The following is a 44,535-nucleotide window of genomic DNA, read 5'->3' on the forward strand; positions in this document are numbered from 1 at the left end:
GGTGAAGGCATTAGCGGTGATATCGCTGTTTTCGTTGGGTGTGGCAATCACAAAACCTTGGTAATCTGGAAGGGTATTAATAAAGATGTTGCCACCATTACCACCACCAGTTTCTGCTGTGCCAGCGGAGGTGGAAATCTCACTATTGCGGCTCATAAATAAGTAGTCTCTGACGTTAAGAATAATGTCGCCACCTTCTGTAGAGGCACTTGAGGCGCTAATTTTTCCTTGGTTATCTAGTCGGATAGAGTCAGCGATGATGTCTAGGTTGCCTGCTTTTCCTAATCCTTGGCTGTTCACACTTATGTCCGATCCACCCTCGACTAGCAACTCTCCAGTAGTAATCTTGATATTTCCTGCATTTTGTGATGTGAGAGTATTAGAACTGATTGAGGCTCCATCGCTCAGATGGATTTTTGCTGTAGAGAAATTAAGGTTTCCTGCTGTTCCCTGGGCAAATGTAGTGGAACGTATAAATCCGTCATCTTTTACTAAGAGCAATCCTGTAGAGATATTAATATCTCCTCCCTCTCCCACACCACCAAAGTCTACTGTGGCGGTAATTTGACTGGGAACTATAAAATCAGGATCGCCTGCACTGGGGCCTTGGCCTTCAAGTATTACAGAATCACGAGCATTAATTATAATGTTGCCTGCATTCCCCTGGTTCTCTGTATCAGCAAGTAGCGCTGACGCATCCTTCAGTAACAAAGTACCTGTTGTAATCTTGATATCACCTCCATTACCGACACCTGTTTTTTCGGTTACCTCACTGATAATAATGGAGTTTAATAAAGAAACTTGGTCTTGAGCTTCTATAACAATATCTCCTGGGTTTCCCTCTCCTTCAGTGTTGCTAACTAATTGAGCGCGATTGGTGATAAAAAGTGAACCCGTCCTAATATCAATACCCCCAGTGTTGCCCTTACCTCCTTCTTGTACACCGGTGAAAATACCACTGGGAAATCTGCCCTCTCTGCGCCCATCAAAAGAAACTGTATCGCGAGCTATAATTGTTACCTTTCCCGCATCTCCTTGCCCAAATATGCTGGATTGTATTTGACCGCCATTAGTAACAAAAAGTAAACCAGAGCTAATATTTATTCCCCCACTGTTACCAACAGCACCAGACCCTACATTGTTAAAGATAAAACTTCCATTATCTCCACCATTCAAGAAGACAGTATCATTAGCATTGATATTCACTATGCCTGCATTTCCTCGTCCAAAGGTACTGGAACTGAGTACAGCACCATTGATCAAAGAAAGCGAGCCTGTCTTGATCTCCAGGTTTCCACCATTACCCGTAGCTTCTGAGTAAACATCAGCGAACAAGCCACTGCGAAATTGACGATCTGAAGAGATGCCATTCACCTCTAGTGAATCTTGAGCGTTTACAAACAAAGTCCCTCCAGGTTTTGCCCTTAGAGTACTTGTCTCAATCTGGGAACCATTGGTGAGGGTGACGCGCTTCCCTAACACTTGCACATCTCCTGCACCTTCTCCACTGGCATCAACTGCTGCCTTTTGAGATAGTTGAATGTTACCGAAATTCTTCACATTACCATAGCCCAAGGCAAAACCTTTTGCTGTCGGAGTCAGGTTGACTAAACCTTCTCCTGCAACACTGCCTAATTCAATTCTTCCCCCAGCAGTTTTTAGAGTTGCTCCCTCTAAGCTGACATCACCACCCACCAGCGCTAAGGTTTGATCGGATGCTACCCGCAACGCATCTGTAGTATCTATCAGAGTATCCGTTGCTCTAACTCCCTCACCATTGCCTTGTACCTGAATACCCCCTGGATTATCCCGAAATCGCAAGCCTACAGGAATATTTACATTCAATAGTGGTGCTTGTGGGTTGGCAGCACTAAATTCAAATCCATTGTCAAATACTATACTGTTGGCTGTACTGGCAAAAAATGAACCGCCCAAATCTAATCGAGCATTCGCTCCAAACACAATTCCGTTGGGATTAATCAAGAATAGATTTGCTGTACCCAAGTTATTGTTAATATCTACAACACCCAATCTTCCCTGGATATTAGAAGCATTACCTCCTGTAACGCGAGTGAGAATATTCTCAATTCCAGCCGGATTAGAAAAATAAACTCCTCTGTTTTCACCAACATTGAACTCTTGAAAACTGTGAAATAGATTTGAGCCGCGAGTAGTACCGCCATCTATGCGATCGCTTACTATACCTCTAATCTCAATATCACGAGTGACAGTGCTTCTTCCTGTAGCGTCAAGGCTGTTATCTTCGACAATTTGGGCTGTGGCAATAGACACATATGCAAGGCTACCTAGTATAGCTAGAGGTAAAGTGATAAAAAGGAGCCGCCCTTGAGCAAGTTCTATTTGCCAACGGCGTTTTGCTGAAGTTGGTTGATGAGATGCAGGCGATCGCTTGTTAATATTTTTCTTGGTATTCTTTACGTAATTCCCGAATAAAATCGCATAATTAAGTAACATAATAAACTCCTCATTCTTACTCCTATGAGATACTGACAAATCTGAAAAAGGTACAGGGCAAGCCTGCGGTTGTTTTAGAAGAAGCCCTATCAAGAGCGATCGCAAAGCAAATAGTTTCTGCCAATCGCATCTCACCGAAGCCTGTTAGTGATATAGATGCGATCATTTCTTAGTGTCTTTCTTGGCAGAATTGATGTAATTTCGGAATCAAATTGGCTTACACAAGTAACATAATAAACTCCTCATTTTTACTTATTCGGGTTACTGACAAATCTTAAAAAGGTGCAGGGCAAGCAGCAGTCGCTTTAGAAGAAGCGCGTTGAGGAAGATGAGTCGCAGTCGGATCGTAGGCTGTAAGAACTACATCGCCTTTGTCGTTAAACACCCATCCTTGAGCAGGGACAACTTGCTTGGTAGTAGAAGAGATTGTTGGCTGGTTGATGGTTGCGCTTTGGAAATTACCGCTACTGATGGCAGGGTTTACCAAATCTACGCGAACATTGTTACTGTTGAAGCTTTGATTGGGGCTAGGTGGTAACCCACCACGTCCGGTGATGATAAATTCGCTACCACCAAGTTTTTGACAGGGGTTTTGAGCAATTTGGTCTTGAGGATCTACGACAGTCTCTGGTAATTCCACTAAACCCTTACTGGGGTCAACTTCTGGGGTATTGAGGGAGACACTGCCACCGACACCAAGTTCGGAACTGGCAGTAATATCACTAAATGGAGTCAAGCGATCGCGTGGTTCAATGCCAAAGATAGACTCCGCTTGGATATCAACTCTACCTCCGCTGCCCGTGAATGCGTTTGCTGTGATGTCGCTATTGTCCTTGGGGAAAGCTACGAGGAAGCCTGTGTTAATCTTGACGTTACCGCCATCGCCACCACCTTGCTCTCTACCAGCAGTTGCAGATATTTGGCTGTTACGACGCAGTAATAATAAATCTTTGATATCTAAATTAATGTTGCCGCCTGTGGTGCTACCGCTTTCAGCTGTGATTTTTCCGCGATCGAGGGTAAGATTATCAGCTACAAGTGTTACATTACCTGCCTCTCCCGTACCAGCACTCGTTGCAGTAATCGTTCCGCCATCTTTGATTGTGACTTGTTTGGGATCGATGAAAATATCTCCACCTTTTCCTGTAGAGCCAGGGGCTGTGTTAGCAAAGATGCCACTTTCCGAACTTACTGGATCTATGGTAAACTCCGCCAATTCTCTTCCATTGGGGAAGTTTTGATTTCCATTCGGAAAAGCTTGCTCTAGCTGCTTAAACCGCTCGGAAAACGTGGGATCACTGCCTGAAATGGTGATGCGATCGCGAACATTAACGGTGATATTACCTGCATTACCACTTTTGAAGGTAGTAGTGAGTATTTGTCCACCACCACTTACATCAAGCGTATTGGCATTTACTGTGATATTACCGCCGTTGAAGCTACTTCTGCTGCGGGCGCTGAGAACGGCTCCATCTGATATACGCAGATTTCCCGTAGTGACAGTGATGTTACCTCCCTCACCATTTGCTCCCGCTTCTGTTGAGGTAAAAAATCCACTAGAGAAGCCGCCTGGGCTGCCATCCTCTTTTTTTGGGAAGGGAGCAACACCACGCAGAACCACAGAATCTGTAACATTGACCTGAATATTGCCTGCCTTACCATTTCCTCTAGTTTGAGATAGCACTTCAGCACCATTTGTTAAGGAAAGCGTTTTGGCAGTAATGTTGATATTACCCCCAAGCCCTTCGCCTTGCGGCCCCACATTGCTTGTGATAAAGCTGTAATCAGCAAGTTTAATAGCGTCATCAACCTGTACGGAGACATTTCCTGCATCGCCGTTGCCAAAAGTTGCTGTATTTAGTTTGGCACCATTAGTTAAAGAAAGTGACCTAGCTGTGACATTAATATTACCACCCTTGCCGATGGCTCCAGGTTCCACTGTGCTGAATGCAGCACTAGAGATCCCATCTAAGGAAACGGTATCGCTGACGTTAATCTCAATGTTACCTGCATCGCCCTTGCCAAAAGTACTGGAAACCAGAGCACCACCTTCGGTTAAAGAGAGCGATCGCCCTCTAATTGCGATATCACCAGCCTTACCATTGCCAACTAGCCCATTTTGATCGTTGCCGACACTGGTGCTGACTCCGCTAGAACGTTGGACATTATTAACAAGTCCCACTCCATCCAATCTAACTACTGGCAATATTCCATCACGACCTTCAATAGTTACATTTCCGGCATTTCCCTGTCCGTAAGTGTCAGAGCGTAATTGTCCACCACTACCGAGAAAAACTTCATCAGAAACATTTACCTGAATGTTGCCAGCATCAGCCCTACCTGTTTCCCCTGCTTGTCCAGAAGTTGCTGTGTTTAGTACAGCATTATTAGTCAAAGAAAGCGACCTAGCTGTGACATTGATATTACCACCTTTACCGATGGCTCCAGGTTCCACTGTGCTGAATGCACCACTAAAGAAGCCATTACTGCCTACTCCATCGAAGGAGACAGTATCGCTGGCGTTAATCTCAATGTTACCTGCATTGCCCTGACCAAAAGTGCTAGAACTCAAAGCAGAACCATTGTTTAAGGAGACCGATCGCGCTTTGATATTGATATCACCAGCATTCCCTTGAGTAAGCACGGCGTTTCCTGCATCACCTTGATCTCGCTCTACCGAACTAAAAACACGACTACCGTTATTCATGGAGATATCTCCATTCTCTGCTCGTAGTGTTACGTTACCAGCGTTTCCCTTGCGTCTAGTAAAAGCTTGTATGAATGACTGATTTATAGAGATGGTATCGAGGGCATCAATCGATATATCTCCGGCATCAATAGCTTCATCCACAGCACTATTAACGTTATCGTTGGTAGTACTTAAGGTAGAGCTATCGATGTTAACAACTTTAGGAGAATAAGTTGCGCCAGAAATATCTGATTTGCCAATGAGGATGCGCCCCAATTTGCCTTCACTAGAAATGGTACTTTGGTTGATAGAAACTTGGTCGCGGGCATTAATCGAAATAGTACCTGCAGTCCCAGTACCAGTATTAAGAGTAGTGATCGATGCTTGATTCAGAAAAATCGAACCTTCAGGAGCAAAAATATCAATCTTACCTGAATCGCCAAATCCAAAGTTGATGGCTTGTATGAATGAGTTTCCGTCGATAGAGATAGAATCAGAAGCATTTATAAGGACATTGCCTACATTTCCTTGTCCAAAAGTAGAGGTAGTTATACCAGAGTTGAATAAAGAGAAAGACGGAGTGTTGATAATAATGTCACCTGTGCTTCCTCTGACTTCTGAGTTTACAGCACTAATGATTCCGCTACTAAATCCTTGCAATCCCAGGAAGGCAACTTTGTCTTTAGCTGTAATGCTTATTTTTCCAGAATTTCCTTGTCCAGAATTAACGGAACCGATGATAAAACGACCAGTACCTTCAAGGATGGCAGTATTAATGTCTATATTTCCTGTGTTTCCTAATGCTCCATCATCAACTATATTACGGATTCTACTAAGAGAATTAGCATCTCCCTCAATTCTTAGCTTATCTGTAGCATTAATTACAATATCACCGGACTGCGCATTGGGCGTCCCCGAACCTGCTTCTATCCCAGCCACAAGGTCGCTTCCTTCCAAAACATCTAAGTTTCGGGCATTAACTGCAATATCACCTCCACCGCCAGCAGCTACATACGCGATCGCTCTATTGGTAAATGATACATCGCCTCGCGCTACACCATCAGGGAAACTTAGGCTGCCATCATTATTAATTCCCACTGTTCCCGCTGTAGACAATCCTCCTAATTCTATTCGTCCTCCTGGTGCGTATAGAATTCCGCCATCTAAACTGACGTTACCACCCACCAGTGCCAAAGTCTTTTGTGGTTGTACTGAAAGAAAACTACTAAAAACACTATCGCCCACTACTGATCGTTCTGTAGTGATGTTGCCCGGATTATCCCGAAATCGCAAGCCTACAGGAATATTTACAGTCAACAGTGGTGCTTGGGGATTGGTGGCACTAAATTCAAATCCATTGTCAAATACTATACTGTTGGCTGTACTACCAAAAAATGAACCACCCAAATCTAAGCGAGCATTCGCCCCAAATATAATTCCGTTGGGATTAATCAAGAATAGATTTGCTGTACCCAAGTTATTGTTAATATCAACAACACCCAGTGTTCCCCGGATATTCGAGGGATTACCTCCTGTGATGCGAGTGAGAATATTTTCAATTCCAGCCGGATTGGAAAAATAAACTCCTCTGCCTGCACCAACATTAAATTCCTCAAAACTGTGGAACAGATTTGAGCCACTAGTAGTACCGCCATCGATGCGATCGCTTATGATATTTCTAATCAACACATCGCGAGTGATGCTGCTTCTTCCTGTAGCGTCAAGGCTGCTATCTTCAACAATTTGCGCTGTAGCAGAACATATTGGTGCAAGACTACCCAAGATAGCAAGGGATAGAGTAGTAAAAAATAAAGACCAAGTTGGTTTCATCATCAATAGATTTAAAAATATTTAAGATTCCAAGTGTTTTTTACTCTTACGAGTTCAATCGATTTCACTTCTTGTGATTACAATTGCGCTAAATTCTTGGAGATCCCCTAAATCCCCCTTAAAAAGGGGGACTTTAAGAAAAACTCCTTGCCCACTGAAAAAGGGGACTTCAAGAAAAACTCCTTACTCTCCTTAACAAGGGGAACTTTAAGACAAATTCCTTGCCCCCCTTAAAAAGGGGGGTTGGGGGGATCAAGCGCCTGGAGCGCAACTTTAGAAAAATTGTGTATACACGGTAGTCTTGCTAAGAGGAGTATTCCATCGCACGAGGTGAGGTTTTTCATATCTAGCAGTAAAACTTGATTCATAAGGACTGCCTTGAAAAATTCCTAAAAAGGACTGTAATTAATAGAAAAATACAATCCTTGTTCTTGTAAGGTTCTATCGCTATCATCTGCACTAACAAGAGGAATACCGTAGTCAAGACGGGCGTTAAAATTGTTGCCCATCTGCCACAGCAATCCCAAGCCTGCACCGATTAATGTGTTGGGATCTGGATCGGGGCTAGGACTATCGGAATCGTTCCAGCCTACACCAAAATCCACAAAGGGTACTACTTGTAATAGCCCTTGCACTTCATTCACCCGCAACACGGGAAATCTAACTTCTGCTGAGGTAAAAAAGCCGTTATCAGTCAAAAGCCTATCTTGTCGATAACCACGAACGCTTTGCAAACCTCCTAGTGCAAATTGTTCTAAAGGTACGAGGGTTCTTGCCGCTAGTTGCAAATCTGAGCGCAATACCAGTAAGGTATCTGGTGCTAGCAATCGCACATACTGCCCTTGTCCGCGCCACGAGAAAAAACGACTATCTGGAGGTTCTTCGTTAACAGTGGCATTAAACCAACCAACTCCTAAACTAAATTGCGATCGCACAGCAAAAACTTGTTGCGGGCTGCGTTGTGTATATTCCTGAATAAAGCGCACTGCAGAGATGCGCGTTTCTCCGTTGTCCTCTGCGCCCGCAGATAAAGGAAAATCTTCTCCTAGTAGTTTGGTTTGGCTTTGTTGGCGAGAAAAGGTTAAACCCAATGCTAGTTCTTGGGTGGGAGTTTGCACAATCGGCTGGCGCACACCAAAATCTAGGTAAAAAGAGTCACCAGTAATATCTATGCGATCAAAGGGTGGTTCAATTACATCCGTATCTGTTTTGCCTCCAGCTATTGTAATCGTACCGTTGCGAGGATTAAATGGTAGCGTATAGCTGAGGTCATAGGTGTTGCTTCCATCGGTATTGGTGTATTGAAAGTTAAAGCGATCGCCCAAACCCGATAAATTTTCTTCGTTAATAACGATACCCCTGCGGAAACTGCCAACACTGGGAACACGTCCGTTATCAACAAAAAATTCTGTCCAAAAAGAATCTGCTTCTTGAACTGTGACTTCCAGTAAACTTAGCTCTGGACGCGATCCCGCAGATAACTCGGCAGAAAGATTTTTAATCAAGGGGTTAAGTTGTAATAGTTGCAGTGCCTCTAAAAGACGATTGCGATTTAATGGTTTAGAGGTACCAAGGGCGATGCGATTGCGTATATAGCTGGAATTTAGCCGCCTCGTACCTGTTACTTTAATCTCTTCGATTCCACCTTCGATAATCTCAACTTTGACAATCGCCCCTTGTTTTGACAAGGTTTGATTTGCTGGAATCACAGCACCAGAATTGATATACCCCGCCTCGGTGTATAAATTAGTGATAATATTTTCAACTTGCAGCAGTTCGGTAAAGGTGAGCGGGCGATTCAGGAAATTGGCTGTTGCTTCACTTAACTTTTTGTCACTGAATGCTGTGTTCCCTTCAAACTCAAATTTTCTAATGGTGATGCTTCCGGGAATTTCAGGGCGTGGTGCAGATTCTGTTGGTGGAGAGGGAATTTGTTCTAGAGGAGGTGTTGGTGATGGTTGTGGTGTCGGAATTGGTTGTACTGGTGGAGGTGGCGTGGGGGTAATCGGATTGGGAAGTTGCGCCAGAACCCAAGCCGATGCTGTACTATTTTGAGTAGGAGTTAAAGTTTGGTATTTTTTATGGCTTAAAAAAATATTTTCGTTCTCAATTCCTACTACTGCATCCTGAGTGTTTCTATTTTGTGCAGCAATTAAGCTGTTTTTATCTTCTTTTGCTTTGGTCTGGATTTGCTCATTTATATTATTAACTTTAGCAAATAAACCTTTATTGAGAGGCTCAGTCGCTAAGTTAACAGCCAAAGTTTTGCCAGCATAGAAGGAAATTAATACCTTCAAAGTCAACAAAGAAATGGTTAAATTTAGTTTCAAAGACTGCCCATCCATTCAAAGGAATTAATTTTTATTAATCTCAATATTTTGAATAAAAGTAACATTAATATAGTTTGTAGTCACTGTCAATTTAACTTGAAATAAAATGTAATACTTAAATTTAGATGGAACGATGAGTGATGAGCAATTTTTGTCAACAAATAAACACATTACTTTAAATTACTATCTAAGGAATGTATATTAAGATGGCAGAAGTGCAAAAACAATTATTGTGTAGCCGCTACCAAATCCTCAGAGAATTAGGAAGAGGTGGGTTTGGGATAACTTATCTTGCAAAAGATGTGTTATCCAACTTCTTGTGTGCCATAAAAAAGCTAGATCCTCTGAGTGCTGATATTGAAACAGCCAAAAAACTATTTCATAGAGAAGTTAATATTTTAAATAATCTACAAGCCAATAAACTGATTCCCAAGTTTTTTAATTATTTTGAGGAAGAAGGGAATTTTTATCTAGTTGAAGAATATATAGAAGGACTACCTTTGACTGAACTGCTTGACGAACAATGGACAGAGTCAGAGGTTATTAATTTTTTACGACAGATTCTCGATGTTCTCGCATCTCTGCATAGAAGAAATATTATTCATCGAGATGTCAAACCATCGAATATAATTGTTAGGAGTGAAGACAAACAATTTGTCTTAATTGACTTTGGTTCTGTAAAGCAAGTTGATATCAGTTACCCATCTTTCCAATCACCACATACGCAAACTATGATTGGAACTCCGGGATACGCACCTCCAGAACAAATGGCAGGAAAACCACGTTTTAACAGTGACATTTATTCATTAGGTTTAACGGCAATTCAGCTACTTACTAAAATGCATCCCAGGGAACTAAGACGGGATGATGAAGATAAAATCGTATGGACTCAAGAGTTTGTTATTAATAACTCTTTAGCTGGAATTTTAACAAAAATGGTTTATAATAATCCCGAACGTCGCTACCAGTCTGTAGAAGAGATTGTGAACGATTTAGGTAAAACTGAAATTAGCCCACCATTCACTCAACCGCCAACTTTTCAAACCTCAGAAACTGCAAAGAAAACATCAACACTTCTAGCAAATACTAGAATTTGGCATATTCCTATCTTTCTAGCAATACTAGCAATTGTAATAGCTTGTGTAGAATTATTTAACCCTTTTTTACGACCGTTATATTTAACATATAAAGCTAATAGTTTACTCGATCAACACCAAGCTGGCGCAGCACTTGAACAATATAATCATCTCAAAGAAATTCAACCAAATTCCGCTGAAGCGTGGAAAGGAAGAGGAGATGCTCTGTTTATTTTGGGGCGAGATTCGGCGGCGTTAGATTCTTATAACAAAGCGATTTCTCTCGAACCACAAGATAAAAAAATATTGAATAAAATCTTAATTAATAAAGGTAAGTTGTTGTATAGACAGCAAAAATATCAAGAAGCCTCAAGTATATATGACAAAGTACTCAGTAATGATCATAATAACGCTGAGGCTTTAAGTGGAAAAGGTTTATCTTTGTTAGCATTGGGTCAAAAAAAAGAAGCTTTAGAATATTTGGAGCAAGTGAGGCAAATCAAACCTGACGATCCGAGATTTTGGCAGGAAATAGGTTATGCTGTAGAACAATTGCAAGGACGACAAGCTGCAAGGACGTATTTTGAAGAAGCATTATGGTCGTATAACGATCTGCTCAAAATTAGGCGAAACAACCCAATTATTTGGACTGATAGAGGAACGATACTGCTGAAATTAAATCGCCCGCAAGAAGCTCTTGATTCTTATGAGGAAGCCCTGAAAATAGATCGTGATTTTTATGAAGCTTTAGTAGGTAAGGGTAATGCGCTGAGTGCCTTAGGACAACCTAGTAAAGCACTTTTTGCTTTTAGGCAAGCTAGTGAAGTACGTCCGCAAGATCATATGGTTTGGTATAACCAAGGACTTTTACTAACACAAACCTTAAAAAACCATGAGGAAGCTTTAAAAGCCTTTGAGCAAGCGATCGCACAGAAAAAAGATTTTTATCCTGCTTGGGTGAATAAATCATTAGTGCTACTAGACTTAGGACGCAACAATGAGGCACTAGTTGCTATTGACGAAGCTAAAAACTTAGAACCCCAAGATCCCGATGTCTGGGATATTCGAGGAGATATCTTCAAAGAATTAGGAAATACTAAAGAAGCAAACAATTCTTATAATACATCTCAAAAATTGAGAGCTGCTTTAGAACAGCCTTAATTAGGGAACAGGGAACAGGGAATAGGGAACAGGTGAAGAGGTATTTTCACGTATTCAGGTAAACGCAGTTCAGCAAGTACTACTTATACCACATCCGGTTAAATTACCTTATTCTTTAGTCCGCCTACGCTGACTTGGTTTGTTTAGCCGCGACTTCTAGTCGCCAGGAAAATGCATAGAACAACAATTGCAAATCTATAGATTTAAGGAACAATCAAAATAATCAACAACTCTTTGATGGAGTGCGCGCACGTGCGATCGCTCTTAAGGCTTGTTTCGACAATCTTCACCTTCAAATCTTGATATGTCTCCAGTTAGCAGATGGCACGTTGATCAAAAATTTGAGCGGGCATGGAAGTGCGATCGCCCATCTTAACTTTAGTCCCAATGGTAAAATTCTCGCTTCTGCAAGTTGGGACAACACAATCAAAATTTGGCAACTTCCAGAGGGTAAGTTACTCAATACCCTTATAGAACATAAAAACGGTGTTACAAGCTTAAGTTTTCATCCAGATGGTCAAATCTTAGCTTCTGGCAGTGCTGATAGTACGATTAAACTATGGAATACCAAAGACGGTACTGCAATTAAAACGCTACTAGGTCATTCTGGTAAAATTAACAGCCTCAGCTTCAGTCCCGATGGTAAAATGCTCGTGACTGGTGGTGAAGATGCTGGTGTGACGCTGTGGGATTTTGATTTAGACGATTTAATCAAGCAAGGATGTGCAAGGCTGGAAAATTATTTAGAAAATAATTACAATCTCAAAGCAGGCGATCGCGCTATATGCAACAGTTAGGTTTTATAAGTACTCACACAGAATTAATTACACACATTTTTTTCCTAACTCCGTTCCCTGTCTCCACGAATCAATTTAATTTTGCCCAACTACGCCTAGATGACGGAGGACAGATTTGGATCTGGAAACAGTACTAGAATATACTACAGATGCCATCACCGCACTCGATCGAGAGTGGAAATACACCCATATTAATCATAGTGCAGAACTGTTGTTGAGGCGTAAAGAGGCAGACTTGCTTGGTCGTTCAATCTGGGAAGTTTTTCCCGAAGTGGTAAATACTACAGCAGAAGCGCAACTGCGATATGCATCAGAAAATGGTGTTTCAGTTAAATTCGAGCAGTTCCTTCCCAGTCTTTACGGTTGGCATGAAGTCCGGGCTGTACCAAGGGAAAATGGGATGATACTATTTAGCCGGGATATATCCGATCGCGTTCGAGCGCTCCGTGACGAAGCTGTACGCGCCGAAATCCGCAACATTCTTAAACACGCACCCATAGCGATCGCTATTTTGCGAGGGCGAGAGCATCGGTTTGAGATGCTAAATGTAATGTTTCACAAGTTGATTGGAAGGCGTAATGTTGAAGGGCTAACAGTGCGAAATGCTCTTCGGGAATTGGAGGGGCAAGGGTTTTTTGAGTTGCTCGATCAGGTGTACTTGAGTGGGAAGCCCTATGAAGGTAAGGAGATGCTCGCCCGCTACGATCGAACTGGAACAGGGGTGATGTACGAAGGCTGGTTTAACATTAATTATCAGCCTCTGTTTGATACAAACGGTCAAGTCTCCGGTATTTTAAGTCTATACGTCGAAGTTACCGAACAAGTTCTTGAGCGACGCCGCATTGCAAGGATTGCGGCAGAACGCGATGCGATTCTGCAACAACTGCTCGAAGGGGTGATTGTCACCGATGCTAAAGGTTGCATCACCTTTGTAAATGAGGCAGCATCTCAGCTTCATGGAGTCGCTACGCTGAACGTCACTCCCGAAGAGTACACCGAAACATATCATCTTTATACAGAAGATGGTAAACTCTACCCTTTTTCTGAGCTTCCCCTCAGCCGCGCTGTACTCAGAGACGAAATCGTTACTGAAGCACGCTGGCGCATTCGTCGCCCAGACGGTACAGAGGTGCTTGTGGTAGGTAATGCCCGACCGATCTATGATGAGCAAGGCATAAAAATCGCTGCAGTACTTACGATTCGAGAACTGGAAAGTGGATATTAAAATTCCGTTTGATTTGTTGGAATTCTACTCAAATGGAAGGCGATCTGAGATCTGTCTTGAAAATAAGGCAGAGGGCAGGAGGCAGTAGACACGTAGACGCGGTAGATGCGGAGCAGCTTCCGTAGGTACGGCTTCCGTTCAGCGTTGGGCGTAGACGCAAAGCGGCTTCTCGCAGAGTAGCCCTTCCCGCAGTCTTTGCTGTTCCCGTTCCCCGAAAGGGGTTCCCGCAGGGTAGGGTAGGTAGTGGCGTATCCGTTGGTAGGCAAAAGGAGTAAGATTTTCATGGCAAGGTTTGTGCCAAAACCCGGCGTGAATGGCTGACTTGAAAGGCAGAGGGCAGTAGGCAGAAGGGAAAGATTCACTTTTGTACAGAATCATCTAGCAACAAGCGATCGCCATCATTATCTCTGTACAATCGTTCCTGTACCCATCCCAATTGACCATACATTCCTGGTGCTAAACGTTGCTGCACTCCCACATTGAAGTTGACAAAATTATAGTTAAAATCTCCCTCATTTGCATATCTAACCAAACCTCCACCCGCAGCAGCGATTAAGCGTTTAAACCAAAAAACAGCACTAGAACCAATTCGGGTAAGAGAACCTTCATTAAATAACAGTTCACCCCTTAATTTCACTTTTGTTTGCAATGCATCTAAGGGAACTAATATATCTGCTTTCTCTTGGCAGGGCGCAGTGTTTGGTTTCTTAGCAGTAGCAGTACTTGATTCAATAATTTATAAACTTCTGCGCGGCTAAGTTCATTTTACTGTGCCTGTGCAGGTGTTGCCCAAGGTAGTAAAAGCAGAGTGCCAACTAATAACTTTTGAGTTAATATCCGCATCTGCCGTTTCATCGCACCTATCCTTCGGTAGCTGAATTTGAATTGATTGTAGAGATGCATCTATCCCTAGATATAATCTTCTACTACGTAGGATAATTACGTGTTTCCAGGCAATAATTGTTAATTTTTTTAATGAATTTGGGAGAAGAATAGCCGCTCAAAAATGAAAGCTTATTTTGTTCAGAACACAAGTCGCATGGTCAATTATAATTGATAGTTGCCCAACTTTGGGAACCGACTCAGCATTTGGATATAGTAAAATTTTCTACCTTTATTGGGACGCTAGCAATTAACTGAAAATGATATCGTATCAGCAGAGGTATGGCAGGCAAAAGCATATCAATCAGGAATATTTAAACGAAAGAGCTAGTTTTTAGCTACGGTTGCGTTGTTTATAAGCCAAGACGACAAGCGATCGCAATCTCTAAATCTGCTGCTCTAGTTGTGGAGTGCGGCTTGTTTCCGCTTCAAAGGTATGATTCCTTAAGTAAAGTAATATCTAGGTTTATACAGATATGACACAAACCATTTCAATCAATAACAGCCAAAAATTGCTAATTGAACCTCTTTCCATGCCATCTCGCCTCCTGCTAGGGCCTGGGCCTTCAAATGCTCATCCTGCAGTTCTACAGGCGATAAATACTCCCCCTGTAGGACATCTCGATCCAGCATTTTTTGCAGTCATGGATGAGATTCAATCGTTACTGCGTTACGTCTGGCAAACAGAAAACTCCCTAACCATTGCCATGAGCGGTACGGGAACCTCTGCAATGGAAGCAACAATCGCCAATGTGACAGAACCAGGTGATGTGGTATTGGTGGGTGTAATCGGTTACTTTGGCAATCGTCTTGTCGATATGGCTGGACGATATGGTGCAGATGTACGCACTATTACAAAATCCTGGGGACAAGTTTTTTCGCTAGATGAGTTGCGAACTGCTTTAGAAACTCATCGTCCGGCGATTCTAGCATTAGTTCATGCCGAAACTTCTACAGGTGCTCGTCAACCTTTAGAAGGAGTGGGTGAGTTGTGCCGTGAATTCGGGTGTTTGCTGCTGGTGGATACAGTGACAAGTTTGGGTGGTGTCCCCATATTTTTAGATGAGTGGGGAGTCGATTTAGCTTATAGCTGTAGTCAGAAAGGCTTAAGTTGTCCACCTGGTGCTTCTCCCTTTACCATGAGTTCTCGTGCATGGGAGAAACTGCAAAAGCGCCGCACCAAAGTGGCTAACTTCTATTTAGATATGACATTGTTAAGCAAATATTGGGGTAGCGATCGCATCTATCACCACACAGCACCAATTAATATGTACTATGCACTGCGCGAAGCATTGCGCTTGCTTGCCGAAGAGGGCATAGAAAACTCTTGGCAGCGTCATCAACAGAATGTAGAGTATCTCTGGCAGCAATTGGAAGACTTAGGACTTACCTTACACGTTGAAAAAGAGTATCGCCTACCGACGCTGACTACAGTTCGCATTCCCGACGGAATTGATGGTAAAGCGATCGCACGTCAGTTGCTCTTAGAATACGGTATTGAAATTGGCGGCGGGCTTGGCGATCTGGCTGGTAAAGTCTGGCGGATTGGGCTGATGGGCTTCAACAGCCGTAAAGAAAACGTGGATCGACTCGTAGCAGCACTGCGGCAAGTGTTACCCAAGTAATTCCGTTTCTCAAAAACGTGGCTAAAAAATCATGTTTTAGAAATCGACCACAGATAGACACAGATAAACACAGATAAATCATCCGTGTGCATCTGTGTTTATCTGTGTTCGTTATCATCATAAAATTCTTTAGGTACAGCTAAGGTCAGTTCGGCTAATTCATATTAGGAGTGAATTAGTATAAAATGTGCGGCTAATATAATAGCGAGCGCGGATTTACAAAAACTGCGCTCGTTTCTCCTTCTGTCTAAGCTAGACTGAAAAATAGCAGGAAACCAGACGGCAAGACTGCGATTATTTAAGATATTAAGCAGTTCATCCGGCCAAAACTCAATTATTTTCGGCTATTAATTCATGCTGCATCGCTTCTCAAAACAGGGCGTGATTTGTATCACCCAACCAAATCATGCTTGGCTTTCAGGACAACTAGCACAAGCTTGGGGCAATGAAACATTTGGTCAGCTTTTTCCTAGAAAAGAAGTTTGTTTGGGTGCAGAACAACACGACATCGGTTGGCTTGGCTGGGAACAAGCTCCAACACTCAATCCACAAACGGGCTACCCCCACAGTTTTAAAGAACTTAGCACTCAAGAACATATAAATATTTGGTCAGGTGCTAGAAAATCTGCGCTTCCTCTAAGTAGATATGCTGCACTACTGGTCTCGCTACATGGTACAAGATTATACGAAAAATACACAAGCTGGCAAAATTCACCAACATCTACTCAAATTGTCGGGGACTTCTTGAAACGCGAGTATGCCTTTCAAAAGGAAATTATTGCGATTTTGAAAAATGACGAATACTATGCACCTTACGTAACACCAGAAGTCATTGAACGCAATAGAAAATTAGTGGCCACTTGGGATGCACTTTCAATTATCTGTTGCCAAGGATTAAGTCATGATGAGGAAGTTACGAAAGTGCCAACAAGTGATGGTGAAACGACACTAAAACTAAGCTTGATAGAAGAGAAAGATTACCATCAGTGTATAGGCATATATCCTTGGCCATTTCAGCAGGATGAAGTGACAGTAATTTATGAAGGACGGCTTTTGTGGCAGCCTTTTAACGATGAGAAAGCGATGCGAGAAGCTTTGATGGGAGATTGTTGGGTAAGTCTGAGTACTACCTTGAAAGCAGAGTAATGTAAAGCCCGCCTCAAGACTGATCATTGAAGCTGACCCAGGAAGGCGGGAATATAAAGACTCGGAGAGGTTTTAATGGTACGACTTCAACCAACTATATTAATGATTTGATTGCTTAGAATTATCTAGAATGCTTATAGAGTAAGCATTAAACGGAGAGAGAGGGATTCGAACCCTCGTTGAGGTTGCCCCCAAACAGCATTTCCAGTGCTGCGCCTTCAACCACTCGGCCATCTCTCCAGGGGTCACGATCTACTATCGTACAATAGGATTCGATAAACTGCAATCAAATTTTATCCAAAAATCTCCAATCCAAAAATCAAAATGTCCCAGACATACACCATTACAGTTCACGATCGCGCCAAAGGCACAAAATACACCTTAGAAGTTCCCGATGATCGCTACATCCTACACAGTTGTGAAAAACAAGGGGTAGAATTGCCTTTTTCCTGTCGCAATGGCGCTTGTACGACTTGTGCCGTCAGAGTACTCAAAGGAGAAATTTATCAACCTGAGGCTGTTGGGCTATCCCAAGAATTGCGCAACTCTGGTTATGCGCTGTTATGCGTCAGTTACGCCCGTTCTGATTTGGAAGTGGAAACGCAAGACGAAGATGAAGTCTATGAACTTCAGTTCGGACGCTATTTCGGTAAGGGTAAAGTTAGGGCAGGTTTACCATTGGACGAAGAATGATAATCAATTATTAGTCATTGGTCAATGGTCATTGGTAGGGGCGGGTTTATTTAGATATTTCTTCATCCTAGAGAGATTGTTGTTAAAACCCGCCCGTACAGTGGTTAGTAGTTAGTAGAATAACCAACAACTCACTACTATTTACTAACTACTAACAAGTAATTCATGAATAAAATTATTATCTTATCCTGCCTATTACTTCTGCTTATAGGTTGTCAACTTCAAAACAGGCCTGAAGTAAAGGCACCGATAGAGGTAAAAGTCGCACAAGTCATAAGTGGGCAAACTTTAGAAGTGCTAGGAATAGGTGAGCAACCAAATTTGATGTCTCAAGTGCGGTTGTTAGGTATCGATACTCCAGATTTACAACAGCGCCCTTGGGGTAATGCAGCCAGAGAACGCCTGCAAGAGTTAATTGGTGAACAACCTGTCAAGCTGGAGTTTGATGTAGAAGTCAAGGATCAATTTGGGCGGACTCTGGCTTATGTGTGGAAAGATAAAGCGTTATTGAATGAACAGTTAACTAAAGAAGGATATGCTCTATTTGTAGCGCGATCGCCTAACCATAAATACGATCACCGTCTTGAACGCGCTCAACAAAGAGCAAGACTTTTGGGAATAGGTATTTGGAATCCAGAAAATCCCATGCGTTTTACTCCTGCTGAATTTCGCCGCCAATATCGTTAATGACAATTGCTAATAGCTAATCGCTAATTGCCAATTGCCTTTTACTATTAGCTATTAGCCATTAACCATTAGCCATTACAGCAGATATGTCAGTTTCTCTATCTCAATTACAAAGCTTCCTAGACATTGCTACAGAAGCGGCGCTAGCTGCTGGTGCAGTTTTGCAAGGTTACTTGGGTAAAGTAGAAGATGCCATTACCGAAAAAGGACGCCCTGGCGATTTAGTCACCGTTGCCGATAAAGCTTCAGAAGAGGTGGTTTTGGAAGCTTTGCGCCGTCACTTTCCCGATCACGCCATACTTGCGGAAGAATCTGGGAAAATAGGAAATCAAGAAAATGAATTTCTTTGGGCGATTGATCCTTTGGATGGTACAACTAATTTTGCTCATCAATACCCATGTTTTACTGTATCCATCGGGTTGTTAATTGATGGCGTACCGCAAGTAGGTGTCATTTACGATCCGTTTCACAATGAATTATTTCGTGCGGCACAAGGTTTGGGAGCGACACGTAACCGTCACCCTATTAGAGTTTCAGAAACTTCTAAACTAAGTCAAAGTCTTCTAGTAACAGGATTTGCCTACGATCGCCGGGAAACATCTGACAATAACTACGCAGAATTTTGTCACTTCACTCATCTTACCCAAGGAGTCAGGCGCACTGGTTCAGCGTCTCTCGACTTAGCTCATGTTGCCTGTGGACGTGTCGATGGCTACTGGGAACGGGGAATTTCTCCTTGGGATATTGCGGCGGGCATAATTATCTTGCGGGAAGCAGGGGGTAAAGTTACCGCCTATGATGGCACTCCCATCAAACTTGAATCAGGTAGGATTCTGGCAACAAATGGCTATATTCACGACATTATGATTCGCGAACTTCAACAAGTTCTACCCTTGTCTGCTTGGAAGTAATTTGAGAGGAGAGGAGGAGCAAGGGTGCACAGAAGAGGGGGAGAACCGCCAATACCGCGCTGGCTCACTAGTAACTGTTAGCTATTAACTACTAACCAGTGTACGGGCGGGTTTAGAAGATAAATTTTTGGTTCTAACCCAAAGTTAATCAATCAAACCCACCCCTACCACAGTTAAAAAAGGTCAACGTATTGTTCAAGTTGGTATGCAAATACCGCATAACCGACTTGTAAATTTTTTCTCTGAGCAAAACGAAGCAGCGAATGCACAGTTGCGACCTTTAGTCAATGAAAATGATTGGCAAACCATACTGTTTCCCAAAAGCACTCCAGCAATCCAGGGAGTGGCACAGCAAATTATTAACTGTCCTTTTCAAGGTGTGACAAAAAAGATTTATTTACATGGAAAAATATTTGAATTAATCGCCTTACAGCTAGCTCCAATTTTAGAGAACGAGGTTAAAAACAAGACAAGACCACGACTCAAACCAGATACTGTGGCGCGAATTCATCATGCTAGGGATATTTTACATTGCCGCTTGCAAAATCCACCGTCATCGTTGGAATTAGCACAAAATATCGGGGTGAGTGAGAGAACTCTTAGGCGAGGGTTTCGAGAACTATTTGATACAACTGTATTTGGCTATTTAATGCAAAGACGCATGGAAAAAGCACAGATACTTTTGCGAGAAGGAAATTGTAGTGTTGCAGAAGTAGCAAATCTTGTTGGTTATTCCCACTTGGGTTTATTTGCAACTGTATTTAAGCGTCAGTATGGTATCTCTCCCAGGGAATGTTTAATGGGGAAAAAGTCTTTGTCCGGATCGTGATCAAAATGCCGAATGTAGATTGATTTACCTAGAAACTGCTCTTTATACTCTTTTCAATACAGTTGTTAAATAAGCTTAAACAAAGTCCTTTATGGTCACAACTCAAAGTTGTTCAAAAAAATAAAGTTTATGTTGTAGGTGGACATTGGCATAATCAAGATATTTTTGCTATTAATGCCATCCTCGATGACCTCGAAAAATACTTTGTTAACACACCACAAACCTATGATTAAATCTGTCTTTTTGTCTACAAACAGAAAAAATGAGTGTGATTAAAAAACAGTCACATCGTTTAATTAAGCCGTTTTTACTCATGGCTTTTTCCCTACTTTTAATTACAGCTTGTGACCAACCTGTCAGCCAAAGACATAATATCTCCTTGAAGCCTTCTGTAATTTTTATCTCCTGGCAAATACCTCAACATTGAAACCATCAATGAATTCGACACTGATATCCTATTTATTATTGATGTTGAACGAAAAACATCAAGCTTTTATTTTCAACATCCCATCTTTAGCAGCCTAAAAGTATTCAAAAACAATAGAGTTTATTTTGTGACTCCAGAAAAATGGTACACACTAGGTATATCAGGAGCAAACAAGGTATTAGATGACTTGTTTAAATACTTGCCTGTCAGTTATCAGTAAACAGTTATCAGTTAGCTTTCAAGCGCTTCTAACCAGGCTTGTAAATCAGTCATATCAGTAAAATCAAGCAAAGCTTCTCCTAAATTTTCCAATTGTTCTAAAGAAAGAGATTCAACACGCTGACGAACCTCTTGAGGTAATTCTCCCACCCGACGATTTAATAGACGCAAAACGAGCGATTTTTCTCTTTGCAATCCTTCTTGTCGCCCTTCTTCCTTAATTTCCCGATAAACTCGTGTTTCTTGGAGCGTAATTCCTAACATTTCCTCTACCTCCCTTTGACTTTTACTCTCAAATTTGTACACCATTATCGTTGTTAATAAATTTATTATGGCGCGATTTTCTGGTTGAGATGCTTCCTGTTGACTCCTTGTCAGCAAGTACCTTGCTTCCTCAGTGGTACGTTTTTCCTCTAGGGTAGTCAACACCATTAATGCCACCCAAACAGGTAAGGAGCGGATATCACCCAACTCATCCAAATATATCCGATGTACCTGGGGGCTTTCCAGTTGGCTGAGGTAGGGGTTTAGCTCGCTCTGTTCCAAGCTGCGGGATGGGTATATTATTACTATTTGTAAATTACTAAACCTGTCACGATTGCGGTAAAAGTACAGATATGATTCGGCAAACACCCTTTCGTATAGCCTTTCATCCTTCTGACACTGTACCTCGCAGAAATATACCACACCCGGCTGTTGATTTTCTGGTGGTAAAAACACTCCATCAATCTCAAATTTCGGTTCTTTGACTGCTACCGAATCAAATCTGTATTCGTCTGCATTTGCTGGGGGATTTGTCAATAATTCAAATAGTAAATTTGGGGATTGTTGAAATAACTTATAAAAAATCGAATCTCGACGCATGAAAAGTCTGCTAAATCCGCACAGTCATCAAAAACTTACCATTGAGTATCTTAATCCTCAAGTGCGATCGCAATACGAGCGTAGGTTAGTTGAAACAGAGTGAAACCCCACAAAAATAATACAAATCAACTCTTAGCTACTAAGCAATCACTCATAACAAATCCCTTTATGAGAATTCTTATCATTTAACGGTATTCTAAATAGAGAAGCAAATTATGAAATCAGTGTAGTGCTTCAGAAAAAATCAACCAGATGATCGCGCTATGGCTCTCAAAAGTTCTTGCAAAAAGTTTCAGGATTCTCCTTGCCGTTACATTAGTCAGTACTACATTTGCTGCGATCGCATCCGCAGAGCAGCCCGGTTCTAGTAATGAACCTGAACTCCTGCAAACTGAGATTACACAGCAGGATCTTAAAATTATTGAGCAATTAGTGGCTATTGCTGAACGTAACTCAGCTGAAGTGCTAGAAACCAAAGCTGCAATGGGATTAAATGCCTTTACAGATGTGGTTGCTCTCGAATTTTCTCCGTCTGTGGCTACGATTTCAACATCACCAGATGACTCATCAGAGCGCGAAAACAGTTTTTCTTTCACCATCACAATTGATCCGATTAAATTTATCAGTACTTTTGGGCAACTTCCTGTCTTACAAGCTCGTTGGAAACAAGCCAGACAGCAAAAAAGATTAGCGATCGTGCAATACTATGTTGCCTATATCCAAGCCCGTCAAGCTGCTCTGGTTGCAGCTTATCGAATGCAAAAATTTACTAGAGGTTCTCGCATTGCCAGCATTAGTTCCAGAACAACTTCTCGCGAGAACAATCATCTTGCTAATCCTGATTATGTAGCGGCTGCAACATCTATGTTAGATACAAATACGCGCAAACGATTGGCATTAGAAGAATTAGCAGCTTGTGTAGGAATATCTGTGCAAGAATTGAGCGCTATGATTGACAAATAATGTAATGTATTATTTTAGACTATTGCGGGTAAACTTAACACAGAAGATAAACTAAAGTGAAATCACGTCTGCTTAGGTATAAAATCGCTCTATGTCTTTAAAAATAGACCGTGGACTGTTTAAATATGATTTCATAGATTACCACGCAATTTTATGCGTTCCAGTGGATGCGGATGTGAAAGAAATCCGCAAACGATATTTAAAAATTGCCCGTTGCCTGCATCCCGATAGCTGTGCTGCAACTAACAATGCTGAAAAGCAACTAGCTAGCAATTTGTTGTCGAAGTTAGTGAATCCAGCCTACGAAAAGCTCTCTCAAGAAAAAAAACGTACAGAGTATATGATAGTGATGTCGCAAATGGGCAAGCGGCTACTGCAAGAATCTACATCAATAGAACTGACTTCAGATGTAGCAAAAAATTTAGCAGGTACGCCTCATTTGGAACACACATATAAAAGTGCGATCGCTAAAATTGCCGAAACTCAATACGACTCGTTAGAGAATCTATTGCAAGTTATTGGTTTAATTAGCGAGTTAAATTTAGTTTATTTAGTACGGAATGTGAGTAAACCAGCTGCTGCCCCACCACCAACAGCACCAGTAAAAAATCACACTACTCCTACACCAACAGTAAATCAAGCTGCCCCAGCACCTCCTCCCGCCCAGCCCAAGGAAGAATCGATTGCGGTTCAATATATTCGCCGCTCCCAAGAATTAATTGCAAAAAATCAATTGGCACAAGCTGAGGTAGAATTACGAGATGCTTTGAAGTTAGAGCCAAATAATAGTCGTTGCCATAGCTTGATCGGAATGCTGTATTTAAAGCAAAATCAAACCACGATGGCAAAAGTTCATCTTGATCGCGCCCTGCAATTAGATCCTTCTGACGAAACAGCGTTGGAGGGAAAACGTAAAATTGAAAAGATTTTGGGACAAAAACCCGGTAGCGCAAAGCCTGTGGCAACGCCATCTACTGGAGTTAAGCGATCGGATAAATCTGAGGGCGGCGGTTTATTTGGTGGTTTGTTTGGTGGGAAGAAAAAGTAATGGTATATCAACCACCAGCGGGAGCCAGGGATTTATTACCCCTAGATGTGGCTCAAAAACGCTGGATTGAAGAAAGACTGCAGCAGATATTTCACCGTTGGGGATATCACAGAATTATTACCTCAACGCTAGAGCGCATGGATACATTGATGGCAGGAGGTGCAATTCAAAGACAGGCAGTAATTCAATTACAAAATTCTGAAGACGAAGAACTAGGGCTACGTCCGGAATTAACAGCGTCAATCGCGCGTACTGCTGTTACCCGCATGGCAGGTGCTACTCTGCCACAACGTCTATACTACAATGCCAATGTTTTCCAGCGTCCGCAAGATTATCGACACAATCAACCGCAGGAATTTTATCAAGCTGGAGTAGAGTTGTTGGGTGGTAGCGGCTTACTCGCTGATGCGGAAGTGTTGCTGTTAATTGCAGACTGTTTGCAAGCACTCTCTCTCAACCGTTGGCACATAATTTTAGGCGAAGCAGGAATTATCCGATCGCTCCTAGAAGTGTTTCCCACTCATTTACGCAATCAAATCCGCCATGCGATCGCCCATCTCGATCGGGTAAGTATAGATAATTTACCCTTGAGTGAAGAATTGCGGGAACGCGCCCGCATTATCTTAGATCTACGTGGCAAGAGTAGTAATGTTCTGCAAAAAGTCAGCAGTCTAGATTTAGATCCATTGCAGCAAGAAAGGGTCAATAACCTGAAATCTTTGCTAGAGTTACTTGAAAATCGGGGAAATTTTCCGCTCATTCTCGATCTGAGCCTGATCCAAACCTTTGACTACTACACTGGCATATCTTTTGAAATAGTCAGCGAAACCGAAACTGGAGCGCGAGTATTAGGAAGGGGTGGTCGCTACGATCAACTTTTGGAACTATATCATCCTCAAGGTCAAAACATACCCGGAATTGGTTTTGTTTTTTTTATTGAAGATTTATACCAAGCGATCTCCGATTCAGTGCAATTACCACAAACTATCCCAGCAACCAACTGGTTAGTTGTCGCAGAAAGCAAGAGTGCATACGCTGCTGCCTTTGCTTACGCTCAAAAACTACGCGATTCTGCTCATCTGGTAAGAGTAGAGATGGATTTGGGAGCAAAGGATGCAGACACGATTCGACAGTATGCACGCGATCGCAGCATTGCTCAAATTGCTTGGGTAAAATCTGATTGTTCAACCACGATCGAATCAATAATATAGATTCTGCGTACCTGTAGGAGACAATGTGGCATTTTGGCAACTTTTCATCCTCACAAGAGTTTAAGTTAGTCGCATAAATGCCCTTCTATAGTGAATTACGAAAACCTCCTCGCCCCGGTTGCCAGCCGGGGTATTTTATTGCAGCAGACTCCTATGAACTACAGTTCACGAGCAAGTACGAAAATTTGCTTTCTCTAGCCTCTAGCCCCTAGCCCCTAGCCCCTAGCCCCCAGCCCCTAGCCCCTAGCCCCCAGCCCCCAGCCCCTAGCCCCTAGCCCCTATTTTCAGGTGATATCTCCTGCCAAATTGCCAGATTCTAGCAAACTACTCCTGTTTTCTCTGTGTTGTTTTGTAGATGGAATTAAACAGATCATTTAGGGAGCATCTTGTGATTACTAAAAATGTGATTGCTAAGGTACAACTTGTGAACATCGACGAAGATGATCGTGGCAGTGGTAGATAAGGAGAAGAGTAATGTCAGATTTATAAACAATGTTTATAATCAATTTTTTAATTTCAGGTGTGCGTAAAATAGGCATCACAAAACACTATATATTTCCAGAGAAGACCAGAACTCATCCTCTTGAGTCTTCTGATCATCGATTTATTGACATCCTCCCCCACACAAAGGGTTACTATTTGTGGGGTATTCTCCCACAACCAATTCGCTGAACAATATTTTTGCTCGTGACTAGTACAGCAGGAAAGGTTTTGAAGTCATGATTCAGGCAGAAGTCATCCCATTAGCTTGTGTGTAACGTAAGACTAATGCTGTTGCATTTAGGGTTACTCAACGGGAAATATCAAAATGACATTACAAGGTGTAATTTTAGATATAGATGGGACGCTTGTTTTAAGCAATGATGCTCATGCCGAAGCCTGGGTTGAAGCTTTTAAAAAATTTGGTCATCAGATCGAGTTTGAACAAGTTCGCCCTATGATTGGCATGGGAGGCGACAAAATAATTCCTAAGTTGGTGCCAGGGCTTTCTAGTGAGGAAGGTGAGGGAAAAAAACTTGCCGACTACCGCAAAGAACTTTTTCTCAACAAATATGCATCAACTATTACTCCTGCCAATGGAGCACGAGAGCTATTGTTAAAGATGCAGGATGAAGGTTTAAGGCTAGTTGTAGCCAGTTCAGCGAAAAGTGAAGAACTTTCTGTCTTACTTAAAATTGCTGAAATAGATGATTTGCTTGAGGAAACCACAACATCAAGCGATGCAGACTCTTCTAAGCCAGATCCCGATATTGTCAAAGCAGCTCTGAATAAGTCTCAGTTGCAGCCCGATCGCGTTATCATGCTTGGCGATACTCCATACGATATCGAGTCGGCAAATGCGGTTGGAGTAGATGTAATAGCTTTTCGTTGCGGTGGTTTTGACGATAACCAACTTGCAAAGGCAATTGCCATCTATGACGATCCAGCTGAGTTGTTGGCGCAGTACGATCATTCACCCATAAGCTAAAAAGGCGATGATTAGGGTTTCTTCCCAATCATCGCTTTAGTACCCTTATCACATTCCTGATAAACTTTTCACCCCAGAAATAGAACTATACAGCACCAGGGCCTCTTCCACGTTCGTCGCTCTCCATTGTGAGTTCGCCTTCTTTGTCTTCGTTTACCTCTGCTAATTCCTCAACCCGATGTGCAGTGTCTGCTTGGGCTTCTTGGCGCGCATCACCTGGTACTTCGTAGTACATTTCTGGTTCAACAGCGTAGTTATTTAACAAACCTTCTTTATCTACTGTATAACCGTCCGTAGTACGGATGCTGTCGCCGGGATGAGTTTGATCGTCAGTAGACGCACCTGCTTCTCTTTGCTCTGTAGGTAGTGTTTTATAAAGTTCCCCTTCTCTTTCTTTACGGGCAGCGGTTTCAGCAGGAATTATATGTCTATCGTATTCATCTACCTTAGCACGCTCGGAGCTATCTACTGCTTTGTTATAATTTTCATTAGTCATAATTTATTGTTCTCCTAAAAAATCTGCTCAAATCAATGTCAATTCGAGAACTAGATTAGGTTTTTTAGTAATATGAAATCCACTGTCTTAAGGAGTGTTTTAATTACTAAGTTGACTTATTTAATCTATCTTTGGATATACTCTTGAGTCAAAAATATTATGGTGTAGTTGTTTTTTTATTTTATGTAGCTCTTGTCATTAAGTATTAGAATTTATTTTTTATAAAAAAATACTTATTTATTTTATTTATATTAATTAATCTATTAAAAAATTGGTCAGGCATAAATGGTTCATTATACCTGACCTGGAACACTCAACTAAATAAAGATGTGTAAATACAGGAGCTTCCTTTTAAAGCATTATTTAGTTGCATACAACAGATAATTTGGGAATACCTCTACAGAGAGATAAATTTGTAGAGGTATAGAAGAGCTTTTTGTAAAACTGCGAGTAATTACAGTTATTAGGGTGAAATAAGAGTTGCTATTTAGACTTCTTACTACCCTAAAAACTGTTTTTTAATTAGATCAATTTCCGCAGCTAGTTCTTGTCTGGTTGAAGTTTTAACTAGATAACGAAAAGTAAACCAAGCTGCGTAACCAATGCCAATCAACTCAAATAGTGGCTGTGCAAGCGGAATATCGTTCACTGCATCCAGCATTGCCAAAATAACTTTGACTGAAACAAGTGCCGCCAAAATCCAAGCTAAAGTGAACAGAGTTTGCTTGTATGTATTAAAAAATCTGTCTAGATATTCGGGAAAATTCTCAAAAAAGTCTGCGATTATTCTACTAATTTGTTGCCATTGATTTTCAGGCGATCGCGCTGGCGGTAACTTGGGTAAATTTTGATTATCTGCACCTTCAATTGCAGCTACATCACTTGGTGATGCAGCTATATCACTTGGTGAGGAAATATCACCGTATTGTATTTTTTCAGCTTCCATAAAAATATCTCCTATTTTTTGTAATAAAAGCTAAATTATCATGAAACAATTTTATTTGTATCACTTAATATTGATATTTCGACATTTGTATGCCTTATTTTCATCAAACTTTTGGCATAATGTTTATCTCTATCGTAAGTAATATTGATTCATAGTAAATCCCGTAAACTAAGTAAAAAGCGTCAAGATTTAAAGTATATAAAATTACAATTAAATTAATATCAAAAAATGACTTTTAAAGTATAAACTAAGCCGAGCTTACACAACATTTGCGTAGACTCGGCTAGAAAATATTTATTTTTCTTCTAAATGTTGTAAGAATTTTCTTGAGGTTATTTACGCTTGGTAGTGAATGCTGTAGTAAACATCATCAGTAAACCACTGATAATAATTACAATTGCAACTCCCCCCGTTATCAAATCCAAAAGATTACTGTTGTCCATAATTATTTGTCCTGTATCAATAGTCAAATGACGATTGATTAATTTAAAAATCTACTCCACGCTTCAGTTCTACACCTTGATTTGCATAGTGCTTATGGCAGTATACCTCAGAGTGAATGCTAGCCAAATCGAAGTATGCAGGTTGATTTTGGCAGCGACCGGTAATGATAATTTCAGTGTGAGGGGGTTTGCGGAGTAGGGCTTGAACAATTGGTTCTACAGGGAGTAGTTCCAAGTCAACAGTGGGGTTAAGTTCATCGAGGATAATTGTTTTGTAAATTCCGGAAGCGATCGCTGTTTTAGCGATTTCCCAACCTCGTTCAGCTTCTACGTAGTCTAATTCTTGTCGGGAGTTGCGCCAAACAATAGCATCCCTACCACAGCGTTGATGATCCACCACATCTGGATAAGACTGCTGCAAAGCTGCCAGAGCTGCATCTTCTGTGTAGCCAGTACCACCTTTAAGCCACTGCATAATTAATACACGGGTGGAGCCTGGATGATTAATTCCCCTACCAATAGCTTGCAAAGCTTTCCCCAAGGCACTAGTAGATTTTCCTTTGCCTGCACCAGTATAAATTTCGATACCTTCTATTCCCTGGGCTTTGGCGATCGCGTGGTGATGGGGTTTCATTTCCGAGTGCAAATCCGCAATATCGAGTAACTTTTGCGGCGTACCACGCCCGGTAGCAATAATTTCTAAGTCGTGGGGTTTAGATTTAAGTGTTCGCACTACCTCATCTACTGGCAGCAAACCCAAATCTAGAACAGGGTTGATTTCATCTAAGACAACAACTGAATACAAACCAGAGGCGATCGCACCTTTTGCTACATCCCAACCCCGTGCCGCCTCATCTTTGTCAAAAGGCGTAATTTCATCTGGGCCAAAAAATTCTGCTCTACCGGTGCGAACTTGGTCGATTAAATGAGGAAATCCTCGCTGCAAAGCTGTAATAGCTCCATCTTCATCATAATCTCGTTCTGGCCCTTTTAAAAACCGCAGTAGCAACACACGGTTGGAATAGCTCGGTGTATTTATCCCCAAGCCAATAGAGCGCAAAACGACTCCTAAAGCAGCTTGGGATTTACCTTTGCCTGCACCATCGTAAACGTGAATTTGTCCTGTAACCCGTTGTTGACGCACTTGCGCTGTACGAATCCCGATGCCGTTCCTTGTCATCTCACTAAAAGCTCTAAGAGTAGCAGTCTTTAATCTTACCCAAGGTTTTGTCGAATCAGCTAGGGGCTAGGGGCTAGGAACTCGGTACTAGGGATTGGGAATTAAGAAATTCTAGTACCCAATCCCCGATACTTAGAATGATTGCCCTCATCAATTGACTATCTTGCGGCTATACTTTCTTCAGTCAGATCTGGAAAGTTACTTAGTTATGTTTGATTATCCTATGATTCCCGAAGTTATTCCCTTAGGTGCTATTTTATTTAATTTTTTATTTATATTGATAGCAATTCCGATAGAGGCATATATTTTAAATAAACGGCTAAAATTTGATAAAAGAACGTCCAGTTACTATGCTATTGCTATTAATTTATTTTCTAACGCTATTGGTTGGATTGTCTTTTTCTTTTTAGAACCATTTCTAGCAGTGCAATTAAAATCAGAATTAATTAGTTATATTTTCTTTCATCGTTTTATATCATCTAATATTCAGATGATAATTATTTTAACTGCTTTTATAATTTTCTTTAGTACGTTTTTCATAAAAGTTGTATTGTTGAGAGTTTTATTATTATCACTTACTGAACTCAAAAAGAGTGAAAGTGAGCCTGTTAATATTAATAAGCGACGTAATTCTCGACAGGACAATAAACTAAAAATACAAAATACGAATTTAGTCACTGCTGTTTTAATAGCTAACGCGCTAAGTTATAGCGCAATTTCTATTATTTTATTTTTAATTCCAAGACAAGTATAGAAAATTAATAGTGTAGAGGTTAAAGTATGCAAGTAATTAAAGATGCATTCGGCATATTTAATGTGTTTGGGGATGTTTACGAAAGAATTAGAAAGATTTTAATTCCTCCAAAAGCTTATTCCTGGCAAACCTTAATTTATTTAAGTATTTTCTCTTTGTTGATGTCATCGCTATCTAGTGGTTTAGTCAGGGATATAATTGCTTTTTGTGGTTGGTTATTTTTAATCGCGGGTACTGCTTGGTATACAACTGATAATCCTTTACTCATCCCTGGTACTAATATGCCTGTTGGTGCATTAATCACGGGATTCTTAGTTAGTGCTTTTGCCTTTAGACAACAAGAAGATGTAATTACAACAAATACAATTGTTTTTTGGCCAACAATTTCCGCGTTAATCACTGCTATTCCAGAATTTTTTGAAGGAACAGGAACTGATGTAAATCCTCAGATTCCAAAGCTAGAAGACCGTCAAAAAATAATTATTTTAATTGCTAGTAGTATGGTACTTAGTTGCTGCTTGCAATTTACATTTGTAGTCAATAAATGGTATCAAGAATATCCTAGTTTAAAGAAAGATAATTTTCAGCGCACCTTTGTTGTCAAATTAGTACCCTCAAGTGAAACTTCGCAAAATGGGGCTATAATTTTAGATAAACTTGAGCCAAGACTTGTACAGCAAATTGCTGAAAGACCTTGGTCGGAAGTGGAGCAATGGTTACTAGAAGCAAGACAAAGAGTTGGCAATTTAGGCAGGCAAGTTATAGAAGCTAACTTACGTGAGTATGAAGAAAGGTCTTTATGGCGAGTTGAACCTCGTATATATAATCTTAAATCTGGATATAAATTAGATTTACTCAGTATTTGGAGTGGCCCTTCTTCAAGCGGAAGTGGATATTATCGGATCAAAACTTGTCGCATTGAACCAATCGCCAAGTCTAACAACACCATTGTTCGTGGCAAAACAGATGGCAAATCAGTCATAGCGGAATTTAATTGCGATCCAGTAAGCAAGCTTTTTGTGGGGCAACCACCAGAGCCACAATGATGAGGGAGAGTGGAAAAGACAAGGGGAGGGGGAGAGGAGCCAGCCGCGTGGGCGGGTTTCCCGACTTGGGCAGACTGGTGTTGGGGGACAAGCAAGGGAGCTTCAGGAGCACCAGGGGCACCATGAGAACAACCAACCACAACCACTAACTACTAACCACTATCAAATGACTATTGACTAATGACAAATGACTCATTACAAATGATTCATCACTATTGACTAATGGCTAAATAGCAATGAATTTCGGCAGAATTTCTGTAATAGCAATGAATGTGTTCAAGGAAGTAATACGCGATCGCATTCTATTTATTATCGGCTTTTACATTCTCATACTTGCTGCTGCTATTGGTCTGCTTCCCGAAATTGCCGCCAGTACGGAGAATAAAATTTTTCTAGATTTTGGTTTGGCAACGGCAAATGTCCTTGGTTTAGTGGTGGCTGTTTTTGTTGGTACAGGACTAATTAATAAAGAAATCGAGAAGCGTACAATTTTGGTGTTGATGGCTAAACCGATCGCCCGCAGCGAATTTATTATTGGTAAATATTTAGGGTTAGTGACAGTACTTGCTGTTCTCACGGCTGCAATGACTGCTATTTACCTGGGATTTTTACAATTTGACAAAATAGATTATTCCACAAATAGTCTTTTGATTGCTGCATTTTTCCAATTTTTACAGTTGTCTTTAATCGCTGCTGTCGCAATTACCTTGGGCGTGTTTACTAGTTCTCTATTAGCGACGGCTTTAACCTTTTTTGTTTATTTAACGGGGAATATTACTCAAGATTTATTACAATTTGCTCGTTTGGGGCAAAATCCAGGTATTCAACGTCTTACTCAAGCTTTGTATCTGATCTTGCCAGATTTATCTCGATTAGATCTAAAAAATGATGCTATTTATGGATTAGAGGCATTACCTAACTCAATGGTTCTGGTTGGACATACTGTTTACGGGTTCGTTTACAGTTTGATGTTGCTGGCGATCGCTATATTTATCTTTTCGCAACGAGAGTTTTGATTATTAAGCGTAAGGTGGGCACTGCCACAACGTAAAAATAAGGATTTGAGAAAAATTAGGTAGTGCCCACCCTACAAACATTGCTCAAATAGAATTTTTGAGTCTAAGTTCTCTAAATAAATGCTATGTGATGTTGGTGAATTGTGCCATCAGGCATAATAGTTTCATACAATTTTGCATTCTTGAGATTAGCGTTTTCAATATTTGCTTCACTTAAGTTTGCTGCTATTAAATTTGCCCATCTTAGATCCGCACCTGTTAAATTAGCTTGATTGAAATTTGCTTCTATTAACATTGCTCCACATAGCTCTGCGTCTGTAAAATTTGCTCTTGTTAAGTTAGCTTCAATCAGTGATGCTTCAATTAACATAGCTGAACTCAAATCTGCTTCTCTTAAATCAACACCACACAAAGAAGCACCCCAAAGTTTGCTGCCGCTTAATTTTGCCTGCCATAAAAAAGCGCCACACAAATCTGCCTGTCTTAAATCGGCTTCACTCAAATTCGCTTGAGATAAATTTGCTTCTCGTAAATTTGCTGCTCTTAAATTCGCTTGAGATAAATTTGCTTCTCGTAAATTTGCACCAGTCAAAATAGCCCCACTGAGATTTGCACCACGTAAATCTGCTCCAATAAAGTTTATTCCACTCAAATCAACTTCTCTAAGGTCAATACCACTTAAATTACATCCACTGAAGTCTCTACCTCCAGAATTTTTATTTGTGATTTGACTTAAAGGACTAAGACTTTTTTGCTTCTCAGTATGATTTTTCATTTTATTTACCTGTATCTGTACTTTGTAAAGTTTCTTAAATTTCAACCCGATACCCTCTGTATTTTGAGAGTACACCTCCCGGATCAAAAAACAGGGGCACTAATTGAGAATATTTGGAAAAAATTCGGACTTAAATTGTGAATCCATTCAAAATACGTCACTAATCGAGTATTTCATGTCAAAAGCTGCTGATAATCATCAGAAAAAATTAATAACTGAAAACATTTAATTTTATTAGTATTCTCAGCTACGGAAATTTTATTTTTGATTTGTATACTAATTAAATATTGATTAATTAGTAATAAATACTTAAGGCGATCGCATTGGCAATGGTTTCCAATCAGAATAATTGCCAAGGTGTCCCCAATATGCCATATAGCCAGTAAACGCAAAAATCAGAGCAGCAGCTACTAGTACGATCGCACCCAATAACCGCCAAGCACGATTTGTTTTGAAATAGAGTGTTGGCGCAGCACAAACTCCACCCAATCCCGTTAAGATAAATCCGATTCCTGATAGGAGTGGTTGTCGCGTTAATCCCAGGTTAAGTATTCGCGCACCAATGACAATAGCAGCAAGTCCAGCAAAAAAGCCGTAAATTGCCACTGTTAGTAAATCCCAACCAAAGGCTAAAGCTAAAGAAGCGGTGAGAAATAAAATCCCAAATAAGACACTTGTTTCACCATAAGCAATATTAAAAACACCAGTAACTGGCCAAGTAAAAGTCATGTGTAAGCCCGTAACGAGTGCGATCGCTCCCGTCATGCCAAACCCAGGAATCCAAAGTTTTTTATTGGCACCATCCATACCAAAATATACGTAGCCAGCAAGGAGAAATAGCCCAGCTACGAGATTAATCAACATTAAGGTGATGTAATTGATAAACACGATTTCGATTATTTACCCATTGAGAGTATTTCACTCACATTTGAATACATATACTGATTGTTTGAAAATCTACATTTAGGAGCATTTTTATAATTTCTTACTCTCTTCTCCCCAAGTTTGTAGCTGCAAATAAACTAACACCAGCGTCACAGCTAACAATACTGTTGCTGCCGCCGCTGCATAACCAAAATCAAATTGACCAAATGCTTCTTGATAAATGTAGTAAACCAGTAAATTAGTAGAATTTAAAGGGCCACCACCAGTAATTACATAAACTTGCTCAAAACTCCGTAATGTGAAAATCATGGTGGTAACAAACGCGAATACAATCGTAGGTTGCAATCCGGGTAAGGTAATATGCCAAAACTGCTGCCAAGCGTTTGCTCCATCGAGTTCTGCGGCTTCATAGCGACTTGAGGGAATTGTTTGCAACCCTGCCAAAAATACTACCAAGTTAAAGCCCAGTTGTTTCCAAATACTCAAGAGAATTAGCACTGGCATTGCCCAAATGGTGCTACCTAACCAAGGAATTGGCTCGATACCAATAGCATCCAAAAGCCCGTTCACAGGGCCATTATTTTGAAACAGCCAGCGAAATCCCAAACCTGCTGCAACTAAAGAGATAATTGATGGCAGAAAGTAGGCAGATCGGAGCAATCCTCGCAGTGCCAAAGTCTGATTTAATAACACTGCCAGTGCCAAAGGAATAACCAAACTAGGAAGAACGGTGGCAATAGTAAAGTAAGCTGTATTAAAAATTACTTGCCAAAAGTCTGAGGTGAAGAGCAAGCGCAAGTAGTTTTTTAAGCCTACCCAGTGGGTACCAGCAGAAGTAAAACTTCCAGCAGTAAAGCTCAGGTAAAACAAATAGGCAATTGGCCACAAGACAAATAAACCCAGAAAAATTAGTGCTGGAGTCAGAAAAAACCAAGCTGCAACTGTATCGTTGTCTAGCAGCCGACTACCGGAAAAGCGTGATGATTTCATAACAATTGTGACAGCTTGAAATACCTAGAATTATTTAAGGTTATTAGTTAATTTTGTCAGGCGATCGCTACCACACACAACTTATGAAATCCGTGAAGTACACAACACGGTAAAATTCATAGGGGTTTGTGCTGTACTGTTTTGCACAGGTAGTTTAAGCATGGAATCAAATTTTTTGACGGCTGTTTTTCTGCCCTTGGCTTTATTTATCATTATGCTGGGTATGGGACTGACCTTGACTTTGAATGACTTCAAGCAGGTGTTAGTCTATCCTAAGGCGGTAATTATTGGTTTACTAGCACAGTTGGTAATGTTGCCGATAGTGGGTTTTGTAATTGCGTCAATATTTTCCCTCAGCCCAGACTTGGCTGTTGGTTTGATGATTCTAGCAGCTTGTCCTGGTGGTTCTACTTCCAACATGATTACGTTTTTAGCTGGGGGAGATGTTGCCCTGTCGATTACACTAACAGCCGTTAGCAGCTTAATTACTGTCTTCACAATTCCCTTGGTTGTAAATCTGTCAATGCAGAGTTTTCTGAGGGAAAGCACAACCTTGCAACTACCGTTTTTGAGTACTGTTTTACAAATCGCAGTGATTACAATTGTGCCAGTATCACTTGGAATGCTCATCAAGCGTTACATCCCTGGCTTTGCTAAACAAGCAGACAAGTCTGTGAAATGGCTGTCTTTATTTTTCCTAGCGGTAGTCATTGCCGGAGTGCTCCTCAAAGAGCGCAATAACTTTGTCTCCTTTGTGATAGATGTAGGTTGGGTAACTCTGGCTTTGAATGTGGTATCAATGGCTCTAGGATTTGCGATCGCAACTTTAACCCGATTGAGTCAACAACAGGCTACGGCAATCACAGTGGAAGTGGGAATTCAAAATGGCACTTTGGCGATCGCTATTGCTTCAGCACCAACGCTACTCAATAGCCCAACAATGGCTATTCCCGCTGCAATTTATAGCCTGCTAATGTTTGTTACTGGGGCGGGGTTCGCTTGGTGGGCAAATCGCCGTTCAACTTTATCAAAGGCATAATTTACATAATTTAAGTAGGTAGACACAATTAAACGTAAAATGCTTACGCCCATAAATTAGATAGGACAAGCTTTTCAGCTTCTGCCCTCTGCCTCCTGCCCCTCCGAAGTTTGGATTGCCATGCAGGTGCGGCGGGGGCAGAAAAATCGGAGATTTTTCTGCTGTCGGCAGAGCCGACGCTGTGGTTGCACAGCAACCACAGCTATCCCCGCTCGCACCATCGGAGGAAGCCTCCGCTCCAACTTCTCTCTGCCCTCTGCCCTCTGCCTTTTTATGAGTAATTCTTCAATCATAGATACTTCTACTCCTTGCCTAATTTCTCCTCATCTTCCCAGCCAGCAATTTTCCCAAGGTACTCCTTTAAAATTGGGTGTTTTGGCTTCAGGAAGTGGTAGTAATTTTGAGGCTATTGCCAATGCCATCCAAAACGGGCAACTTAATGCCCAAATCCAAGTTTTGATTTACAATCAGCCACAGGCTTATGCTGCTGTGCGGGCGGCTAATTGGAATGTACCATCTGTACTTCTCAACCACCGCGACTATAACAGTCGCGAAGATTTAGATCGGCAAATTGTGCAAACTTTGCGGCAGTATAATGTGGAATTTGTGGTTATGGCTGGTTGGATGCGACTGGTAACGCAAGTATTAATTGATGCTTTTCCTCATAGAATTATCAATATTCATCCCAGCTTGTTGCCCAGTTTTAAAGGTGTGCGTGCCGTAGAACAAGCCTTAGCTGCTGGTGTAAAAATCACTGGCTGTACGGTGCATTTGGTTTCTCTAGAAATGGACAGCGGCCCGATTTTAATCCAAGCAGCAGTTCCCATCATGCCTGATGATACACCAGAAAAACTCCACGCCAGAATTCAACTGCAGGAACATCAGATTTTACCGCAGGCGATCGCTCTGACAGCCCAAAAACTACAGGCTCTAAACACAACCTCGTAAAAATACGCAATATTTGGGTAAAAAATCACTTTATCCGTTTGATATATAACTGTGACTCTTTTTTCGCACTATTTGCGACTGGAGAGCAGCCATGATCAAAGTATTGCAGTGTGATTCCTGCAAGTCCACACTGTAATTAAGCTGAATTTTTCATGAGAGAGTATGGTTAAATTAACACCTCAGCCGGAATTCCCAATGAGGAATGTAAACGTCGAATCATTTCTAGTGTTAGTGCTTGCTGGCGATTTAAAATGTCTGTAACCTCTCCCAGACTGCCAATAATAGGTTCCAAATCATCAGCAGATAAACCACGGGATTCAAGATAATATAAAATAGCCTCAATCGGCTCTGGTGCAACGATAGGATAATGCCGTTGTTCGTATGCTTCCACCAGTGTTGTTAAAATTTCTAAGCGATCGCAATCGGGTGTATTAGGTTCTGCATCAAATAATCTTTCAATTTCATCAAGCGCAGCATGATAATCAGCTTCAGTTCGGATGGGACGGAGTTTGAGCATATACGTTACCTCAAATTGTTGTCGCATCTACGTTATTGTAGTCAGAGTGCGTTCCTACAAAGCGGATAAAAATAATCCCAATATCGTAACGAATGTGAACAATTAAGCGGTAATCATTACCTTTGATATTAAAAACGACACGATTATTAGCGATAATACTGGCGTTGCGATAAATACTTTTGATATCTATCGGACTATTCCATTCTGCACGAGACGCTTCATCATACCAAGCTTCTAATGGCTATTCGGCATCGGGATGTGTTTCCCAAAATTGCCGTAAAGTGCTGCGGGCAATGATTCGCATTTTTATTTTTTAATATTGCCCAACTTTCCATAAATAGCTAGAAAGCATATTAGTAATCACATGAGCCACTATTGGCACTAACAAGTTATCACTCAAAAGGGCACTATATCCAAGTATAAATCCAACAAAAGTAGCCCAAACCACATAAGGCCATTGTTGGGCACCACTCAAGTGCAAGACACCAAAGGAAACACTAGAGAAAAATACAGCCAAATGATCTAATCCAAAAGCGGGTAACATCACACCGCGAAATAACAATTCTTCACTTAACCCCGGTAATAATCCCAGCCAGATTAAATCTGGTAAAGCTAGGGGTTTCAGTACTATCTCTAAGTAATAATTAGCACTTTTGCGGTAGGGAGGACAGTGTTGATAAGCCAAGCCGCTTAAGCCAGTAATGCTTAAGCCCAAACCAATTCCCAATAATAAAGCTCTTATATCCCAACGCCAAGACATGAGGTAAAAGTTACCAAAGTACAACCACAGTTTGGCAACGATCCACAAAATAGTAGCAGTTACTCCCATTGCCACCAGTACTTGGGTGCGCGTCATATATGGCATTTCTGGCTCTTGATTTTGGTGTTGAGTCACGGGAGTTTTATGTATATAGAGGGGCAGAGGGGCAGGAGGTAGGAGAGAGAACTACTAACCACTGTAAGGGCGGGTTTAGAAGATAAATTATCTGTTTGAACGGCAAGATGCTCAACAAAACCCGCCCCTACTAACCAATGACAAATAACTAATTACTTAAACAATTTAAAGAGGATATTTTAGGGCTGAGGGAAAAAGGATCTATACCTGCTTTATGAGCAACCAATACACCTACTGCCTCCAAATATGAGTTTACCTGTATTGATTTTATCCCTAATGGCTGAGAAGGAACTTGAATCTGAGTTTTATTTTCATTGACTGTCACGATTAGACATCGCTGCTGGTTTAAACTAAGCAAAGCGCTGCTACCACAAGCTGTGGCTGGGACGATCGCCGCATCTACTCGATCAGCCCAAATATCTTCTAGTTGTGGTACTTGGTAAGTTTGTCTAGCCATAAATTGAGGTGCGCGACTCAAACCCACAAGCACACAGGGCAAAAAAGTATAGCCCAATTCTTCTGCGGCAGAACGAGGAGATAAATTTGGATCGAGAGGTGGAGCCTCAAAGGCGGGAGCATGAGCGCAGGGAATGCGAAACTGCCGCACTACTAAATGGCTAATAACAGCTTCTGCCCCTGCAATTGGATCGACTCCTTTACCGTGACGGTAGTTTTGTTCTGCCTCTTGATCAAGATGATCGGGGAAACGGGCAACTACTGCGATCGCTTCTGCCCTTGCTTTTGTAATTAGTACCTCCACCGCCCGCAGTAAACTATCTGAATTGCCTATTGTTCCCCAACTGGCACCGGAAGCCGCAGTACGTAATTCTACGTTTAATGGAGCATCTGTAATCACGTAATCAGTTAAAGATATTCCTAAGGTAGCTCTGGCTGCATCTGCTGCCTGCAAGTGTCGCAGCCGCAATTCTGGCTCAATACCTTGGTCTAAAACTAAACCTACACGATTTTGATGGACTGGACGCAAACCCCAGCATCCTTCAGCAAATTTATCCAGCCCATAACCTTCTACATAAAAAGTATTGGGCAAGTTCCAATACAAGCTTGCACCGTTAAGGACATTGGGGTGAGTAATCAGGCGATCGCAAACCTGGGCGATCGCTCTTGCAACAGGCAATGCATCTCCTGCATATCCCCCAATCGCAGCCCCAATCCCAGTAGGTATAGTTAAAATAGCAGTGTATGGACGCACGTTCTGAGTCTGCAAATAAAAGCAACTAGTTGATGATGTCAATAGCTAATAGCTAATAGTACACAATTAGCCATTAGCAATTAGCCATTAGCTATCAACAGTAACAACAGCTTCAACAGTCGCTTTCTGTTGTTTTACATCCACAGAGGTAATCGCCCAACGTAAAGGTTCTCCCTGTTTTTTCAGTTCTACTTCAATTACTTTTTGTAATTCTGTGGAAGTTTCTTGTAAATCAATTTCTGCCGTAATAAAATGAGTTGTCATTACAATATCTCCTCATAGTTTTTGTAGTTTGACTGAGAACTGGTTTGAGATGAATAGCTAATCGCTAATAACCATTAACTTTTGCCAAATTGGAGCTGATAAACAACATCTTCCTTTTCTGTGGCTATTTTTAAATCAGAACGCGGATAAGCGACGCAAAGCAGTACATATCCTTGTTTTTGTAGTTCGGGACTTACGCCCATGCCATCAGTTTGATCCACAGTTCCTTGCAGGATTTGACCAGCACAAGTTGTGCAAACACCAGCATGGCAAGAGCTTGGCAAATCTAATCCAGCCGCTTCTGCAACTGATAATATAGTTTCATCCTCAGGAACTTGTAAAGTATGAACTTTACCTTGATGTTGAATTTCAACAGTGTATGTTTTGGACATAGTGCAAAATAATTGTGACGTAAATAACAAATCAAATATCTTATATTAAAAATAGGTAGACATACAAATCAACGAAATAAATATTTTCTTGCCATTGTGTATGCAATAGTAGCTATACAGGGATAATTATAAATCCTTGTCACAGAAAAACTAAAACTAATAATCTTTTTCCCTGTTAATTACACCTGAAAACTATTATCAGGTAAAACCACCCTGAGAGTAGGGAAGTGATGATAACCACAAGAAAAATTGTTGCCAGAACGAAGGAAGAGTAAAATGCTGGAATCATACCGTCAACAAGTGGCTGAACGCGCTGCCTTAGGAATTCCCCCCCTACCTCTGGATGCCAAGCAAACGTCGGAATTGTGCGAACTACTGAAAAATCCACCTGCGGGTGAAGAAGAGACATTGTTGCATTTATTGCGCGATCGCATACCCCCTGGAGTCGATCCAGCAGCTTACGTCAAAGCCGGATTTCTCACTGGCATCGCTAAGGGGGAAATCAAAAGTCCTCTAGTTTCTCGAATCGAAGCAGTACAATTGCTGGGGACAATGGTAGGAGGCTATAACGTCCAATCTTTAATTGAACTGCTGCAAACTCCCACCACTTCTGTATCCGAATCATCCGAAACACCTTTGGTAATGGGGGGGCAAGGCAAAGAACCGATCGCAGCTTACGCCGCCAACGCCCTCAGCAAAATCCTACTCGTGTATGACGCCTTCCACGATATTTTGGAATTGTCCAAAACTAATCCCTACGCCAAACGGGTGATTGACTCTTGGGCAGAAGCCGAATGGTTTACTGCTCGTCCGCAACTGCCAGAATTTATTAATGTCACCGTCTTTAAAGTTCCTGGAGAAACCAACACCGACGACTTATCTCCCGCAACCCACGCTACCACCCGCCCGGATATTCCTTTACACGCCTTAGCGATGTTGGAATCACGGATGCCAGGCGCGTTGGAAACGATTGCCGAATTAAAGCAAAAAGGGCATCCAGTTGCCTATGTCGGTGATGTAGTCGGTACCGGTTCCTCCCGCAAATCTGCCATTAACTCGGTGTTGTGGCACATTGGCAATGATATTCCCTATGTTCCCAACAAGCGGGCAGGAGGATATGTTTTAGGCGGTACGATCGCCCCGATTTTCTTCAACACTGCCGAAGACGCCGGTGCTTTCCCCATCCAGTGCGATGTCACCAAGATGGAAACTGGCATGGTGATAACCATCTATCCTTATAAAGGCGAAATCACAAACGAAGCAGGCGAAGTAATTTCCACCTTTACCCTCAAACCAGATACAATCCTCGATGAAGTTCGTGCAGGTGGGCGCATTCCCTTATTAATTGGACGCACTCTCACCGATAAAACTCGGCAAGCACTAGATTTAGAAGCCAGCACAGTCTTCATTCGCCCTCAACAACCAGCCGATACAAGCAAAGGTTACACCCTAGCACAGAAAATGGTGGGTAAAGCCTGTGGTTTACCAGGTGTGCGCCCCGGTACTTACTGCGAACCGATCATGACTACCGTTGGTTCCCAGGATACCACTGGCCCGATGACACGGGATGAATTGAAAGAACTCGCCTGTCTCGGTTTCTCTGCTGACTTAGTCATGCAAAGTTTCTGCCATACCGCAGCTTATCCCAAACCAGTAGATATTAAAACTCACCACGAACTACCCGACTTTTTCGCCTCTCGTGGTGGTGTGGCTTTACGTCCCGGAGATGGTATCATCCACTCTTGGCTAAACCGGATGTTGCTGCCAGATACAGTCGGAACAGGTGGCGACTCTCACACCCGCTTCCCCTTGGGAATTTCCTTCCCTGCTGGCTCTGGGTTAGTGGCGTTTGCTGGAGCTTTGGGAGTGATGCCTTTGGATATGCCAGAATCAGTTTTGGTACGCTTCAAAGGAGAATTGCAGCCCGGTGTAACTTTGCGAGATATTGTTAATGCCATTCCTTACGTAGCAATTCAAAAAGGTTTGCTAACGGTAGAAAAGCAAAACAAGAAAAATGTCTTCGCTGGGCGGATTATGGAAATGGAAGGCTTGCCAGATTTGAAAGTAGAGCAAGCATTTGAACTTACCGACGCTACGGCAGAACGTTCTTGTGCAGGTTGCACAATTAAGCTAAGTATCGAGACAGTTTCCGAATATCTGCGTTCTAATGTTGCTTTGTTGAAAAACATGGTAGCGCGGGGTTACGGTGATGCTAAAACTATCATGCGTCGCGTTGCCAAAATGGAAGAGTGGTTGGCAAATCCAGTATTAATGGCAGCAGATGCAGATGCGGAGTATGCCGAAATCATTGAAATTGACTTGAACGAAATCAAAGAACCAATTGTCGCCGCTCCCAACGATCCTGATAACGTGAAATTATTGTCAGAAGTTGCAGGTGACAAAGTTGATGAAGTATTCGTCGGTTCTTGCATGACGAATATCGGTCATTATCGCGCGACTGCCAAAGTTTTAGAAGGTGCAGGCGCAGTCAAAACTCGCCTGTGGATCTGTCCGCCGACTCGCATGGACGAACACCAATTAAAAGAAGAAGGCGTGTATGGTATTTTTGGTGCTGCTGGTGCGCGTACAGAAATGCCAGGATGTAGTTTGTGTATGGGGAACCAAGCACGAGTAGAAGATGGCGCGACAGTATTTTCAACCTCTACCCGCAACTTCAATAACCGCATGGGCAAAGATGCGCGAGTTTATCTTGGTTCAGCCGAATTAGCAGCAGTTTGCGCCTTGCTGGGAAGAGTTCCCACAGTGCAAGAATATATGGACATTGTGGCGAATAAGATTCATCCTTTTGCTGGTGAATTGTATCGGTATTTGAACTTTGATCAAATTGCTGGTTTTGAGGATGAAGGTAGGGTAATTCCGTTGGAAGAGATGCCTAAGATTGAGGATATTTTGGGAATTCCTGCTGGTACGTTGCGTAGTTCATAGTTAGTGAACAGGAGTGAAATAGTATTATTTTTAGAGTAGGGCTTTTGCCCTCTCTATTTCTATTTCTCTAACTTATTTTTTGTTCATGCCAGCAAAAGATATATATCATGATGCTGTTAAACAAGCTCTTATTAAAGATGGCTGGACAATTACAGCTGATCCTTATCCAATTAAATATGAAGAAGTTAAACTATTTGCGGATCTTGCGGGTGAGAAAACCATTGCTGCGAGTAGACAAGGACAACAAGTTGTTGTTGAAATTAAAATTTTTCTGAGTATTTCTCCTATGCGTGATTTTGAAAACGCATTAGGTCAGTATCTTATTTACAAGGCTTTACTTGCTATTGACCATCCCGAAAAGCAATTATATTTAGCAATAAGTCAAAAAATTTACGAGGATTTCTTTCAATAAGTCGCCATCAAATTTATTTTAGAAAAATATCAGGTATCCTTATTAGTTATTGATTTACAACAAGAGGAGATTATCAAATGGATAAACTAATTTATTATCAAAACATAATCAAGAAAATTTTAACAGAGTATCAAAAAATTTCTGTACAAGTTCCTGTTCCTGATGTAGATGAAGAGCTAATGTTTGATGATGAAAGAAGTCAATATCTCTGGTTTAATATTGGTTGGAAACAAGGAAAGAGAGTTAAAGGAATTTCTGTCTATATCCGCATTAAGAATGAAAAAATTTATATTGAAGAAGATTGGACTGAGGAAGGAATAGCAACTGAGTTAATGCGGTTAGGTGTTCCGGCTAGTGATATTGTGCTGGCTTTTCAGCCTCCGGAGGTGAGAAAATACACTGATTTTGCAATAGTTTAAAAAGCTAGATTTTATAACTACATTAATAAGTGAAAACCAATGGTTTTTTACACAGTTGTTCTTAGACAAAGCGCAGGTTACTGGGTTGCTTTATGTCTAGAAAATGTAATTGTAGGGCAAGAAAAAATTCCAGAAGATGCAATTAGCCAGTTAAAACAGGCAATTGAGTCTTTTGAAGATGTTTACGACAATGAAACTAATATTTATAAAGCACCAATTTCTAGAGAAGAATTACATGAGGTTTTAATGTTAGATGATAAGGAACAAAATTCGGAAATATATGAATCAAGAAAGGTTTATGCCTAAAAATATCCCCTCTCTGAAACCGAAAGAGTTAATCAAAATTTTAGAGAAAGGGGATGTGCATTTTATCGAGAAGGAAAAGGCGATCATCGTTTATATACTC

Annotated in this window: 41 protein-coding genes, 1 tRNA gene and 1 pseudogene; 22 read left to right on the forward strand and 21 right to left on the reverse strand. The window is 41.3% G+C overall.

Annotated elements, in window-relative coordinates; all coding sequences use genetic code 11:
• The 4 genes from UYC_RS35275 to UYC_RS0103160 all read right to left on the reverse strand — a co-directional run.
• The coding region (locus UYC_RS35275) for a two-partner secretion domain-containing protein (protein ID WP_016873187.1) at positions 1–2,475 on the reverse strand (2,475 nt) is incomplete at its 3' end.
• 22 nt (positions 2,476–2,497) lie between these two features.
• Positions 2,498–2,641, reverse strand: coding sequence for a hypothetical protein (locus UYC_RS37445; protein ID WP_157171204.1), 144 nt, complete (start codon positions 2,639–2,641; stop codon positions 2,498–2,500).
• A gap of 108 nt (positions 2,642–2,749) precedes the next feature.
• Entirely contained in the window at positions 2,750–6,994 is a 4,245-nt protein-coding gene (locus tag UYC_RS0103155; RefSeq protein ID WP_016879237.1) for a two-partner secretion domain-containing protein, read from the reverse strand.
• A gap of 389 nt (positions 6,995–7,383) precedes the next feature.
• The gene (locus UYC_RS0103160) at positions 7,384–9,339 is read right to left on the reverse strand and encodes a ShlB/FhaC/HecB family hemolysin secretion/activation protein (protein WP_016879239.1); all 1,956 of its coding nucleotides are present in this window, start codon (positions 9,337–9,339) and stop codon (positions 7,384–7,386) included.
• Positions 9,340–9,530: 191 nt separating this feature from the next.
• Between UYC_RS0103160 and UYC_RS0103165 the strand changes: the two genes are divergently transcribed.
• The 3 genes from UYC_RS0103165 to UYC_RS0103175 all read left to right on the forward strand — a co-directional run bounded on the left by UYC_RS0103165 (position 9,531) and on the right by UYC_RS0103175 (position 13,583).
• On the forward strand, positions 9,531–11,561 hold the full coding sequence (locus UYC_RS0103165) for a serine/threonine-protein kinase (protein ID WP_016873190.1): 2,031 nt from the start codon (positions 9,531–9,533) through the stop codon (positions 11,559–11,561).
• A 242-nt stretch (positions 11,562–11,803) separates the two neighbouring features.
• A complete protein-coding gene (locus UYC_RS0103170; protein WP_016873191.1) occupies positions 11,804–12,358 on the forward strand; it encodes a WD40 repeat domain-containing protein in 555 nt (184 codons plus the stop codon).
• A gap of 115 nt (positions 12,359–12,473) precedes the next feature.
• Positions 12,474–13,583 carry a PAS domain-containing protein gene (locus UYC_RS0103175; RefSeq protein ID WP_016879240.1) on the forward strand — a complete coding sequence of 370 codons (1,110 nt, stop codon included), beginning with the start codon at positions 12,474–12,476 and terminating at the stop codon, positions 13,581–13,583.
• Between the two features lie 138 nt (positions 13,584–13,721).
• Here UYC_RS0103175 and UYC_RS37450 read toward each other — a convergent pair whose 3' ends face one another.
• Both UYC_RS37450 and UYC_RS0103180 read right to left on the reverse strand, forming a co-directional pair.
• The gene (locus UYC_RS37450; RefSeq protein WP_127011321.1) at positions 13,722–13,961 is read right to left on the reverse strand and encodes a hypothetical protein; all 240 of its coding nucleotides are present in this window, start codon (positions 13,959–13,961) and stop codon (positions 13,722–13,724) included.
• The gene (locus UYC_RS0103180; RefSeq protein ID WP_016873193.1) at positions 13,942–14,220 is read right to left on the reverse strand and encodes a hypothetical protein; all 279 of its coding nucleotides are present in this window, start codon (positions 14,218–14,220) and stop codon (positions 13,942–13,944) included. The genes UYC_RS37450 and UYC_RS0103180 overlap by 20 nt, the downstream gene beginning before the upstream one ends.
• Positions 14,221–14,941: 721 nt before the next feature.
• On the opposite strand from UYC_RS0103180, the gene UYC_RS0103185 reads away from it, so the two are divergent.
• On the forward strand, positions 14,942–16,090 hold the full coding sequence (locus UYC_RS0103185; protein ID WP_016873194.1) for an alanine--glyoxylate aminotransferase family protein: 1,149 nt from the start codon (positions 14,942–14,944) through the stop codon (positions 16,088–16,090).
• 354 nt (positions 16,091–16,444) lie between these two features.
• Positions 16,445–17,236 carry a DUF3891 family protein gene (locus UYC_RS0103190; protein WP_016879241.1) on the forward strand — a complete coding sequence of 264 codons (792 nt, stop codon included), beginning with the start codon at positions 16,445–16,447 and terminating at the stop codon, positions 17,234–17,236.
• Between the two features lie 153 nt (positions 17,237–17,389).
• Here UYC_RS0103190 and UYC_RS0103195 read toward each other — a convergent pair.
• Positions 17,390–17,476: transfer RNA gene (locus tag UYC_RS0103195), tRNA-Ser, on the reverse strand.
• An 84-nt stretch (positions 17,477–17,560) separates the two neighbouring features.
• Here UYC_RS0103195 and UYC_RS0103200 point away from each other — a divergent pair.
• The 4 genes from UYC_RS0103200 (at position 17,561) to UYC_RS0103215 (ending at position 20,356) form a co-directional block, all read left to right on the forward strand.
• Entirely contained in the window at positions 17,561–17,929 is a 369-nt protein-coding gene (locus UYC_RS0103200; protein ID WP_016873196.1) for a 2Fe-2S iron-sulfur cluster-binding protein, read from the forward strand.
• A gap of 165 nt (positions 17,930–18,094) precedes the next feature.
• A complete protein-coding gene (locus UYC_RS0103205; protein ID WP_016879242.1) occupies positions 18,095–18,616 on the forward strand; it encodes a thermonuclease family protein in 522 nt (173 codons plus the stop codon).
• An 86-nt stretch (positions 18,617–18,702) separates the two neighbouring features.
• Complete coding sequence (locus UYC_RS0103210) at positions 18,703–19,527, forward strand: inositol monophosphatase family protein (protein ID WP_016873198.1); 825 nt, start codon at positions 18,703–18,705, stop codon at positions 19,525–19,527.
• A 205-nt stretch (positions 19,528–19,732) separates the two neighbouring features.
• A complete protein-coding gene (locus tag UYC_RS0103215) occupies positions 19,733–20,356 on the forward strand; it encodes an AraC family transcriptional regulator (RefSeq protein ID WP_016873199.1) in 624 nt (207 codons plus the stop codon).
• Positions 20,357–21,014: 658 nt separating this feature from the next.
• Here the strand turns inward: UYC_RS0103215 and UYC_RS0103220 are convergent.
• Positions 21,015–21,866, reverse strand: coding sequence for an Rpn family recombination-promoting nuclease/putative transposase (locus UYC_RS0103220; RefSeq protein WP_016873200.1), 852 nt, complete (start codon positions 21,864–21,866; stop codon positions 21,015–21,017).
• A gap of 252 nt (positions 21,867–22,118) precedes the next feature.
• On the opposite strand from UYC_RS0103220, the gene UYC_RS0103225 reads away from it, so the two are divergent.
• From UYC_RS0103225 to UYC_RS0103240, 4 genes are all read left to right on the forward strand, one after another.
• Positions 22,119–22,829, forward strand: coding sequence for a hypothetical protein (locus UYC_RS0103225; protein WP_016879243.1), 711 nt, complete (start codon positions 22,119–22,121; stop codon positions 22,827–22,829).
• Between the two features lie 91 nt (positions 22,830–22,920).
• Entirely contained in the window at positions 22,921–23,877 is a 957-nt protein-coding gene (locus tag UYC_RS0103230; RefSeq protein ID WP_016873202.1) for a J domain-containing protein, read from the forward strand.
• On the forward strand, positions 23,877–25,088 hold the full coding sequence (locus tag UYC_RS0103235) for an ATP phosphoribosyltransferase regulatory subunit (RefSeq protein WP_016879244.1): 1,212 nt from the start codon (positions 23,877–23,879) through the stop codon (positions 25,086–25,088). The genes UYC_RS0103230 and UYC_RS0103235 overlap by 1 nt, the downstream gene beginning before the upstream one ends.
• Before the next feature lie 808 nt (positions 25,089–25,896).
• On the forward strand, positions 25,897–26,556 hold the full coding sequence (locus UYC_RS0103240; RefSeq protein ID WP_016873204.1) for an HAD family hydrolase: 660 nt from the start codon (positions 25,897–25,899) through the stop codon (positions 26,554–26,556).
• Positions 26,557–26,641: 85 nt separating this feature from the next.
• Here the strand turns inward: UYC_RS0103240 and UYC_RS0103245 are convergent, their stop codons facing one another.
• From UYC_RS0103245 to UYC_RS0103255, 3 genes are all read right to left on the reverse strand, one after another.
• A complete protein-coding gene (locus UYC_RS0103245; RefSeq protein WP_016879245.1) occupies positions 26,642–27,052 on the reverse strand; it encodes a hypothetical protein in 411 nt (136 codons plus the stop codon).
• Positions 27,053–27,551: 499 nt separating this feature from the next.
• Positions 27,552–27,998 carry a CAAD domain-containing protein gene (locus tag UYC_RS0103250; RefSeq protein ID WP_016873206.1) on the reverse strand — a complete coding sequence of 149 codons (447 nt, stop codon included), beginning with the start codon at positions 27,996–27,998 and terminating at the stop codon, positions 27,552–27,554.
• A gap of 486 nt (positions 27,999–28,484) precedes the next feature.
• Entirely contained in the window at positions 28,485–29,621 is a 1,137-nt protein-coding gene (locus UYC_RS0103255; protein ID WP_016873207.1) for a cob(I)yrinic acid a,c-diamide adenosyltransferase, read from the reverse strand.
• A gap of 208 nt (positions 29,622–29,829) precedes the next feature.
• On the opposite strand from UYC_RS0103255, the gene fraC reads away from it, so the two are divergent.
• The 3 genes from fraC to UYC_RS0103270 all read left to right on the forward strand — a co-directional run bounded on the left by fraC (position 29,830) and on the right by UYC_RS0103270 (position 32,437).
• Entirely contained in the window at positions 29,830–30,375 is a 546-nt protein-coding gene (gene fraC, locus UYC_RS0103260) for a filament integrity protein FraC (protein WP_016873208.1), read from the forward strand.
• Between the two features lie 26 nt (positions 30,376–30,401).
• Complete coding sequence (fraD, locus tag UYC_RS0103265; protein WP_016873209.1) at positions 30,402–31,421, forward strand: septal junction protein FraD; 1,020 nt, start codon at positions 30,402–30,404, stop codon at positions 31,419–31,421.
• A gap of 236 nt (positions 31,422–31,657) precedes the next feature.
• Positions 31,658–32,437 (forward strand): ABC transporter permease, encoded by a 780-nt coding sequence (locus UYC_RS0103270; RefSeq protein ID WP_016879247.1) that lies wholly within the window; start codon positions 31,658–31,660, stop codon positions 32,435–32,437.
• Between the two features lie 112 nt (positions 32,438–32,549).
• Here UYC_RS0103270 and UYC_RS0103275 read toward each other — a convergent pair whose 3' ends face one another.
• From UYC_RS0103275 to UYC_RS0103285, 3 genes are all read right to left on the reverse strand, one after another.
• Positions 32,550–33,212 (reverse strand): pentapeptide repeat-containing protein, encoded by a 663-nt coding sequence (locus tag UYC_RS0103275; RefSeq protein ID WP_016873211.1) that lies wholly within the window; start codon positions 33,210–33,212, stop codon positions 32,550–32,552.
• Between the two features lie 309 nt (positions 33,213–33,521).
• Positions 33,522–34,076, reverse strand: a complete 555-nt coding sequence (locus tag UYC_RS0103280; protein WP_016879248.1) for a DUF981 family protein — start codon at positions 34,074–34,076, stop codon at positions 33,522–33,524.
• Between the two features lie 111 nt (positions 34,077–34,187).
• Positions 34,188–35,087: a carbohydrate ABC transporter permease gene (locus UYC_RS0103285; protein WP_016873213.1), complete on the reverse strand. Its 900-nt coding sequence runs from the start codon at positions 35,085–35,087 to the stop codon at positions 34,188–34,190.
• Between the two features lie 160 nt (positions 35,088–35,247).
• Between UYC_RS0103285 and UYC_RS0103290 the strand changes: the two genes are divergently transcribed.
• Positions 35,248–36,126 (forward strand): bile acid:sodium symporter family protein, encoded by an 879-nt coding sequence (locus UYC_RS0103290; protein WP_016873214.1) that lies wholly within the window; start codon positions 35,248–35,250, stop codon positions 36,124–36,126.
• Between the two features lie 74 nt (positions 36,127–36,200).
• Here UYC_RS0103290 and UYC_RS36290 read toward each other — a convergent pair whose 3' ends face one another.
• Positions 36,201–36,419 carry a hypothetical protein gene (locus tag UYC_RS36290; protein WP_200862352.1) on the reverse strand — a complete coding sequence of 73 codons (219 nt, stop codon included), beginning with the start codon at positions 36,417–36,419 and terminating at the stop codon, positions 36,201–36,203.
• Between UYC_RS36290 and purN the strand changes: the two genes are divergently transcribed.
• The gene (gene purN / locus UYC_RS0103295; protein ID WP_016873215.1) at positions 36,400–37,074 is read left to right on the forward strand and encodes a phosphoribosylglycinamide formyltransferase; all 675 of its coding nucleotides are present in this window, start codon (positions 36,400–36,402) and stop codon (positions 37,072–37,074) included. The genes UYC_RS36290 and purN overlap by 20 nt on opposite strands.
• Positions 37,075–37,240: 166 nt before the next feature.
• Here the strand turns inward: purN and UYC_RS0103300 are convergent, their stop codons facing one another.
• The 6 genes and pseudogenes from UYC_RS0103300 to UYC_RS0103320 all read right to left on the reverse strand — a co-directional run bounded on the left by UYC_RS0103300 (position 37,241) and on the right by UYC_RS0103320 (position 40,352).
• Entirely contained in the window at positions 37,241–37,591 is a 351-nt protein-coding gene (locus tag UYC_RS0103300) for a helix-turn-helix domain-containing protein (RefSeq protein WP_016873216.1), read from the reverse strand.
• Positions 37,592–37,601: 10 nt separating this feature from the next.
• A pseudogene (locus UYC_RS36295) lies at positions 37,602–37,895 on the reverse strand (type II toxin-antitoxin system HigB family toxin).
• 9 nt (positions 37,896–37,904) lie between these two features.
• Positions 37,905–38,486, reverse strand: coding sequence for a CPBP family intramembrane glutamic endopeptidase (locus UYC_RS0103305; protein WP_026087344.1), 582 nt, complete (start codon positions 38,484–38,486; stop codon positions 37,905–37,907).
• Positions 38,487–38,634: 148 nt separating this feature from the next.
• Positions 38,635–39,696: a DUF3326 domain-containing protein gene (locus UYC_RS0103310; protein WP_016873218.1), complete on the reverse strand. Its 1,062-nt coding sequence runs from the start codon at positions 39,694–39,696 to the stop codon at positions 38,635–38,637.
• Positions 39,697–39,783: 87 nt separating this feature from the next.
• Entirely contained in the window at positions 39,784–39,960 is a 177-nt protein-coding gene (locus UYC_RS38750; RefSeq protein ID WP_016873219.1) for a hypothetical protein, read from the reverse strand.
• 74 nt (positions 39,961–40,034) lie between these two features.
• The gene (locus tag UYC_RS0103320; RefSeq protein WP_016873220.1) at positions 40,035–40,352 is read right to left on the reverse strand and encodes a 2Fe-2S iron-sulfur cluster-binding protein; all 318 of its coding nucleotides are present in this window, start codon (positions 40,350–40,352) and stop codon (positions 40,035–40,037) included.
• A 276-nt stretch (positions 40,353–40,628) separates the two neighbouring features.
• On the opposite strand from UYC_RS0103320, the gene acnB reads away from it, so the two are divergent.
• The 4 genes from acnB (at position 40,629) to UYC_RS0103340 (ending at position 44,435) form a co-directional block, all read left to right on the forward strand.
• Positions 40,629–43,298, forward strand: a complete 2,670-nt coding sequence (gene acnB, locus UYC_RS0103325) for a bifunctional aconitate hydratase 2/2-methylisocitrate dehydratase (protein ID WP_016873221.1) — start codon at positions 40,629–40,631, stop codon at positions 43,296–43,298.
• An 85-nt stretch (positions 43,299–43,383) separates the two neighbouring features.
• Entirely contained in the window at positions 43,384–43,710 is a 327-nt protein-coding gene (locus tag UYC_RS0103330) for a XisH family protein (RefSeq protein ID WP_016873222.1), read from the forward strand.
• A gap of 77 nt (positions 43,711–43,787) precedes the next feature.
• Positions 43,788–44,129 (forward strand): XisI protein, encoded by a 342-nt coding sequence (locus tag UYC_RS0103335; RefSeq protein WP_016873223.1) that lies wholly within the window; start codon positions 43,788–43,790, stop codon positions 44,127–44,129.
• A 39-nt stretch (positions 44,130–44,168) separates the two neighbouring features.
• Positions 44,169–44,435, forward strand: coding sequence for a hypothetical protein (locus tag UYC_RS0103340; protein WP_016873224.1), 267 nt, complete (start codon positions 44,169–44,171; stop codon positions 44,433–44,435).
• Positions 44,436–44,535: the final 100 nt, after the last annotated feature.

It is taken from the genome of Chlorogloeopsis fritschii PCC 6912, from assembly GCF_000317285.1.
GTDB classification, from domain to species: domain Bacteria; phylum Cyanobacteriota; class Cyanobacteriia; order Cyanobacteriales; family Nostocaceae; genus Chlorogloeopsis; species Chlorogloeopsis fritschii.

Excerpts from the sequence above, each read along its gene's own strand:
- UYC_RS0103245 (WP_016879245.1), bottom strand. The coding sequence starts at position 27,052 with ATGACTAATGAAAATTATAACAAAGCAGTAGATAGCTCCGAGCGTGCT.
- UYC_RS0103165 (WP_016873190.1), top strand. The coding sequence starts at position 9,531 with ATGGCAGAAGTGCAAAAACAATTATTGTGTAGCCGCTACCAAATCCTC.
- UYC_RS0103220 (WP_016873200.1), bottom strand. The coding sequence starts at position 21,866 with ATGCGTCGAGATTCGATTTTTTATAAGTTATTTCAACAATCCCCAAAT.
- UYC_RS0103155 (WP_016879237.1), bottom strand. The coding sequence starts at position 6,994 with ATGAAACCAACTTGGTCTTTATTTTTTACTACTCTATCCCTTGCTATC.
- UYC_RS0103240 (WP_016873204.1), top strand. The coding sequence starts at position 25,897 with ATGACATTACAAGGTGTAATTTTAGATATAGATGGGACGCTTGTTTTA.
- UYC_RS0103210 (WP_016873198.1), top strand. The coding sequence starts at position 18,703 with ATGTCAGTTTCTCTATCTCAATTACAAAGCTTCCTAGACATTGCTACA.
- UYC_RS0103285 (WP_016873213.1), bottom strand. The coding sequence starts at position 35,087 with ATGAAATCATCACGCTTTTCCGGTAGTCGGCTGCTAGACAACGATACA.
- UYC_RS38750 (WP_016873219.1), bottom strand. The coding sequence starts at position 39,960 with ATGACAACTCATTTTATTACGGCAGAAATTGATTTACAAGAAACTTCC.
- UYC_RS0103205 (WP_016879242.1), top strand. The coding sequence starts at position 18,095 with ATGAATAAAATTATTATCTTATCCTGCCTATTACTTCTGCTTATAGGT.
- UYC_RS0103200 (WP_016873196.1), top strand. The coding sequence starts at position 17,561 with ATGTCCCAGACATACACCATTACAGTTCACGATCGCGCCAAAGGCACA.
- UYC_RS0103235 (WP_016879244.1), top strand. The coding sequence starts at position 23,877 with ATGGTATATCAACCACCAGCGGGAGCCAGGGATTTATTACCCCTAGAT.
- UYC_RS0103225 (WP_016879243.1), top strand. The coding sequence starts at position 22,119 with ATGATCGCGCTATGGCTCTCAAAAGTTCTTGCAAAAAGTTTCAGGATT.
- acnB (WP_016873221.1), top strand. The coding sequence starts at position 40,629 with ATGCTGGAATCATACCGTCAACAAGTGGCTGAACGCGCTGCCTTAGGA.
- UYC_RS0103275 (WP_016873211.1), bottom strand. The coding sequence starts at position 33,212 with ATGAAAAATCATACTGAGAAGCAAAAAAGTCTTAGTCCTTTAAGTCAA.
- UYC_RS0103340 (WP_016873224.1), top strand. The coding sequence starts at position 44,169 with ATGGTTTTTTACACAGTTGTTCTTAGACAAAGCGCAGGTTACTGGGTT.
- UYC_RS0103160 (WP_016879239.1), bottom strand. The coding sequence starts at position 9,339 with ATGGATGGGCAGTCTTTGAAACTAAATTTAACCATTTCTTTGTTGACT.
- fraC (WP_016873208.1), top strand. The coding sequence starts at position 29,830 with ATGTTTGATTATCCTATGATTCCCGAAGTTATTCCCTTAGGTGCTATT.
- UYC_RS0103250 (WP_016873206.1), bottom strand. The coding sequence starts at position 27,998 with ATGGAAGCTGAAAAAATACAATACGGTGATATTTCCTCACCAAGTGAT.
- UYC_RS0103190 (WP_016879241.1), top strand. The coding sequence starts at position 16,445 with ATGCTGCATCGCTTCTCAAAACAGGGCGTGATTTGTATCACCCAACCA.
- UYC_RS37450 (WP_127011321.1), bottom strand. The coding sequence starts at position 13,961 with ATGATTCTGTACAAAAGTGAATCTTTCCCTTCTGCCTACTGCCCTCTG.
- UYC_RS0103335 (WP_016873223.1), top strand. The coding sequence starts at position 43,788 with ATGGATAAACTAATTTATTATCAAAACATAATCAAGAAAATTTTAACA.
- UYC_RS0103255 (WP_016873207.1), bottom strand. The coding sequence starts at position 29,621 with ATGACAAGGAACGGCATCGGGATTCGTACAGCGCAAGTGCGTCAACAA.
- UYC_RS0103215 (WP_016873199.1), top strand. The coding sequence starts at position 19,733 with ATGCAAATACCGCATAACCGACTTGTAAATTTTTTCTCTGAGCAAAAC.
- UYC_RS0103290 (WP_016873214.1), top strand. The coding sequence starts at position 35,248 with ATGGAATCAAATTTTTTGACGGCTGTTTTTCTGCCCTTGGCTTTATTT.
- UYC_RS0103230 (WP_016873202.1), top strand. The coding sequence starts at position 22,921 with ATGTCTTTAAAAATAGACCGTGGACTGTTTAAATATGATTTCATAGAT.
- UYC_RS37445 (WP_157171204.1), bottom strand. The coding sequence starts at position 2,641 with ATGATCGCATCTATATCACTAACAGGCTTCGGTGAGATGCGATTGGCA.
- UYC_RS0103270 (WP_016879247.1), top strand. The coding sequence starts at position 31,658 with ATGAATTTCGGCAGAATTTCTGTAATAGCAATGAATGTGTTCAAGGAA.
- UYC_RS0103280 (WP_016879248.1), bottom strand. The coding sequence starts at position 34,076 with ATGTTGATTAATCTCGTAGCTGGGCTATTTCTCCTTGCTGGCTACGTA.
- UYC_RS0103320 (WP_016873220.1), bottom strand. The coding sequence starts at position 40,352 with ATGTCCAAAACATACACTGTTGAAATTCAACATCAAGGTAAAGTTCAT.
- UYC_RS0103330 (WP_016873222.1), top strand. The coding sequence starts at position 43,384 with ATGCCAGCAAAAGATATATATCATGATGCTGTTAAACAAGCTCTTATT.
- UYC_RS0103300 (WP_016873216.1), bottom strand. The coding sequence starts at position 37,591 with ATGCTCAAACTCCGTCCCATCCGAACTGAAGCTGATTATCATGCTGCG.
- fraD (WP_016873209.1), top strand. The coding sequence starts at position 30,402 with ATGCAAGTAATTAAAGATGCATTCGGCATATTTAATGTGTTTGGGGAT.
- UYC_RS0103185 (WP_016873194.1), top strand. The coding sequence starts at position 14,942 with ATGACACAAACCATTTCAATCAATAACAGCCAAAAATTGCTAATTGAA.
- purN (WP_016873215.1), top strand. The coding sequence starts at position 36,400 with ATGAGTAATTCTTCAATCATAGATACTTCTACTCCTTGCCTAATTTCT.
- UYC_RS36290 (WP_200862352.1), bottom strand. The coding sequence starts at position 36,419 with ATGATTGAAGAATTACTCATAAAAAGGCAGAGGGCAGAGGGCAGAGAG.